This window comes from Pelagihabitans pacificus (assembly GCF_009371985.2).
Classification (GTDB): domain Bacteria; phylum Bacteroidota; class Bacteroidia; order Flavobacteriales; family Flavobacteriaceae; genus Pelagihabitans; species Pelagihabitans pacificus.
The window spans coordinates 346,030-403,700 of the sequence record NZ_VIKU02000003.1; the positions used below are offsets into that span (position 1 = coordinate 346,030).

Sequence of the window (57,671 nt, forward strand, 5' to 3'; positions counted from 1 at the left end):
CCCATTGAAAATGTGGATACCGACCAAATAATTCCCGCCCGCTTTTTGAAGGCCACGGAACGTAAAGGATTCGGGGATAACCTTTTCCGGGATTGGCGCTATGGAAGCGACCATTCGGTAAAAAAGGATTTCGTATTGAACAACCCCAAATACAGTGGTAGAATACTGGTAGGGGGTAAAAACTTTGGTTCCGGATCTTCGAGGGAACATGCGGCCTGGGCCGTTTATGATTACGGTTTTCGATGCGTGGTATCGAGCTTTTTTGCCGATATCTTTCGCAACAACTGTTTGAACATCGGGGTACTCCCCGTACAGGTGACCCCTGACTTTCTACAAACAATTTTTGAGGCCATCGAGAAAGACCCCAACACCCTTTTGGAAGTGCATCTCCCTAACCAAACGATTACCTTAGTGGCTACCAGGGAACAGGAAATGTTCGATATTAACGAGTATAAGAAATCCAATATGCTAAATGGCTACGACGATATCGACTACCTCCTGAACATCAAGGAGGATATCCGGGCCTTTGCCAAGAATCGTCCTTTGTAAACGATAGGATCCTGACGGGTACTACAGAGGGGCCTCGGCTACACTTTGACGATGTTTGATGGATGCCTTTGGCCATGCCCGACACGATTCCCAAGTAGATGGGACTTCTAGAACCAGAAAAAAAAATGAAAACGCGCAAATTGGAAATTATGGATACGACGCTTCGGGACGGCGAACAAACGTCCGGGGTATCGTTCACCGTTTCCGAAAAGTTGACCCTTGCCAAGTTGTTGTTGGAGGAACTAAAGGTCGACCGCATCGAAGTGGCCTCCGCCAGGGTCTCCGAAGGGGAGCTGGAAGCCGTGAAGCAGATTTCCCAATGGGCGGCGGAGAATGGCTGTTTGGAAAATGTGGAAGTCCTCACCTTTACCGATGGCGGGGTTTCCCTTAAATGGATGGAAAAAGCAGGTGCCATTACCCAAAACCTGTTGACCAAGGGTTCGTTGAATCATCTAAAGCACCAACTTAAAAAAACGCCCGAACAGCACTTTACCGATATCGCCGCCATTTTCTCGGCAGCGGAGAAGAGGGGATTCATCAGTAATATTTATTTGGAGGATTGGAGCAACGGCATGCGCAATTCCAGGGAATACGTTTTCCAATTCCTCGATTTTTTGTCGACACAGCCCATCAAAAGGGTCTTGTTGCCCGATACCTTGGGGATTCTGACCCATCGAGAAACCTTTGCCTACATTTCGGAAATCATCGAACGCTATCCGGATATGCATTTCGATTTTCACGGCCACAACGATTACGACCTGGGGGTCGCCAATATCATGGAAGCCGTCAAGGCCGGTTGTCACGGACTGCATTTGACCGTGAACGGCATGGGAGAGCGGGCAGGAAATGCCCCGATGGCAAGTGCTATTGCGGTCATCAATGACTTTTTACCCGAAGTGACCATGGAGGTCAACGAAAAAGCATTGTTCAAGGTAAGCAAGTTGGTGTCTGCCTTTACCGGGGTCGGAATACCATCGAACAAACCCATTGTCGGGGATAATGTGTTCACGCAAACCGCTGGTATACACGCCGATGGGGATAGTAAAAAGAATCTGTACTTCAGCGACTTGATGCCCGAACGTTTTGGACGCAAGCGAAAGTACGCCTTGGGCAAAATGTCGGGCAAGGCGAATATCCAAAAGAATCTTCAGGAACTGGGTCTTACCCTCAACGACGAGGAACTGAAAAAAGTAACCCAACGCATCATCGAGTTGGGCGACAAAAAGGAGCGGGTGACCAAGGACGATCTGCCCTATATCATTTCGGACGTGCTGGACACCGATTTTCAACAAAAGGTATTCGTGAAATCCTATGTGCTGACCCATTCAAAGGGATTGCGGCCCTCCACTACTCTTTCGGTGGAGATCGATGGTAAGCTGTACGAGGAAAACGCCTCGGGTGACGGACAATATGATGCCTTTATGAACGCTCTACGAAAGGTATATGCCAGCAAAAAAATGGAATTGCCAAAATTAATCGATTATGCGGTGCGGATTCCACCTGGTAGTAGTTCCGATGCGCTTTGCGAGACGATCATCACCTGGGAAAAAGAAGGGAAGGAGTTCACCTCCAGGGGATTGGATTCCGATCAGACGGTGTCGGCGATTAAGGCTACGGAAAAGATGTTGAATATTATTTAAAAAGAAATAAGAACATAGAGACTAGAATCTAGACTTTTATTAGAACTAAAATCAGACAATGAACCTAAATATTGCCTTATTGGCCGGAGACGGTATCGGACCCGAAGTAATCGATCAAGCGGTAAAAGTATGTAATGCGATAGCCGTCAAATACCATCATGACATCACCTGGCAACCCGCGTTGACGGGAGCAGCGGCCATCGATGCGGTAGGCGAACCCTATCCGGATGAGACCCATGAAATTTGCGCCAACTCCGATGCGGTGCTCTTCGGTGCCATTGGGCATCCCCGTTTCGACAACGACCCCTCCGCGAAAGTACGACCCGAGCAAGGACTCCTGAAAATGCGACAAAAATTGGGACTCTTTGCCAATGTGCGCCCCACCTTTACCTTTCCCTCCTTAATCGATAAATCCCCCTTGAAACGGGATCGTATCGAAGGTACCGATCTCATCATCCTTCGCGAGTTGACCGGGGGCGTGTATTTTGGGGAACGTGGCCGGAAAGATGATGGCCATACCGCCTTTGATACCATGACCTATCAGCGTTTTGAAATCGAGCGATTGGCCAAAAAAGGGTTCGAAATGGCCATGAAACGCTCCAAAAAACTCTGCTGCGTCGATAAGGCGAACGTTTTGGAGTCCTCCCGTCTATGGCGGGAAACGGTGCAGGCGATGGAAAAAGACTATCCCGAGGTCGAGGTATCCTACGAATTCGTGGATGCCGTCGCCATGCGTTTGATCCAATGGCCCAAAGGATACGATGTGATCATTACGGCCAATCTGTTCGGGGATATCCTTACCGATGAGGCTTCCGTGATTTCCGGATCGATGGGCTTGATGCCTTCCTCTTCGGTAGGCAGCAAGGTATCCTTATACGAGCCCATTCACGGTTCCTACCCACAAGCGGCCGGGAAAGACATCGCAAATCCGCTGGCAACCGTGCTATCCGCGGCCATGTTGTTCGAAGATCTGGATCTCACACAGGAAGCCGACGATATCCGTAGGGTGGTCAACAAGTCTCTCGCCGAGGGCATCGTCACCGAAGATTTGGCCGATGGTGGCAAGGCATACAAGACCAGCGAAGTCGGGGATTGGTTGGCCAAAAGTCTGTAGATTCGCCGTCTTCATGCATCGTTGGGGAATTGTTCGCTATAGAAACATGGCTTTCTGATGCCGATACGCCCGTACCCGTTCAAAGGCGCCTCGGAACAGTGGTTGGATAGCCATCGACCATCCATCCCCAAGCAGGTAAAAGGGCCCTAATTCCATTAGTACCACTACCATTCGGTTACTAGGGAGTTTCTATGTAGTACTTCTCCTTATTTTTTGTAATTTGGTTAACCAATCACCAATTGTAAACTATATGGACTTTCAGCTGACAGGCAAGACCGCTTTGATAACCGGATCCAGTAGTGGATTGGGCAACATAATGGCCGAGGGGCTTGCACAACAAGGGGTCCATGTGTTGCTCAACGGAAGAAACGAACGGAAACTGCAGGCTTCCGTTGCGGAATTTCACGAAAAGGGGTACAAAGCCACCCCTTTTGCCTTCGATGTGACCAATGCTTCGGACATTGCGCAAAATGCCCGACGTATCCACAATGAAGTCGGTCCCTTGGACATCCTTGTCAACAATGCCGGTGTACAACGACGCCATCCGCTGGAGGATTTTCCCGAAGAGGCGTTCGATGAAGTGATCACCACCAATCTGAAAGCGGCCTATCTGGTCTCAAAAGCATTCGTGAAACCCATGATAGCCCAAAAAGCGGGCAAGATCGTCAACATCTGTTCCCTGCAAAGTACTTTGGGCAGAGCGACCATTACGCCCTATGCGGCCTCCAAAGGCGGACTAAAAATGATGACCCGGGGGATGGCGACCGAGTGGGCCGGATACAACATTCAGGTGAATGCCATCGGCCCCGGTTATTTCAAGACCGAAATGACCAGAGCCCTATATGAAGATGGGGAATTCGACCGCTGGCTGTGTCAAAGAACGCCCGCCAATCGCTGGGGGAATCCCGAGGAACTTATTGGTACCCTTTTGTATTTGAGTTCCGGGGCGAGCAGCTTTGTCAACGGACAGATCATCTATGTGGATGGTGGGATTACCGCCTGTATTTAGAATCCGTTACGCTAACAACTTGAAAAATGAAAAATGAGCTAGATTGGAAATATGAAAGTCCGGAGGAAGCAGGTTTTCATACGGTGGTATCACCGGAAAACTCGCCTTGCACGGTAACTTGGGCCTTTCGCCTGAACTTGGACAAAGACGCAAGCTACGACTTGGAACATGAACTGCTCGAACTGAATACCGTGCTTGTATCGGGACACTGCGTCCTCAACGCTGGGGATTACAGCCATCGCCTGAATCCTAGGGATTCATTTTACCTGCCTGCCAAACAAAAGGTTCGGATTACGGCAAAGGAAGACAGTATTTTTTTCCTGGGAGGTGGACCGTATCTCGGAAAAGGCGCTTTCTTTGTTCGCCCCTATGACGGCACGCTGCCTTTGGGCGACATTCGACAGGTGCATGGGCAATCTACCTACAAGCGTGATGTATTCATGACACTAGCCCAACAAGACAAGGCCTCGAGTCTTATTTGTGGGATTACCGAAGGGGCCGATGGTCGTTGGACGAGCTGGCCACCCCATCAGCACAGCAAGGATTTGGAAGAAATCTATTTTTATTTTGATATCCCAAAACCCAAGTTTGCCTTACACCTGGCCTCTCGGGTCCCTGGTGAAATAGAAGCGGTGTTTCCCGTATCAACGGGTGACTGCGTCATTATTCCGGAAGGGTACCACCCGACGGTGGGGATGCCGGGTGTCAATAGTTGTTATTTCTGGATCATGTCTGCCCTCCGCCCCGAAAGTAGGCGCTACGACCTGGCCATTAACGACCCTAATTTTGAATAAAAGCGATGAACGATTTACAACTCAGCCCCGTTGCGGTGACCAAACCGGCCGATAGCATCATCATGCAACTCAGGGACCTTATCAATAAGGGTACCTTGAAACCCGGGGACAAATTGCCCCCCGAACGGGAATTGGCCGAACAATTGGCCGTCGGAAGGGGGCACGTACGCGAGGCCTTGAAAAAGTTGGAGTTCTATGGCATCCTTCAAACAAGGCCCCAAAGTGGCACTACGGTCGCCCATCTGGGCATACGTTTGTTGGATGGATTGATCGCCAATGTAATCCAGTTGGAAAAGAACGACTTCGAAGCCTTGATCGAGACCCGGGGCATTATGGAATCCGGGGCCGCTTTCCTGGCCGCCCAAAGGGCTACCCGGGAAGATATCCGACAGCTGGAACAAATCCTTGACCGTTACAAACAAGGTGCCTTGAACGGGAATCCCGCCATGGACGAGGACATGTTGTTCCACTTGAAGATAGCGGAACTATCGGGAAACCGGGTACTGCAGTCCTTGATTTCACTCATTGCCCCGGAAGTACATCAACTTTCCTCCCAAAAAGGGACCTGTACGCCCAAACGCTTAAAAGCCGCCGTCAAAGAACACGGTGAGATATTGAAGGCCATTCAAACCGGTGATGCCTCCAAGGCATCGGAAGCCATGCGAAACCACATGAAAAACACATTGGCATGAAAATAACTTTAAAGAAGCTCCTGGGAGTCCTCAAAACAAGCCTTTACAGTGCGTTAGCATTGATGCTGCTGGGTTGCCATCCCACCAAGAAAGAAAACGGAGACCGCATCGTTATCGACTTCTCCCGGCCACAAAAACCCTTGGTGCCTTTTTGGACGGCTACGGGGTTTTCACCCGCTGAAATCGTGGAAACGCCCCCGATGAAACAGGTGCTAAAAGAAGTAGGGGCTTTGCCGGAAAAGGGACTCTCCTACATCAGGCCCCATTATCTTTTGAACCTGGTGGCGGTAGACGGTCTGAAGACCAATACCCCGATCTACGACTGGTCCCGATTGGATGCCGTTTTGGACGAAATCGTCGGCAATGATTTGAAATTGATCTTTGAATTAATGGGCACCCCCTCCAACTCCCTGGACACCACCAGTGGCTCCTTCGACAAGAACTTTCAGGAACAGACCGGAAAAGCTGCGACCGATTTTGACAATTTAAGGGATGCATCGCAGATTCGTCTTTGGAAAAAGTTTGTGACCGATTTGGCCCTTCATCTGGAAGAGCGTTACGGAACCGAGACCGTTCGCTCCTGGTACTTCGAAACGACCAACGAACCCGATTTGGATATTTTTTGGAAATACGATGTCCCCACCTTTTTGAACTATTACGACGCCTGTTCGGAAGGACTCAAAGCGGCAGACGATCAATTGCGGTTTGGCGGACCGGGAACCGCCAACGATTTACAACCGGTATTCAAAGAATTGTTGGCGCATTGCTATACAGGCACCAACTTTTTTACCGGGGAGCAGGGCGTTCGGCTGGATTTTATCTCCGTGCACATGAAAGACGACCCGTATGATATGTTGCAACGGGAGTTGACGACGATCGACTACATCCGTAAGAACCATCCCACCTTTGCGAAGCTTCCCTTTTTTAACGATGAGGCCGATCCCCTGGCAGGTTGGGCCCGGGATTTTTGGTGGCGAAAAGGGGCCTGGTACGCCGCCTTTGTCGCCCAGAATATCGACCTGCACCAAAAAAAGCTAATCGATTCCGCCAAGGTGAACTATACCATTCAAAGCAACGACCATACCTTTATGGGCAGCTGGCACGCTCGTGCTACCCACGCGCTCTTGTTCAATCCTTCCGATAGTACGGAGTACCGCCTCCTTCCCAAGCCCGTTTTTTCGGTGATGAAATTGATTGCCGAACTGGGGGATACCTATGTGGACGTGGAAATCCCGTCGGAAATGGAACGCTATTTCGGAACGATGGCCAGTATAAAGGGGAAAGACTCCCTGGTGCTGATGGTCTACAACAAAACCGACTTCGATCCCAATACCCATGAATGGGGTGTGGATATGCCCGAACCGACCGAGGAACAGCAAGCCTTGATGCTGGAACAAGGGCTCCAGCCTACCTTTGTATTGCAGAACCTGCCGTTTGAGACCTTTTCCCTGACCCAATATCAGTTGGACGCGGATCACACCAACCCCTACGAAAAGTGGGTGCGGATGGGGAGTCCGCCCTACCCTTCGGATGCACAAAATAAGGAACTTCTTCAAAGTGCTGTCCCCGAAAAGGTACATGATACGGGGGAAGCGACCGCATCCGATGGCTCCTACACTCTCACCATCGACATGCCCTCCCCATCGGTGCATTTTTTGGTGTTGGCGCGGAAATAAGATACCGTGGTCAAAGGATTCTTGCACAAGGTATCGAAAAAAGGATTTGACCCAAGCTGGGGAAGCCCCTAAACAGAATGAACCTAGGGTGTTTTTGGCGGAACATCACTTAGTTGGAGAACGAAACCCCGATGCAAACGCCCCCTCGCGCTTTTTTTGATTGTTTCTCCCCTACCGAAAAAAGACAAGCCGTGACCGTACGGTACATCCTACCATTTTTTAGGAATACATATACTATGCTTTTTATTCCTACGTTTCCATTAGATATAAAATCGGTAAAAAATGGAAAAGAGCAAATTAGTACTTCATATAATCATCCTAATGATTAGCTGTAATTCATTTCTTATTTCGTGTGGATCGGAAGATGTTACTGAAATTGTTGAACCCATAAATTCGGAACCATCTTTTGAAATAACCGACTTTCAGCCAACCCAGGGATTGGAAGGGACAAAAATTACCATCAATGGAAATAATTTCGGTAATACACCTGAAAATGTGGAAGTTACTATTAATGGAAGGGTTGCTATAGTCGATAATGTTTCTGATAGTAAAATTGAGATCAGCGCTCCTAGAAACGATCGAGGCATTATCGCGAATCTCAAGCTTAGAATAAACGGACAAACAGTAGTCTCTAACCAAAGATTTATTTACCCCGGTCCTACGATCGACAGTTTTTATCCAACCATTGGGGTGTTAAACGAAAACATCGTTCTTAAAGGAAGCTTTTTTACCGAAAACAAGGATGAAGTTACGGTAACCATGAACAACTCCAATTTACCAATCGTGAGCGCTACCCGTGATTCTATTGTGTTCCAAACCAATAATCCAAGTTTTGTGCTAGAACAATATCCCATTTCCATTGAGATAGACGGCTATGAAGACACCTCGACAGACCAGTATCGATACGGTCTTCAATTTAATGTAAACGAGGACCCTATTAACAACAACCTCAAAAATGGCATCGCAGTATGCCCGGGAAGCGGTTTAAACTTAAACGTCAACGACAACAGAGCTACCGATAGTAATATTACCTTAAGCGTAGCACCTACATTTACTTTCAATGGCATCGAAAGCCCAGTGTTGTTTACTTGGCCGGCCGACAACAAAGGCCGCGATATTTACGTTGATGTTCCCACATCGATCGCTATGGGGACCGCTACGATCACTGGAGCGGTCGATGGGGTTGCACTGTTGGTCGAAGACAATGACAAGGTCGAAATTGGGGAAGGTAGCTTTGTGTTGGAATCGAATTCCATAAACAAATTTCAGTCGATTCAAATTGAGCTTAGCCATATTTTTAGACAGCCCCGGGAAATGATCGTTGAGTTCACCAATACGGCCGATGATTCAGTTATTACCGGAACAATCATAAATGACTCCTACTCCGATGATTTTACCAAAACTAATTTGGTAGTTTCCGCTTTGGATGCAGCCGGTATCTATAACGTTTCGGTAGCTACTTCCGATGGTATTTATGCCCTTACACCCCTTAACGACCCTCAGCTAGTACTGACGGATTGACCCATAAATTATATAGTCATGGTGATACGAAACTAACAGATAAAAGCACCCCTTCTTTTCAGTGATTGCTTAAAAATTAAACGACTCCCAACCAAAAACCAATCCTATGTTTCCTAAAAAGTATTTTCTGGTCACGCTCTTGTTGGCCGCCTTTGCCGTAAATGCCCAGACCGCGTTCAAGAGCGATTTTGCATCGAATCAATTTACGGCAACGTATCTTGGCGTGTCGAATTTCTCCGAGTTTGCGTTGGACAGCGAAACAGCCTTTACGCACGTTTATAGGTCGGAAGACACCATTGACACCAATCTTATGAGGGTCGATTTTGAAGCGGAAACCTTGGCCGAAGACCTGAACGCCCTTTATTTTAAACGACGGAGCGGCATGGAGAAAACCGGACGCATCCTCACCTTTATAGGGGTTCCTTTGGCCATTATCGGAGGTATAATGGTCGCAGGGGCCGACGAACTCTACTATAATTGTGTCAACGGGGATTGCGAAGGCGATGCCCGGGGTGGTTTTGGGGTGGTCGCCCTTGCCGCCGGACTGGGGCTTTCAGGCACCGGAACCGTACTGTGGATTATGGGAAGTAAGCGATAGCTACCAACTCACTCCTGCCCCGCCCCCGCCGGAACTGCCCCCACCAAAGCTGGAAGAACCACCGCCCGAGGAGGAGGACCCGCTCCAGGACGTGCCGCCTGAGGAGGCCGCACCACTGACCGGTCGGGCCACTTTCGCAACGACTACGGCCATGGATTTTTGAAAATTGCAATTTCGACATTCGTAGTAATCGACCCGCTCGCCCTCGGCGTCGTAGGTAGGTCTTTTGGTTACCGTTGATTTGGTCTTGCCAAAGGTTTTGTAGCCACATTGCGCGCAGTCGGAATACTTTCGACCGTTCGGGCCTTCATATTCCAAGATCATGACATCGCTTTGATCGTCGGTGACCCAGACATCGTAGCGCACCGAATCCAGTTTTTCCTCCAAAATCTCGGCGGCTTCCAAGTATTCATTTTCGGCCCATTCGTTTTTCAAGCGTAAGGGCAGGCCATTGATCTTGCTAAAACGGGGTGCATAGCGGTATTTTTCCAACCGGCGCTTGACCAAGGCACCAAAAAATACCATGGGCAACGGCATCAACCACTGCAAACAACCAAACTTCAAATGTTCCAGCCGATGGTATTTGTCATAAAAATCATCCTTGGACCGTTCGATATCAAAAGCGACCCCAAAATACCAGAGGCCGACCAACAGGCACACCAAGGCGTACGCGCCCAGGAAATACAGGTACCAGGGCAGGCCGTTTTGGGCCTCCTCCTGATAGGACACCTCGTAGGAATAGACCTCCTCGATGGCCTCCGGTGTCTCCAAAAATTGTTTCACCCGGCTTACCGTATTGATCATGCCTTCCCCGTACCTGCCTGCCTTAAAGCTGGGCACCACTTCGCTGGTGCCGATACGAAAGCAGACCGCATCGGTTAAAATGGCTTCGAGGCCATAGCCCGTCTCGAACTCGGTCCGGCGCTGGTCCATTACCGTTAAGATCAAGAGTCCGTTATCGGTATCGGCCATCCCGATGCCCCATTTTTCAAACAGTTGTACGGCAAAATTTTTGGGCACTTCGTCCCCGATACTGGGCAATAGTACTATAGCGACCTGTGCGGTAGACTTTGCTTCCAGCTCGTAGAGGAGTTCGTTGATCCGTTGCTCCTCGGAGGCATCTATGTAATCATTGGGATCTGATACATAGCCGATAATGCCTTCCCCCCGGGGGCTAGGGACCGTGGCGACGGTATAGACCTGTATGGCAGTATCGTATGCGGGCGCCTTAAAAACGGGGTAGGCTAGGCCCTCCCCTGCTTGTTCGGGCACCTGTGCGATGCCTACTGCCGTGCAAAACCATAGGAGTATAGGAACAAAAAATGGTGTTTGTAAAAGCTGTTTTTTCATGTGATGGTGTGTGATGGGTTCCCCCTTGCGAAGCTAGCAAATTCGGATCATATCGGGCTCCCTGAGGTCGGGGACGGTATGGACTCTTGTACTGACCGGTTTATTATGGGATTTCGTCGGAATTAGCTCGATTTTATTGTGATGATTTTTTATACATTGTATACTATACTTATAATAGAAAAATAGTTACTAGTAACCATACGGTTGTTGGCTGTAATTCGCACAAAAAAAATGAAAAGAAGCATCATAATAGTATTGATTTTATTCACAAATCTGATTTTTGGACAAAAAGTAAATCTAAATCGAGGAGAAATAAATGCAGAAGACTACTTTAAAGAAATTGATTTTGAATTCGTAAAAAATAAAATAATTATACCAGCAAAAATCAAGGATAAGACTTACAGATTTATCCTTGATACGGGAGCACCAAATGTGATATCAAACGAATTATATGAATTACTAAAACCAAAAATCATTGATACGATTCCAATTTATGATGCGAGTGAAAAAAAAGAAAAACTCAAACTTGTTTCGATTGAGAAAATAATATTAGGTGACTTGGAATTTGTTAACACAGCAACGCTAGTTCAAGATTTTGGTTCTGACAATCCTCTAAAATGTTTTGGCACAGATGGCTTCATAGGCAGCAATATGTTGCGAAATTCAATAATACAATTCGACTTGGAAAACAAAAAAATCAGAATAACTGATGATAAGAAAAAATTAAACTTAAAGAAAAAACATTCAAATAGAATAAAATTAACAGGAACTCAAAGTAACCCATACGCTTGGATTGAATTAAAAGGCAAAGACAAAGGAAGGGAGCAAGTCTTAATTGATACAGGAATGGAAGGGCTTTATGACTTATCACTGAAAAACTATATAATCTTCGAAGAAGAAAATATCTTCAAAGTCATCGGAGTGAGTAATGGTGCATCCGGTTTTGGTATGTTTGGCTCACCTGAATCAACTCAACAGTATCAATTGCTCTTGCCTCAAATGAAAATTAAAGACTTTACACTTGAGAATTTAATAACAATAACAAGCAACGATAGTAATTCAAAAATTGGTGCTGAACTATTAAGGTATGGTATTTTAACAATCGACTATATTAACAAGAGATTTTACTTTGAACCCCAAAAAGAAAGTGTAGGTATTAGAGATGAAGATTTTGGATTTTCAAGAACTTTAAAAGATGGAAATCTAATTGTCGGACTCGTATGGGATGAAAATTTAAAGAATAAAATATCATACGGGGATGTAATTTTGGAAATTAACAACAAACCGTTCAACCTATGTGAATTGCTAACTGAAAAAAACTATTTTGAAGAAGAAAACAGTTTAGAATTAAAAGTAGAGAAATCTGATGGTGAAGTGATTCAAATCATGGTAGAAAAAAGGACTACAGCCAACACGGTATATAAAAAATAGCGGTTTGATCGTTTAAACGAAACAAAATGAATGAAGTAAGAGTCGTCGCTAAACTGAAAAGCCAGTGCTTTGGAATCCGCTACTTTTCACATACGAAACCCTTACCCTTTAATATGAATGACATAGCAAAATTGACTATCTTAATACTACTTGTTAGCACTGTTTGCTATGGGCAAAATCCATATACATATTCCCAACCGAAAACGCTTGAAGATGGCTGGAAAACGAACCATATAAAATCACAAGGTATTGATTCGACCTTGATTTACAAATTTTTCAACCAAATCCAAGGTGTGCAACATAAATTGCATAGCGTATTACTGATTAAAAACAATCAATTGTGTCTCGAAGAATATTTTAAGGATCATAATGCAAATGAACCACACGACCTACGTTCGACATCGAAAAGTATTCGTTCAATTTTGTTAGGAATAGCTATTGACAAAGGATTTATTGACAATATAAATGACCCTATAAATAAATACCTCAAAAATCCCATCCCTAAGAAAAACTTGGATGTTAGAAAGGAAAAAATTACAATTAAACACCTTTTGACTATGTCCAGCGGACTAGATTGTGATGATTGGGATAAAAAATCAAAAGGTCAAGAAGACAGGGTCTATAAGAAAAAAGATTGGTTGCAATATACACTTGACCTACCAATGGTAAATACACCTGGGAAAGAGTCACGATACTGTTCAATGGGTGTGATTCTTATGACAGAAATTATCAGTCAATCATCAGGAATGTCAATAATGGAATTTGCTGATGAATACTTGTTCAAATCTTTGGGCATTGACAATGTAAAATGGGGACACACATCCGACAAAGAAGTCATTGCATCAGGAAAAAGATTGTATATGACTTCTAGGGATATGGCCAAAATAGGACAACTGATTTTGAAGAAAGGAGAATGGAATGGAGAACAACTTGTATCGAAAAATTGGATTGAAGAGTCTACAACACCAAAGACGAAAATTACCGGTATTGATTATTGTTATCTGTGGTGGAATATCCCTTTTACAATAAATGAACAAAAAGTAATTTCAAAAACAGCAACCGGCAATGGCGGCCAATACATACTAATAATTCCCGAGATGGATGTAATTGCAGTGTTTACAGGAGGCGCATATAATTCTCAAGAAGATAAATTAGCATTTGCTATTATGAAAGATATCATTCTGCCATCAATCAAAAAGGAAAAAAATAAAGGGTAACATCGTGTCCTATGAAAAGCCCTAGTGCAGTTCCCGCTAGCGATTGTGTGCAGTGCGTACGAAGAACCAACCTTGGTGAAGCCAGAAAATCGACACCCTATCGGCATCCCTGTTATTGCGGGGAATGCGGACTATCGTACCCACCGATGAATCATGGGTTTCGTGAGGAGTTATACGTTTTTATTGCTATGATTTTTATACATTGAACGCACCGATAATGGAAATATAATTACAAGCAGCTGTATACAATGGTCAACGGCATATTTGGCCGACACCGCTAAGGTAATTTAGACATTGAAAAGATGTATTTATTGAAAATGTAACAGAACATGGTAATGAAATTTCTGATAATGAATTATAGGAATTAAAAAATGAATTGGTAACAATTCCAAAATTAGTAATTACCGTAACCAAACAGATAATGAAATCGATAACTATTTCTGTTAAAAAAATAATTGTCTTCTTTATTTTTTTTCTCCTTTTAGTAAGCATTTACTTGGTTTGGGGGAAATTAACAAGTCCTTATGGGGTTCAAAAAGTAAGTTTCGTTCCGTCAAAATCTGAAAAATTTACACAAGGTCAGTTAAGTTTTACAATATACAGAGCAAGAACAGGCGTTAATCAAGATATTATTTACCATTTTCATGGAAGAAACTTAGATGATGCAATCTGGAATGATGACACGTATTATACATCACTTATCCAGTCATATTGGCAAAAATCAAATATAACACCCCCTACTGTTGTGTTAATTTCTTATGGACCTGCATGGTTATTAACACCAAAAAATTCAATGGTTGAAAGTGGTTTAATGGATGACTTTATATCCAAAATGCCTCTGATTGAATCCAAAATAGGCCGCCCTAAAAATAGAATTTTAGTTGGTGAGTCCATGGGTGGTCTCAATGTTTTAATCCTAGGACTAAGTCATCCTGAATTGTTTTCAAGAGTTGCCTCACTATGTCCAGGTGTGTATTTGGATTCCCCGTTTTCAGATTTTGAAAAAATACAGGAAGCATTAAAACGAACTGGGGCAGACCCTAAAATAGCACTCGGAATATACTTATTGGCGAAAACGTATGTCTCAAACGAGGAAGAATGGAAAGAAATATCTCCTATTGATTTAATTGAGGAAGCCAATATTCATTATCCAGAACTGTATTTATCTTGTGGCCTATATGATAAATATGGCAATTATGAAGGTACGGAAACCCTTGTTAATACTGCCAATTCAAAAGGAGTTAAAACGCGCTGGCACCCACTATACGGTGGTCATTGTGCAATTGATATTGTCTCACTAGCAGATTTTCTTTTAATTGACTGATCAAGCTTTAGAATTTGTATTGTAAAAGATTGTGGAAAAAGAAAACCTGTGACAAACATCCCCCACCGCCGCCAGTTTGTAGCCAGTAGCCAACACCCACTAGACTCCTCTGCGGTGCGTATAAAGAACCAACCTTGGTGAAGCCAGAAAATCGACACCCTATCGGCATCCCTGCTGATGGCCCAATGCGAATAATCGTAACCACCGACGGCTCCTGGGATTTCGTCGGAATTAGCTCGATTTTATTGCTATGATTTTTATACATTGTAGGCTGTACGTACAGGAGAAATCTAGTCACCTATCCATGTGCTTCCGTTCGCGCTCATTTTAAATGAACTTTTATCCGTGACAATCATACCATTCGACCCTATGGCAACCATGAAAAAGACGATTCCATACCGACCCATACTTCTTTTATGCATACTACTACAGACCCTAAACGTTTTTGGACAAGAGCAACCAAAAACAGCACCGGATAAAGTGAACGCGAGCCCAATAGATCATTTACCCCCCTACATCAAGCTTGTCAGCGGTTTCGGGGAACGTCCGGATTGGTCCCATGATGGCCGATTTATTCTATTTCTGGACAAACCAATGGGCGAAGTATATGAATTGGAATTGGCAACCGGAATAGTACGCCCAAAAACCAGACATTTTAATCATTACGGTTTTACCAGGGCCATGTATTTATCAAATGGCGATATCCTACTTTCCGGACCAAAGGCGCTCTTTGACCCCACCGTCAATGAGGAACGGGATAAGGCGCGCGACCTTACCTGGTTGTACGTCATGGATAAAAGTGGTACAACACCACCGGTTCCTCTAAACACCCTCTGTGCCGAAGGGCCGGCTGTTTCCAGAAATAGGATGCGGATCGCTTGGACGCATCGAGATCGCCAACTACCCGAGCTAGGAAAAAATAGGGCGAAGCTATTAATGGCCGAAATAGTCTATCGAGATGGGATACCCACCTTGGCTAACGAAAGGGTGATTTTTGATTCAAAGCAATTACCATTTTCACTGGGCCATGCAAGTCTTGAAACACAAAGTCTTGTTCCACCGGAAGACGTTAAAGTAACCTTTGCCGTTTATACCATCAACAACGGAAATAATACGGATGTTTATATGGTGGATAGTGAAACCGGGGCCTATAGGACGATCACCAATTCTCCCTGCTGCTACGATGAGCCGGAAGGCATATTCCCGGATGGTCTGCACACACTGGTCGAACACGGACCCTCGGAGAAAAATGCGTGGCCTTTGCTCGATCTGTATAAATTGAAATTGGATGGGTCGGGGGAAATGCAACGATTAACCTATTTCACAGACTATAAGGGCTACAAGGCCAATCAAGGGGTCATTTCAGACGATGGCAAATATCTATGTTTTCAGATAGGAAAAGACCATACGGAACCAGGGGTCGGTTTTGGTTTTCTAATCATGGATTTGGAAGAAGCCGCAAAGCACCTGGAGGACTTTAAAACGTATGATGAGTAAGTATCTTAAAACTACGGCATACAAGGAACCGGGGTATAAAACCATACTTTTCTCCTGTACTTTGAGGCCATAACTATTCCTGGGCCCATTGGTATATTAGAAATAAGTATATACAATTGTTGTAAAACTTTTGACCCGACCAACAGAATATGGAAATAGACCACATATTTATATTTTCAAATAATGATGGAAAAGAAGCTAATAGGTTGGTTGAATTTGGCTTGACCGAAAGCAGTAGTCGCATTCATCCAGGACAAGGAACGACGAACCGAAAGTTTTACTTTGAAAATTTTTTCCTGGAAATTTTATGGGTCATCGACAAAAGTGAAATTCAAAGCGAATTAACTTCTAAAACAAAACTTTGGGAACGTTCGCAATTTATGGAAAATGATTATTCACCTTTCGGTCTGTGTTTGGTCAATTCAAAATCGACTGACAAACTTTTTGAGCAAAGCGAAATTTATCAGCCGAGTTATTTTCCTGAAGGAATGTCAATTGACATACTTACGAATGAAGAAAATCCAAATTTACCTTGGACTTTCAGACTTCCCTATCGAGGCAAAAAAAAGGAACATACCGAACCGATTGAACACCAAAATGGAATAAAAAGTCTGACAAAAGCAGAATTTGAAATCAAAGATAATTACGGGAAAACGGAATTTGAGAGTTCTTTCGAAAGTGTTGAAAATATCGAATTTAATAAAGGCAATCGTTTGAGTTTAACACTCGAATTTGACAATTATTTTCAAGGAAAAATAAAAGAGTTTTCAAAATTAAACTTAATAATAAAATACTAAAAAACGTTTGGCAACAATGCAGCCTATGAAAAGTCCCAGTCCAGCTCCTTGATAGCGCTCGTCAGCGCCGTGAATGAAGAACGGAGCTTGACAAAGCGATAAAAGCAGTGCCTCATCGCCATCCTGGACGTTTGGGGTAATGCGGACCATCGTACGGATCTATTTATTAAGGGGTTTCATAGGGAGCTTCATGGTTTTATTGATATGATTTTATAGATTGCACATTGTACGTAAAATAAAATATAGTTACTTGTAGCTATATACACCTGTTGGTAATAAGCAAAACGAATAAAACAGTATATCATACAACAAAACAACCAATGAGAATTTCCATTTTTATGATATCCATGATAGCTATTGGAGCAATTGTACATGGCTGTAATACTAAAAAACAAAGTTCAAAGGATAGTGAGGCATTGATTGAAGAAGAATCCTTTCTTGGTCAAAAACCGCCAAGGTTGATTCCTGAACTTTTTGCACCTGATTTAGTTTCGACCAATCATTTAGAAATTGAAGCAGCCATTGCGCCAACTATGGAGGAGTTCTATTTTATCAGACAAAAGAAAGGTGAAGCCCCAAAATCCCACCTTCTTACATTTGAAAACGGGAAGTTGCAAGATGTTGAAGTCGAACGTCCTTCCGGTGAAGTCTTTATATCAACGGACAATAGGATAATGTACCTCGGTAATGCCTACAAGGAAAGAACGGATTTTGGATGGACTGAGGAAAAAAGTATAGGAGCATTATTTGATAAATATTCAATTATGCGTCTTACGGCATCTTCCGATGATACTTACTATTTTGATGAACGAGATACCATTGGAACAATCAGATACTCCAAAATGGTCGATGGTCAACGGGAGATTCCAAGGAAGCTCGGTGAACAAATTAATTCAGGAGAATTCACGTCACACCCTTTTATTGCTCCGGATGAAAGCTATTTGATATGGGATAGTGAACGGGATAGTGGATTTGGTGGCTCAGATTTATATATTAGTTTCCGTCAAGATGACGGTTCGTGGGGACCTGCCATAAATATGGGTAAAGAAATAAATACTGAAATTGATGATACTTATGGGAGCGTCACTTCAGATGGAAAATATTTTTTCTTTAACAGAGTAGACTTGGGAGAAAGTTTTGAAGAAAGTGAAGCGAATATTTTTTGGGTCGATGCCCAAGTAATTAAGCGTCTTAGGAATAAATAGAATGCCTATCACTTACACTGTATATGAAATCATGGCTCTTCACGAACACTGGCTAGTCTGCTATGCAGCCGTCGTGTGTTCGCAAGCAATCGTACAAAATTGATGATATAAAAATGAAAGCAACCCTTTTACTTATTGGCGTATCGCTCACTACGACTCTTTTCGGTCAAAATACGTTGAGCTTACAAACGGATGCCGCCAACATTACGATCGAAAAAGAGATATATGGCCATTTTTCCGAACATTTGGGAACTTGTATCTATGAAGGCATCTATGTGGGGGAAGACTCCGAAATACCGAATATCGACGGTTATCGAAAAGATGTCGTCGAAGCCCTCAAAGCGCTAAAGGTGCCCGTACTGCGCTGGCCAGGAGGATGTTTCGCAGACACCTATCATTGGAAGGATGGCATAGGCCCTAAAGACGAACGGCCTTCTATCGTAAATGTATTCTGGGGCGGGGTTACCGAAGATAATAGTTTTGGTACGCACGAGTTTTTGAACTTTTGTGAATTAATAGATGCCGAACCCTACCTCAGTATCAACGTAGGCTCGGGAACCGTACAGGAAGCAAGGGATTGGGTCGAATATGTGACCTCGAACAATCAAAGCCCCATGACGGACTTGCGCAAAAAAAATGGACGTGAAGAACCCTGGAAAGTAAAGTTCTGGGGTATCGGTAACGAAAACTGGGGATGCGGCGGGGATATGGCTGCGGATTATTACGCCAATATTTTCAGAAATTATTCCTCCTACATCAAAGGCGCCGACTTTCAGAAAGTCATCTGTGGACCGGCCGGCAATGATGTCGCTTGGACCGAGACCATTCTTTCCGGTTTGAAAAATAAAACAGCCCTCGCCCAAGGGCTTTCCTTACACTACTATACCTTACCCACAGGTGATTGGGACAGTAAAGGCTCCTCAACGGATTTTGGGGAGGATATGTGGTTCAGGACGCTTCGAAACACTTTGTATATCGAAGACTATATTCAACAACATTTAGCGATCATGGACCAATACGACCCCGACCGTACTATGAAATTAATGGTGGACGAATGGGGCACCTGGTATGACCAACTCCCCGGTACCCAAGATGGCTTTTTACAACAACAAAATACGCTGAGGGATGCTCTGGTTGCCGGTATGAACCTGAATATTTTTAACAATTATGCGGAGCGAATACGTATGGCCAATATCGCCCAGATAGTGAATGTACTGCAATCGGTCATTCGGACAAATGGCCCTCAAATGGTCCGGACGCCTACCTATTATGTATTTCAGTTGTACAATGTCCATCAAGACGCTATGTTAATTCCTACCGAACTTACGACGGAAAACTATGAATACAAGGGCGAAGCCATACCGGCTTTGAGTGCTTCTGCCTCCATCAAAGATGATGTCATCAGTATCTCAATCACCAACGCCAACCCCCATAAGGCCATTTCCGTAAGCTGTACTCCCGGGAGGGAATTTACCGCTGTCAGCGGAAAAATAGTCAATGGTGATGCCATTACGGATTATAATGACTTCGGAATGGAAGAGCGGGTTCTCATCAAGGACTTTGAAATTGAAAAGACAAGCAATCAGGAGTTGGAGGTTGAAATTCCCGCCCACTCCGTTGTCTTGCTGCAATTACAGGTACGTTAATTCAAAGGAGCGCAGGAACCGAATTTACAATAGATAGCGGCCAGCGTGCGACAAAGTGTAAAATGATTTAAGCGATAAAACATAGCTGCAGAACCTACAAGAAAGGGCGGACATGGCAAATAAATGGGGAATATCAAGAGAAATTGAAGCATTTGTTTCTAATAGGGACACACATTGTATTTATTGCGGTGTTGCCTTTTCAATAGAACACAATTCGAGAAAAACAAAACCCACTTGGGAGCACATCGTTAATGATATTCGAATCATGACAAAAGAAAATATTGCCTTATGCTGTACTTCATGCAATGCAAGCAAGGGGGCTAAATTATTGGCGGATTGGTTAGAAGGCAACTATTGTAAAACTACAGGGATTTCGAAGGATACAGCAGCTCAGGTAGTGAAAGATGCGCTCATGAATCCACCAAGCGTGATTAAACAGGAGAATAGCCTATAATCAGCCCACCAAAGGCGCCCGTCCCTGACACCTGCCCCATTCCCGCCGGCTGACAACCGGTGCCCCCCGAGCAACAAATTCCATCCCCCTTTTCAAATAATCGTGCCCCTCTTTTTAGTAACTTACTTGCCATTGGGCAAAAACATCGTCTTGGCAATGGGAACACTTCGTTTGATTCAATCGACCTTCATTTTACTACTCTTCTTTTTGGCAACCCCCTTTGGCTTCGCACAAGAAAAACCGAATGTCATCCTGATTTTCCCGGATAACCTGGGGGTCGGTGAGGTAGCCGCGTACGGCGGCGCACGTGGGGTACCTACCCCAAATATCGATAGGATTGGTGCCGAAGGTATCCGGTTGACCAACTTCAATGTGGAATATTCCTGTACGCCATCCCGTATTGCCATCCTTACGGGTAGGTATGCGGTCCGTGCAGGAGAGGACTATTATGCAGGTACTACCTTGTGGGAAGAAACCATTGCCGAACGTTTGAAGTCCGTCGGCTATGCGACGGCACTTTTTGGCAAATGGGATCTTGGCGCCAAGAACTGGCATGGAAAACGGGAACCGACCCAACAAGGTTTTGACGAGTGGTACGGCATACCGGGCACCACCCATGTCTCCCAGTTTCCCACGATGGAGGGCTTCGACCCCAATTTACAACCGGCCCCTTATATCTGGGAGGGAACCACCGGCACTCATTCCAAAAAAGTAAAGCCTTTCGACCCCGAAACAAGACGCACGATTGATAGAGAAGCTGCCGAAAAAAGTAGGGCGTTTATCAAGGAGCATGCCGCCAATGGGCAACCCTTCTTTTTGTACTATGCGATGACCCAACTGCATTTTCCCGCCCTGCCCCACCCCGACAAGTCCGGTACCACGGGAGCGGGGGATATGGGGGATTCCATGGCCGACGTCGATTACAATGTGGGATTGATCTTGGACCAATTAAAGGCATCGGGCATCGAAGACAACACCCTCGTTATCTGGTGTACCGACAATGGTGCCGAGATGAGACGCCCATGGCGGGGTTCCCCAGGCCCGTGGAGGGGCTACTACAATTCTGCCATGGAGGGCGGTATTCGAACGCCCGCCGTCATCCGATGGCCCAATCGGATCAAAGCGGGACAGGTATCCAATGAAATGGTGCATGAAGTGGATCTGTTCACTACGATACTCCATGCCGTCGGCTCGCCGGAAGCGGTTCCCCAAGACCGCATCATCGATGGCGTTAACCAATTGCCCTTTTTGGAAGGAACACAAAAGCGTTCCAATCGGGAAAGTGCCATTTTCACCCAACGTTTTGGACAAATTATGGCCGTCAAATGGCGCGATTGGAAACTGTGGTATGTCTACAAAACCGAAATGCCCGATCCAGCACCCGATAACCTGGTCCGCTTGTTCGATTTACGGGTAGACCCCAGGGAAGAAATAGATGTCAAGGATTATTACCCTGGTGTCATCGGTATTATGGATAGCATCGTGGCCGACTATGAAGCGACCTTTATCGAACATCCCCGGGTAAGCGCCAATGCCAATGCGGCGGACCCATACGTGGCACCACCGGCGAATTCGGGAACGCCGGTACAAACCTACGCACGGACCGATAGAAACGCCCTAGGTCCGCGGAGTGCGGCCATGGAGCATCCTGATTTTTCGGGCGCCTGGTCGACCACCGTACTACATCGCGTCTCGGTCATCAACCGGGTAGCAGAACCCTTGGTGCCCACCTTGGGTAGTGGATGGGGGGATCACATAGCCATTACACATCGTCCCGACCAATTGGAGGTGGAGCGCGTGGTATTCATCCCAAGGGAAATTCAGCAACTGGTCCGGTATCGCTTCTCCCTGGATGGTTCGGAGTCCGAGAACAGCCTCCAAATGGGCCGCACCGGAAAGCCCATTGTTTCGACCAGTACCTGGAAAGAAAACAGACTGGTCATCACCTCTTTGTATCCCTTTCAAGATTCCAAAACCGGCCAATGGCTTACGAGCAAAGTAACCCAGACGCTATGGCTTGAACCGCCCGGTGGCACCCCATGGGAACCCACATTGATCGTCGAGACCACTCGGGAAGGATTATTAGGAGGCGCGTCTTCGACCAATCGAACGGTGTATACCAAGGGGTATCGGTAATTCGATGACCTGATGGATGTCATTGGATTACTCCTTGATCCTCCCTATTTTTCTTTTTCCAATCCAAAAATTAGCAATATGGTTTCCGATACTGTCAATATCGCGGATGGACCTAATGACGGAAGAAAGGTATTTAGGAAATTGGGGACATGTTCCCGTACTTTCTTTCATATTTTAAATCGGGAATTTGGTCATCCAAAAGAATGGGAAGAAGAAGCTTCGGGAGCCCTGGCAGGAGGAATTATGCAACAAGGGGAACAATGTGGTATGCTCTGGGGTGCGTCATTGGCAATAGGGGCCGAAGCCTATCGTAGCTGCAAAACTAAAAGTGAGGCCATTGCTACGGCCATTATCGCCACACAGCATGTAATGAATTCCTTTATGGAGAGGGAGCAGACCATCCAATGTAAAGAAATCACCCGTTGCGATTTTGGCAATAAATGGAGTTATGCCAAATACATGATTACCGGCCGGTTTTTGCATTGCTTTAAAATGGCACAGGAATGGGCTCCACAAGCCGTTCGCTCGGCCCAGGCAGGATTAACCGACGAAGAATTCGAGAAACATCGGACGGCGATGAGTTGCGCAACCGAAGTAGCCAAAAGAATGGGGTCTTCCGAGGAGCATATGACCATGGTTGCAGGCTTCGCCGGCGGTCTGGGACTCAGTGGTGGAGGTTGCGGAGCTTTGGCCGCCGCCGTTTGGATGAAATCACTCACAAGGATAAAAGGGGAAGATGAGAAATTTCAAGTACAGAACCAAGACGCAAAAAAGACTTTAGAGGTCTTTTATAAAACTACCAATAACAACATAGTATGTTCGGAAATAGCGAGTGAACTCTTCAATGACATCGACGAACATACCCAGTTTCTGGAGAATGGAGGTTGTGCCCATCTTATCAAAACGCTAGCCGAGTCCTAAAAATAAAATAGGTCACCGATAAAATTTTAAGGGCTGGGTCTCAAAATCCCTGGCATAGCAGGGTATGGGTATTCCCTAGCGTCTGTTGGTGGTGCATACGAAAGACAAACCCTTGCGACACTAGAAAATCGGCACCCAATCGGTATCGCTGATGGTGCTTGTTTCGCGGACCAGTGTACCGACCGATAGTTTACAAGGTTTCATGGGCGCTGTTCGATTTTATTGCTACGATTTTTATACATTGTACATTGTACACATCAAAGAAAGATAGCTATTTTACCTATTTACAGCTGTTGTGGGCAATTAGCGCTGTGAAAGGGTCGTGCATAATGGTAAGCATGGTGGTCAAAAATGATAAACAATCCAAGAATTTTGATGGACAAAATGAATAGCGATTATAAAGTGGGTGAATTAATTTATGATGCGAATATTTACGATGGAATGAATACCAGCCTAGCTGATTTGGAATTTTATAAAAATTGGCTGCCGAAAAATAAGGATGCCCGAATACTGGAGCTTTGTTGTGGCACAGGCAGACTTACGGTACCCATCGCAAAGGATGGATATGATATTTGCGGGGTAGATTTCAATGCTTCAATGCTTGACCAAGCAAAAGTGAAAGCTTCCGAACAAGAATTAACGGTTGCGTTCATTGAGTCCGATATCAGAACTTTGGATTTGCCGGAGAAATACGACCTTATTTTTATTCCATTCAATTCAATCCATCATCTATATACCAATGATGACCTATTTAAGGCATTTGAAGTTGTCAAAAATCATCTCAAAAAAGGAGGTTTATTTCTGTTGGATTGCTTTAATCCCGACATCCGATATATCAGCGATGGTGAAAAAGAACAAAAGGAAATTGCCCAATATACGACCAGGGATGGAAGGGCTGTTTTGATAAAGCAAACCATGCGATATGAAAGAAAAACACAGATGAATCGCATAGAATGGCATTATTATATAAATGGTGCGTTCGATTCCATCCAAAATTTGGACATGAGAATGTTTTTTCCCCAAGAATTGGATTCCTATTTGGAATGGAGTGGTTTTGATATTGCTCATAAGTTTGGAAGTTTTGAAGAAACAGATTTTGATGATAATTCTGAAAAACAGATATTTATTTGTCGATAACTTTTAATGCACGATATGGAATTTCTTCCCACCACAAAAAATATACGCAATGTGGGGTGATGCGATAGCTACGAAACGGATAACAGTTATTAAATATGTTGAGGGTTGGATAGTTTGACGCTTCGAAATACCACGCTCCGTGTAATTAAACTATTGGCAACGATAAAACCACCCTTATGGTAAAAAAAATTACTAAATGGACGTTAGGGAGTATGGCTTCCTTGCTCGTTATCTTTTTGATTTATGGCACGATAAAACAATATAGCTATGATTCCAAAGTCAAAAAAGAATACCCCCCTACGGGTAACTTTTCCGACATAGGACAAAACAAAGTACATTACAAATATTCTGGGGAGGGCGAAGTCACTTTTATCCTTATCTCCGGGCTGGGAGAGTCAATGCATACGTGGTCTTCCATTGAGGATGAATTAGCTAAAAGAGGCCGTGTCTTTATGTACGACCGTTCTGGATTAGGACATAGTGAAGAGGGAATTTTACCGAGGTCTGTCGATAACAGTGCCGTCGAACTCAAAAAAGTTTTAGAAAACGAAAAGATACCGGGGCCATTCATTTTGATCGGACATTCGGCAGGAGGATTTATAGCCAGGTATTATGCCAAAAAATATCCCAACAACGTTTTGGGTTTATTTTTAATAGACCCGTACCAGGGTGACGTTGCAAAGGCCGAGGGTGCACAAGCCTCCTTAGGTTATAAGATGATGAACTGGTCGTTCCGAAATATGTCTTGGAGCGGAATTCCATATTATCTACTTCCCCAGCCTCCACATCCCACGTACAAAACTTCCAAGGCGATAAAAACCTATGGTTCAGAGGCAAACGTCGAAGATATCTCCCTGGAACAGTTTTCCAAGTTCGATAATGAAGGAGGGGCACTGCCACTCTACTTGCTCAAGGCAGATAATAAAAAAGCAAAATTGAATGAAGTCCAGAACAAATGGAGTAAGGCAGTTTTTAACAAGTACAATAACGGGAAAAACAAATATATACGCCTTGAAAGCGGACATCATATCCACATTGAGAAACCGGAAAAAGTCCTTGATGCCCTGGATGAATTTGTATCCAAATTATTGGATTAATTACTGTTGCCAACAAAAAGAGCAAACTTTCTTTTGGATTACCCCCACCCCAAAAGTAATTGTGACCCTCGGTCTGCGTTTAGCAGGTCGTTGGCGGTGCTTTAAAACCAAGCAGTATACCAACAATGGAAAAATATAGGAATTTACTCTCTTGGATGATAGTGCCGTTTATAAGCTATGGGTTCATCGGAAGCGATTCAAGAATTTTTGAGCGTCCTTATAAAATATTAAAATAACCTCTGCCAGCGACCGTCTGCTGCGTGTGTGAAAGACGAACCCTTGCGAAACCCAAAATTGGCACCCCATCGGCATCCCCGAGGTCGGAGGTATTGCGGACCATCGTACTGACCGATCCATCACGGAGTTTCAGTGGTAGTTGTACGATTTAATCGATGTGATTTTTATACATTGCATTCAACACCTATAAGCGCGACACGATTAATAATCAAATTCCTATGTTGGCGGTCATTTAGGAAAACGTGCCAGATTGAAATTTATAGGAGACTTTAAATTGAATTAAAACGCTAAAAATGGTGATTTTACAAAACGTAAGGTGAAATTATGCTAACAGACATCAATCCGAAATTACCAATGCGTGACAAAAATGTTACGAGGGAGTTTTATATCAATACGTTAGGATTTAAAGAGTTTGGGAGTGCTGATTTTGAAGGTTATTTGATGATAGAAAAAGACCAAATTCAAATCCATTTCTTTAAATTTAAAGAACTGGACCCAAAAGAAAATTACGGACAAGTATATATTAGAACGGATAACATTGATGAGTTTTATCAGGTATTGTTGGACAATAAAACAAAAATCCACCCCAACGGTACGTTGGAACTAAAAGCCTGGAAACAAAAGGAATTTTCAATACTTGACCCGGACAGTAATTTATTGACTTTTGGCCAAAGCATGTAGGGAATAAAAACGAACTGCTAAGAAGGTGCATAATTAATTGCGGCAGGATTTTCGAACCGGAAAATCCTGCAACCAATTATCTCTGTGGTCAGGCGGACATTTTCCGACGGAAAGTGTCTGCCTCTCCCCCGAGTACTCGGGGTCGTCGGAAACAAGAACGAATAAGACAGATAAACGTTAGTACCAATTAAATTAATCGATATGAAAGTTACAGCCGAAAAAAATGAAAAGGTTGCCAATATGATATTTGCATCCATTTATCCACACTACCTGAATAGATTGGTGAAGAACGGGAGAACCAAGGAAGAACTCAATCAAGTATTGGAATGGTTCACTGGCTTTGATCAAGATGCTTTACAAGCACTTATTGATGAAAAAGCGACCTTTGGAACATTTTTTCAAAAAGCTAACATAAATCCAAACGCACACTTGATCAAAGGGGTCGTTTGTGGGTATCGAATTGAGGAAATAGAGGATGAATTTCAGGTGTACAAACAATGTCGACGCATGGAAAAGCTGATCGATGAATTGGCAAAAGGTCGTAAAATGGAGAAAATTATGCGGGAAGAAAAGAAATAATGCTGATGCTCGTGATGTGCACAAGACATAGCTGGCAAGGGCCTAGCCCTAAGGTTTACACTTATATGCAAAGACCACCAAATTTAAAATGCAGCGCTGTGTTCAACTCGAAAAGTTAGCATCTTTCTACACGCTACGTTTCATACCCAAATCGTGGGTATCATAAAAACCATCACAAGCTATGATAAAAAGAATTATACCATTCCTTACTATTATCGCAATGATGGGTTGTAAGACAAATAATGGTATCAATGATTACTTTGGACAATCTGAACCCGAAACTACCCCGATTGTATTCGGAGCGGATTCGATTTCGCTGAAAGGTCGATTTGAACATGGGATTTCCTTCACACCTGATGCTCGGGAATTAGCGTTTGGAATACTAGGTGGGAATGCCGTTAAAGGGAAAATATATTATTCGAAAAAAATCGATGGTCAATGGGCTACCCCGAAAGATTTCAACCCTCTAAAAAATGAAAGTGTATTTCTCCCCTATTTTACACCCGATGGTAAATCATTACTGTACACCCAAAGCATACCCGACACAGATCAATTATATATTACCGATATTTGGAAACTGGATAAAATCAATGGCGATTGGGACTTCCCTAAAAAAATACCAACTCCATTAAGTTCCAAAACCAGGGAAGCTACTGCTAGTATGACCTATGATGGAACAATCTATTTCTCATCAAATAGAAATTGTCAGGGAAAAGAAAACTGTTACACAGCCGATTTGTTTTATTCCAAATTAGTGGATAACGAGTACCAAAATGTAAAAGAAATATCTAAATTGAATTCTTCAAATGATGAAGAAAGTGTATTTATTTCTCCAAAAGAGGAATACATACTATTTTGTAGGTATACGGATAATGAAACCTTCGTAGATTTATATATAAGTTATCGTGACCACAACAATCACTGGACGGAACCACAGCTTCTGGACGCAACAATAAATTCAAAAGATTGGGACAGACGACCATTTGTAAGTATCGACAATAAGTTTTTATTCTTTACCCGCTTAGAAATTGAAGAAAACAAGCTAACTGAATCGGATATTTATTGGGTAAATACAACAAAAGTATTTAAGCCTTTTGTTAATCATCCGATACCCGATATAACCTTACAGGTTGACGAGAAATTCGAAGTACAGATTCCAGCGGACTATTTCAAGGACATAGATGATAATCAATTGACCCTGACAATCAATCAAAATGAATTTAATTGGTTGGAATTCGATGGTAAAAAAATGAAATTATCAGGGTTGCCAACTCTAGAAGGAAATTTTGAATTGATTTTTACCGCAGTTGATCAATTTTCGAATAGGACCCGAAATAGCATAAAAGTAACGGTAAAGAAGTAATTAGGGTTCCCACCAATAAATGAACGCAATACGGGCCAATACGTGATAATTGAACCATTTAGGCCCTAAAAAAAGCAAAGAAACCTGAACGCTTAACCGCTCCGCGCCCACACTGCTCTTATTGGAGACCGATAGGGCACATTCAGCTAAAGCTGACTTTGGGTTCGGCTGTCCCGAAGCGTCAGGGCTTCTGACTGGTGCCTTCCTCTCGCTCCATCTTGCGGCTCGTCGGGGGCAAGAACGACTTCATAGCCAGATCGCACATCGCCAGTTACGGCATCGCACCCCGTGCTCCCCGGCAAGGCCTCTAGCATGCACTAACAGTTGCTAAAAGCAATTGACCCCTCTAACTTACACTCCCAATACCGTCAAAAACCAAAAAAGCTTTTCACTATATTAACATAAAATGACGCGGATTGCAGATAGCGCTGCGTTGGAAGCATTAACAGACAGCATGAGGATAGTAACAATTGCCTTTTTCGTCCTATTGATTTTCGCTTGTGGCAATGAGGCGTCCTATATTCGCATTCAAAAAAAAATCGCCTTTGAAAAAATCAACTATTTTAAATTTCCAACCGACTCTTTATCAAAACCTTTTCAATATAGAGTAACCTATTATTTTTCCAACGGAATCCCCCATAGATGGCTCGAACTGGATTCAACCGGTAAAGTTCTTACGGATTATATCTATGATTATGACGATGATTGGATACATAGCGGCGCAAAATACAGGGAAGATGGGGCAACGGAATATTCATTGGAAAAAGTACGATTTGAAAATGATAGCACGCAAATCACCGAGTGGCTTGACTCCATTGGCCAGGTATATTATACCATGACCGATAATTTAAACCAATTTGGAAAAACCTACAGAGCCACTTTTGAGGGAGATAAAGTTCATGGTTATGATTCAACATTTTACACAAAAGATGGATTCCAAAAACAAATATTCTTCACCAATGTCAAGGGAAAAGTCTTCAACGGTAGAACATTCGAGTACGATTCGGTCAATACCAATATCGACTGGGTTGTACGCAAAAAAATAGTGGAGGACACCATTCGGGAAATCCACTTTCGAGAGGTTTACTATGACAGTAGCTTTGTATCGAAAAATGGTGTTTTTTATGAAGGTGTTCTTTCAACAGGAACGTTCTCTGAAAACTCCATAAGCTTCACAAAAAATGAGGATGTCCTATTTCAAACAAGAACAGCGGATTGGGATAATCAATTTGGTTTCCTTTCCTATAAGAACAATGGGGTTTTTGGCGAGTCTGTTCCGCTTAAGATTTTAGATACTATCTATAACGGAGCAATTTCTCCACTTGGGGATAAAATCATATACAGCACAAAAAAGAACGTTAGCGAAAAAATAATGTTATTGAAAAAGAATAATGGTTCTTGGTCGGAAAAAATAGATTTAACCCAAAGTTCTGATATTGAAGGGGGTTATTTTTATTGGCGGACCGAAAACGAGCTTTATTTTTATACTCCAGAAAATAGTGGTGATATTGTGCAGGGGAAATTGGTAAATGATCAACTCATAGTCACAGATTACCTAAAGAGTTTAAATACATCATCGGGGACAGAATTTAGCCCTTACGTTGATAAGGAGAAGCGTTTTATTATTTTCACCAGATATCTCGAAGGTGATGAAGCGCAACAAGGTTTTTTCATAAGCTATAACTCGGCAGATTTTGATTCTCCAAATTGGTCAAAACCGAAAAAGTTAGATATGCTACCTTATGGTTGGAATGCCTACATCCTTAGTTCCGGGAAGCAGTTTCTCTATTCGAATGGAGACGACATACTAAGTGTTCCCTTGAAAAATTCGAAACTTCAAATCGGCAATTAAAACAATAAATAACTACTGCTAACACATATCGTATAAAGGCCATAGTCCCGTTCTCTAAGGTTACTGGCTTTTTTTGAAGTATCTTCCCTCTGCCGCCAGTTTGAAACTGGTGGCCATAACCCCCGCTAGTGGCCGTCTGCGGCGCGTATGAAAAACGAAACCTTGCGAAGCTAAAAATCGGGGCCCAATCGGTATCACTGATGTTCAGGCTCGTGCATGCTATCGTACTGACTAATCTATCAGGGGTTTGTTCAGTAGTTGTACGATTTTATCGATGCGATTTTTATACATTGTACACTAAACGTATAAATGCGACATGATTCATAAACATATCCCTATGTTAGGAAAAACATATCAGAATGAATAGAATATGAATTTATTAAATAAACTTTATCAAATTTTTCTATCTGAATACTCCAAAAGGCGGATTGAAAAAACCATACTCTATGTTGCGTTAATTGGCTTTTTCATACACTTAACTTTAATTTACCTATCAAAATTTAGCGTTGTAAATTTTCATTTAGAATCAGAATTATTTAAAAATCCCATATCTGCAATTTACACCCCGTTCTCGTTTATACTTGTTTACGAAGTTTACTTGTTAATTTATTATTTACCAAAGTCATTTACCACCTACATAACTAAACAGTATGAAATTATAACACTTATCATTATCCGAAAATTATTTAAGGATTTATCGGTAATTGAATTGTCATCTAATTGGTTTGATATAAAAGGAGATTTACAATTCACCTATGATATTTTGGCATCAATCATTCTTTTCTATCTAATTTTTCAGTTTCAAAAACAAGGAACACGAAAATCTCAGCCACCAAATGAGAATAAACCAAAAATTGAAAGATTCATTCATAGAAAGAAAATAATTGCTGTTGGTTTAGTTCCTATATTTTTTTTAATGGCTTTAATTACACTTTTTAATTGGACTTCGGACATTTCTTTTACTTCGAATAACTTACCCAGTTTTGATACAATTAATAATTTATTCTTCGACGAATTTTTTACCGTCTTGATTTTAGTGGATGTCGTTCTTCTGTTGATTTCCTTCTTCTACACAGATAAATTTCACAAAATCATAAGAAATTCTGGTTTTGTAGTTTCAACGATTTTAATCCGTATGTCATTTGGGGTAAGCGGATTAATAAGTACAATTTTAATTGTGGCCGCTGTTCTTTTTGGGTTAGCCATTATTCTTATTCATAACAAATTTGAAAGAAATACTTTGCCTAACAATCTATCCGACGAAAAGCCTTAGTGCCTTTCCATAGAGTTGCTATTTTTTTAGGATGTCAACCGCTTACCAGCCTAATCAATCCTAAAAATCACGGTATTGTCGAGTTGCGGTCAGCGCCTTTAGAAGGTTTATGCAAAATAGTGGCTATCCTTTCGTCGGTATTTCGTTAGAACTATCGACACGCTGTACGATTGCCCGTACATCCGGAATCACGGTCCGTGCCAGTTTTGAATTCCCATTGAGCAATACACAGATCCCGAGATCATCTTCCGGGTATAAAGCGATTTCATTTCGGTAGTTGTTCACACTACCACCATGATGCCAGATGGTAGTTTCCTTGTTCGTATCCATCCCTTGAAATCGGTGTATGCGCCACCCAAAACCGTAATACGATTGTAGATGACCGGGCCAACGTTGGTAGTATTTGTTATGGCCATTGAGGGCTACAAAAGGCTTAAAAACTTCGGTAATGTCCGCTTTTTCCATGACCTCCGGGTTGTGACCCAACAAAAAACGCATCCATTTGGCCATGTCCAAAGAGCTCGCATTGATACCTCCGGCTACCACGGCATTGTAATACCTATCTTTTAACGGTAGGCTTCGCCAACCTTTTCGCGCCCGTGCATGGGGTATCGCTACATTATCCGAATTCAATAAGGTTTCGTGATCCATAGAGACGGTAGCCATTCCCAAAGGTGTAAAGAATCGGTTCTGTAACGAACGTTGTACCGCTTTCCCGGTTGCTTTGCGCATGACCTCCTGACTCAGGGCGAACATGGCGTTTTGATAGCTGTAAAGCTGCCCTGGTTCACTTAAGGGCGTTACTTCATCAAATCGCCGGGCGATCGTTGCCATGGGCAAACCTGCCTCCACCAAATTGGTAAAACTATGATAAGGCGTGCCCGAGGTGTGCGATAAGATATGGGAAACGGTAATCTTGGCCGTATTAATGGGGTCTCCAAATTTAAATTCGGGGATATAATCAATGAGCTTGTCATTCCAGGATAGTTTGCCTTCGCTCTTTAACCCTGCGGCCAGAACACCGGCGAAGCCCTTGGATAGGGAGCCCAAGCGGAAGATGGTCGTGCCATCGATTTTAGCTTTTCCGTCGATACTTCGTTTTCCGAAGCCGTCGGAAATCAAAATGGAATCCCCTTCGACGATACTAACACCGGCCCCAACGATATCACCGTTAGCGATCGCTTTTTCGAAATAGGCCTTTAAGGCACCTTTTAGTTTTTGTTGCCGTAGCTTGTAGCGTTTCGCCTCCTTTTCATCAACCACCCTATGCTCCGGTACGGTCGCGGAAATCGTAGTATCGGACTCGTTCGTACGTACTGTTGAAGCAGTTGCCACTACAAGCAAAAAGATAACCAGTAGGGTTCCAATAAAGGTTTTAAATCGGCGCACGGCTTTTGTGGTTAGATTGGGACTGGGACATTTTCATGGGGCATTCTATACAAATAACTGATAAATAGGCTATTTATTTTACCTATATGGACTGAATGACTTCTAAATTACACAAAGAAGTAATTTTAAATCCAAGGAATATCAATGCCAAGAACAGCTAAAATTCGGTATGCCGATGTCTTTTCGGCCTATCTTAGGTCCAAATGATTGTTGGCGTTATCGGAAAAAATTTCGCCCGTTACCGATCAAACACCCTCAGCCGCCAGCGAACCCCTGCCCTACCACTTCCCTTGTTGGCAAAACCGGCAACGGGAAAAAACAATGGATGCCAACGTCTCTTAAGGGGATGGCCATCCTTTGGTACGAAACCATTTGGGTCTACAAAATCCTCTTTTACAAGATATAATCCGTACTCACAAAATTCGAGAGCTTGGTCTCCAAGAGTTTTTCGATGGTCTCATTATTCAATTCATTGTCCTTAAAAGCGACAAAGGTTCGAATAGAAAACGAACGCAGGGCATCATGCACGCTCAGGGTCGCCTGGGCGGAGTCTTTTCTTCCCGTAAACGGATACACATCCGGGCCCCGTTGACATGAACTGTTCAGATTTACCCTACAAACCAAGTTCACCAAGGTATCTATCAGGGGGGAAAGGGTATACACATCCTTTCCAAACAGACTCACCTGCTGCCCATAATTGCTTTCTGCCATATCATCCAAGGGTTCCTCGATATCCTCAAAAGAAAGTACGGGGATTACCGGACCGAACTGCTCTTCCTGATACACCCGCATGTCTTTGGTGACAGGATACAGGACTGCCGGCCAGATATAATTATCAAAATGCTGTCCCCCTTTCTTGTTGATGATCTTCGCACCCTTTGCCAAAGCATCATCGATCAATTCCTGGATATAGGCAGGTTTCCCGGATTCGGGCAGCGGGGTCAGTTTTACCCCATCGTCCCAAGGATTTCCGAATTTGAGTCCGTCGATGGCTTCCGCAAAGTTTTTAAGAAAGGTATCCTTCACCTCATTATGAACGTACACCACTTTTAGGGCCGTACAACGCTGTCCGTTAAAGGAGGTAGTCCCTGCCACTACCTCGTCGATGGTCAATTGCATTTCGGCGTCGGGCAGGATAATGGCCGGATTTTTTGCTTCCAAGCCCAGTACCAATCGCAATCGATTACTTTTAGGATGTTGGCTCTGCAGGGCATTCGCCGACTTACTATTCCCGATCAATGCGAGCGCATCTACCTTTCCGGTCTGCATAATGGGAGCGGCTACCGCCCTACCCCTACCAAAAAGGATATTGATAACCCCTTTGGGAAAACTGTTCTGAAAGGCTTCCAGTAGTGGTGTAATCAACAAGACCCCGTGTTTGGCCGGTTTGAAAATCGCCGTATTCCCCATGATAATGGCGGGAATCAACAGGGCAAAGGTTTCGTTCAGGGGGTAGTTGTACGGCCCGAGGCACAACACGACGCCCAAGGGACCCCTCTTAATATGGGCATACACCCCATCGTGTTTCTGGAACTTGGCCGAATTACGGTCTAGCTGCTTATAGTCCTCGATCGTATCATAAATGTATTCGACGGTTCGGTCAAATTCCTTTTGGGAGTCGGGCAGCGATTTGCCGATTTCCCACATCAACAGTTTTACGATTTCATCGCGCTTGGTCTCCATTTGCCTCACAAATTTCTCCATGCTTTCGATCCGGTCTTTCACGTGCATGGTAGGCCATACCCCTTTGCCTTTATCATAGGCTTTCAATGCGGCTTCCAAAGCGTCCTTCGCCTCGGGCTCCCCCATGTCGGGAATACTTCCCAAAAGGGTAGGTTGGTATTCTTCCCTGGAGGAAATGGTCGAATATACTTCCGTGGTCGCCCCTTCCCATTCCCTTAATACTCCATCGACCAGATATTTCTTTTGGTGAATAAGTGTTTGTATTTGGAACTCCGGCGGAATAGCTGCTTTTATAGTGCTCATAGGTGTCATTTTAAGTTCTAACAGGAATTACTAAAAAATCCCCAAGTATTCGGGGATTTAGTCGTTATACAATGGGTTTCATTGCAGTCATCGATGCCCTCAGCCGTGCGCCTACGATTTCAACGGGATGCTCTCGTAAGGATTTGTTCACGGCGATGAGTTTTGCATTGTCCACTTGATTGCTTTTATCTCCCCCGTAGTGTGTACCGATGACATCCGTATCGATTTTTTTCATAAAATCTGCCAACAAAGGCTTGCATGCATGGTCGAATAGGTAGCAACCATATTCGGCCGTGTCCGAGATGACCCGATTCATTTCGAACAACTTCTTTCTCGCGATGGTATTTGCGATCAAGGGTGTTTCGTGCAAGGACTCGTAATAGGCCGACTCGGCAATGATGCCCGACTCGGTCATCGATTCAAAGGCGAGCTCCACTCCTGCCCGTACCATGGCCACCATAAGCACCCCATTGTCGTAGAATGCCTGTTCCGGGATTTGATCGCTCCCCGCGGGGGTCTTTTCAAATGCGGTCTCCCCGGTCGCGGCACGCCAGGTCAACAGATTTTTATCGTCGTTGGCCCAATCTTCCATCATGGTTTTGGAGAAATGTCCGGTCATGATATCATCCATATGTTTATGAAATAACGGACGCATGATGTTTTTCATTTCTTCGGACAGCTCAAAGGCTTTTATTTTGGCAGGATTCGACAAACGGTCCATCATGTTGGTAATACCGCCATATTTCATCCCTTCGGTAATGGTTTCCCATCCGTATTGGATCAATTTGGAAGCATATCCCGGCTCGATGCCTTTCTCGATCATTTTATCAAAACAGAGTATCGACCCTGTTTGAAGCAATCCACATAAGATGGTCTGTTCGCCCATAAGGTCGGACTTCACCTCCGCCACGAATGACGATTCCAACACCCCTGCACGATGGCCGCCCGTGGCGACCGCGTAGGCCTTCGCCTGTTCCAAGCCCTTCCCTTGGGGATCATTGGCCGGATGCACGGCAATCAAGGTGGGAACCCCAAAGCCTCTTTTATATTCCTCGCGCACTTCCGAACCGGGGCATTTGGGGGCACACATGATTACCGTCAAGTCCTCACGGATCTGCATGCCTTCCTCGACGATATTAAAGCCGTGCGAATAGGAAAGGGTCGCCCCCTGTTTCATCATGGGCATCACGGCATTGACAACGCTTGTATGTTGTTTATCGGGGGTCAGGTTAATGACCACATCGGCGGAAGGTACCAACTCCTCATAGGTGCCCACGGTAAAACCATTCTCCGTGGCGTTGATATACGATTGTCGCTTCTCTTTGATAGCCGCTTCCCGAAGGGTATAAGAGATGTCCAGTCCCGAGTCGCGCATGTTCAGCCCTTGGTTCAAGCCTTGCGCCCCACAGCCTACGATGACTATTTTTTTTCCTTTTAATGCGGACACCCCATCGGAGAATTCGCTCGATTCCATAAATCTACATTTTCCCAATTGGGCCAATTGATCGCGTAAGGATAAGGTATTGAAGTAATTTGCCATGCTCAATGCTCTTTTTTATGCTTTTCCGCCCAGGCGGAAATCTATTAATTAATCGGTTATTTTATTCGTGTTCCTGAAATTCGTTCAACAAGGCCGAAATCTGCATTTCGTCCTTGGTGACCGAGATACGGCCCGATCGTACGAATTGCATGATCCCAAAAGGCTTCAATTGTTCGTACATTTCATCGATTTCATGTCTTCTACCCGTTTTGGCGAGTACGAAAAACTCTCTCGCTACGGTCACTATCTGTGAATTGTTCTCTTTAATAATATTCTGAATCTGACGTTCATCGAACAGGAGATGCGAGGCAATCTTGAACAAAGCGGATTCTTGATAGATGGTTTCTTCATCGGTGTGATAGAAAGCCTTGATAACTTCGATCTGCTTCTCGATTTGGCCTACAATATTATGCACCCACTTTTCGGTGGTGTTTACCACGATGGTAAATTTTGAAACCTCATCAATCTCTGATTTGGAGACATTTAAGCTCTCAATATTAATGTGTCGCTTAAGAAATATCCCAGATATCCTGTTCAGTAACCCCACGTTGTTTTCGGAATAGACCGAAATTGTAAACCATTGTTTTTTCATCTTCTTTAAAATCCCTCTTTAAGGTGAGGGATGTTAATTTTAGTACCTCTTGTTATTTTTCCCTTACTGCTATAATTCGAATTCTTTTGTAATCGGCATACCAACTGCCATTTCTGAACAAATCCCTTCCCAAGTTTTGCTGCACCCCTTGTTTTATCTCCTCTACGTGTTCTTCGGTTACCCCGGTAAAAAATGGCTTGGCAAACATGTCCAACCAATCGATTATTCCGTTCTGCTTATCGTCCAATTCGGTCGGACGGTCGTACCATCGTGCAAATGTCACCCTGAAACCCACTGCTTCCAAAACGGATGAATAGTCCCCGATCGAAGGAAAATACCATAGTTTTAAGCGGGCTTGTTTTCTATAGCCCCTTGTTTTCAAGGCATCTCGTAGCGCATCGGTGATGGCCTTAACATTATCCTTACCGCCAAATTCAGCCACTAGCCTACCTCCTTTTTTCAAATTTCCGAACATACATTGAACGGCCTTCCTATAGTCGGTCACCCAATGCAGGGTAGCATTGGAAAAAATGGCATCAAAAGGTGTCTTAAACAAAAAGTCGGCTGCATCGCCCACTCGAAAATCACAGTGTGGAAACGATGACCTTGCTTTTTGGATCATCCCAAGTGATGCATCCATGCCGATTACCTCGCCGGCCCGTTTCCTGATTTCTTCCGTCAAGACCCCTGAACCACAGCCCACATCCAAAATTCGTTCATCCATTTGCGGATCAAGCAGTTCAATGAGACTGGAACCATAGTGGTAGACGAACGAATGTTTATCGTCGTACAGACCGCTGTCCCATGTATTGACTATTTGTGGCATATCAGCGCCCTAGTTTCGTTTATTTATTTCTTACTGCAATAACCAACCCTGTAGACCAATTCAATTTGGTCAGGGTAAAATCGTCCCGGTTTTCCAAATAGTGTATCAAACCATCCACATTTGTCTGGTGCCCATCGGGCCAGTTGGGCTGGGCGTTCATATCATCGATTATATAGAATCCGCCTACTTTCACCAAATCGAGTACTTCTTTGATCTGGCTATACTTCCCTGGCCAGGCGTCGGCAAAAATCAAATCAAAGGAATCGTCATCGTATTGCTCGATCCAATCGTCTCCGTCGGCACAAATAATTTCTACGCGCCCATCACTGCCAAAATACTGTTTCGCGATGCCCGTAAGCTTGGGATCGTTGTCAATGGTTATCAACTTTGAGTCATTGTCCATTCCATCGACCATCCAAGACAAACTTAGACCTATACCGGTTCCCAGTTCCAAAACACGGGCCTTGGGTTTGGAGGCAACCAAGGTCCTCAATAAGGTACCAATATAGAGATCGGAAGGCATCGTAAAACCGATCTCCTTTGATTTTTTCTCTATTTCCGGATGGATCCCGGGTCTGTCCAAAATATTTGAATCGTTCATGATTTTGCCCCTTAAATCCCTCTCGCTAGAAGAGGAACTATCCATTATTTTAATCGGATATCCGAAACCGAAGCGCCCGAAGGAATCATCGGAAACACATTATCCTCCTTTTCTACTTTTACTTCCAAGAAATAGGGTTTATCCGAAGCGATCATCTCTTGTATGGTGGCCTTTAGGTCTTTACGTTCACTTACCCTCTTTGCCTCGATGTGGTATCCCTCCGCGATTTTCACAAAGTCGGGATTCACCATGACCGTAGCGGCATAGCGACTTTCAAAGAACAGTTCCTGCCATTGGCGTACCATGCCCAAATGATCGTTGTTCAACACCACGATCTTCACGGGAATCTGGTGTTGAAAAATAACCCCTAGTTCCTGAATGGTCATCTGGTAGCCCCCATCCCCAATGATTGCCACTACTTCCCTGTCCATGGCCCCCATCTTGGCACCAATGGCCGCAGGAAGTGCAAAACCCATGGTTCCGAGTCCACCCGAGGTAATATTACTTTTTGATTCCTTGAACTTGGCATACCGACAAGCGATCATCTGGTGTTGTCCCACATCGGTTACAATAACCGCATTGTTCTTGGAAGCAAGGTTGATTTCCTCAATGACCTCCCCCATGGTCAGGCCTTTCTTGGTCGGATGGATATCATGCTCTATAACCTCATCGAATTCTATTTGATATTTCTCCTTAAACACATTATGCCAGGATTCGTGTTTGTTCTCATTGATCAAAGGCAATAACAGTTCCAGGGTTTTTTTGGAATCGCCCAATACGGCGATGTGCGCCTTCACATTTTTATTCACCTCTGCGGGATCAATTTCAAAATGAATGACTTTTGCCTGCTTCGCGTAGGTTTCCAGGTTTCCTGTCACCCGGTCATCGAAACGCATCCCGATGGCCACGAGCACATCACATTCATTGGTTAATATATTAGGGCCGTAGTTTCCGTGCATTCCCACCATACCCACATTCAAGGGATGGTCGGTGCTTAAGGCGGAGGCTCCTAAAATGGTCCATGCCGCTGGAATGCCCGCTTTTTCGACCAATGCCTTTAATTGCTCTTCGGCCTTTCCTAAAATGACCCCTTGGCCCCAAACGATATAGGGTTTTTTGGCCTTATTGATCAATTCGGCCGCAGCTTCGATCGCCTTGATGTCCGGTTTTGGGGCTGCATTGTAACTACGCACGCCCTTGCAAGGCTCATAGGAGAATTCGAATTCCTCAAACTGGGCATTTTTAGTGATGTCGATCAAAACCGGTCCAGGTCTTCCCGACTTTGCAATATAAAAGGCCTTCGCCATCACTTCAGGAATCTCCGCGGCCTTGGTAATCTGATGGTTCCATTTGGTGACGGGAGTAGATATACCGATGATGTCGGTCTCCTGAAAGGCATCCGATCCCAGCAAATGTCGGGGCACCTGACCTGTGATGCAGACAATCGGGGTCGAATCGATTTGGGCGTCGGCAAGTCCGGTCACTAAATTTGTTGCCCCGGGTCCCGAGGTGGCCATTGCGACCCCGACTTTTCCCGTAACCCTTGCATACCCTTGGGCCGCGTGTGTCGCCCCTTGCTCATGACGGGTCAGGATATGGGTCAAGCGATCCTGAAACTTGTACAATTCATCGTATACCGGCATGATGGCACCTCCCGGATAGCCATATAGCAAATCAACGCCTTCGGCCAACAAACAATGGATGATCGCTTCGGCCCCGCTGATTTTTATCGTTGCGGCTTTTTCCCGGGTTTTCTTTTTTTCCTTTACTGTTTCCATTTTTAAGCTCAAATTCTAGTACCAAGTGGAAACACAAATAGTTGCCACTTTCAATTTTTATTCGAACACCGATTTCTTAAAAAACAATGGTGTTTTGTATCCCTTGTATATTCTGGGAACATCCCTCGACAAGCTCGGGATTCCGTTTTTTATCCGTTCAGTCCCCTAGTTCATCCGTGACGCAGCCCTGGGAGGCCGAGGACACTGTTTTTGCATATTTGTAAAGGCTGCCCCTCTTTACCTTCAAGGGAGGTTGCACCCAATTGGCCTTCCTTTCGGCCAATTCCTTATCGGTTAAATCGACCGAAATACTATTTTTCTCGGCATCGATGGTAATGATGTCCCCGTTCTTCAACAAACCTATCGTTCCTCCTTCCTGTGCCTCGGGACACACATGACCCACCACGAAACCGTGTGTACCCCCGGAAAACCTTCCATCGGTAATGAGTGCGACATCCTTCCCTAGCCCAGCGCCCATAATAGCGGCGGTAGGTTTTAACATTTCCGGCATTCCAGGGCCTCCTTTGGGGCCCTCGTAACGAATGACTACTACATCGCCTTTTTCCACCTCTCCCCGCCCGATACCGGCATTGGCCAGGAACTCATCGTCATATACTTTTGCAGGACCCGTGAAATGAAGTCCTTCTTTCCCGGTGATTTTTGCCACCGCGCCGTGCGTGGCCAAGTTGCCGTATAAAATACGAAGGTGTCCGGTTTCCTTAATAGGATTCTTCAAACCGTGCACGACTTGCTGTCCTTCCTTCAATCCCGGCAGTGCTGCCAAGTTTTCGGCAACGGTTTTTCCGGTGACGGTCAAACAATCCCCATGCAACAAGCCATTTTCCAACATGAATTTCATTACCGCGGGCGTTCCCCCTACGCGATGCAAATCTTCCATCAGGTATTTTCCGCTGGGTTTCAAATCCGCTAAAAACGGTGTGTTATCGCTTATTTTCTGAAAATCATCGATGGTGAAATCGACCTTCGCCGCCTTGGCAATCGCCAGGAAATGCAGCACCGCATTCGTTGAGCCCCCCAAGAGCGTCAAGAGCCGAATAGCGTTTTCAAACGATTTTCTTGTTATAATGTCGCTGGGCTTAATATCATTTAACAGTAAGTGCTTTAAGGCCCTTCCCGAATTGATGGCATCGCTCTGTTTTTCCTTGCCAATGGCCGGGTTGGAAGAATTATAGGGCATGGCCATCCCCAAGGCTTCGATAGCGGATGCCATGGTATTGGCCGTGTACATACCGCCACAAGCGCCGGCACCGGGACATGCATTTTGGATTACCCCTTTATAGTCATCCTCCGACATAGTACCGGCCACTTTTTCCCCCCATGCCTCGAAGGCGGAAACGATGTCCAGCTTTTTATCCTTAAAACACCCCGAGGCGATGGTCCCTCCATATACCAAGACCGAAGGTCGGTCGAGGCGGATCATAGCCAACAAGGCACCGGGCATATTCTTATCACATCCCACAACGGTTACCAATCCGTCATAGTTCATGGCCTGTACCACGGTCTCCATGGAGTCCGCTATAATGTCCCTGGAAGGCAGCGAATACCGCATACCGTAGGTACCCATCGAAATACCGTCACTTACCCCTATGGTGTTGAAGATAAGACCTACCGCGCCCGCCTCGTTGACCCCTTTCTTCACCTCTTTGGCCAAATCGTTCAGGTGCATGTTGCACGGATTGCCTTCATACCCAGTGCTACCTATCCCGATCAAAGGTTTCGCCAAATCATCCTCAGTGAGGCCAATGGCATATAACATCGCTTGAGCGGCAGGTTGTGTCGGGTCTTGGGTGACGTTCTTACTGTATTTCTTCAATTCCATTCAAGAGGTTCTTGCTTTGTTCCTTTGGTTCTACTATCAAATATATCGGGTTTTGAAAGCTTGTTTATCCCATATACGTAGGATAGTATAAATTCAATTGCACATAAATCAATTTAATGAATTGTTTATCAGTCAGTTAAATACATTTTATTATCATATTCAATGGTTTTCAAATCAAGGAATGCCATTGCATTTTCGTGAATATCGTTCTGTTGGGCCCGTTACACGACAGTGTCGTTGGTTGCCTATTGGATACATTCGCGAAATATTTGGTTAGTTTTACTTTTTGAAGACATTTTTTGGCTAAACGATATCAATGGAAAAAACCGTCACCGAAGCCATCCGATACCGCCGTTCAGTACGGGTGTTCAAGAGCGATATTGAAATAGCGGACGAAAAAGTAAGGCAATGTATTGAAAATGCGGTACTGGCCCCTACCAGTAGTAACCTTCAACTATGGGAGTTTTATCATATTACCGATGCCGATACCCTAAAAAAAATGACAGAAGCCTGTTTGGGTCAAAATGCGGCCAAAACCGCTAAGCAACTTGTGGTTATTGTATCCAGAAAGGATTTATGGCGGAGACGGGCAAAGGCGAATATCGAATTTATAAAGGAAAGTATCGGCCCCAAACAAAAATCGGAATATACGAGAAGGGAAAAGTTTGCCTTGGCCTATTACCAAAAAGTCATTCCATCCATCTATTTTGATTTTTTGGGTATCCTTGGATGGCTTCGTTTCCTCGTTTTTCACTTCATCGGCCTCTTTCGTCCTATCTATAAACAGGTGCGCTTATCGGATATGCGAATCGTAGCCCATAAAAGCGCGGGGTTGGCGGCACAGAACTTTATGTTGGGTATGGCCGCTATCGGATATGATACCTGTCCCATGGAAGGCAGTGATACCGGAAGAATCAAAAAAATTCTACATCTTCCTCGGGGCGCGGAGATTACCATGGTGATCGGTTGCGGCGTACGCGATGAAGACGGTATATACGGGAGTCGCTTTCGGGTGCCTTTTGAGACCGTGTACAGGAAAATCTAAGCCAGTTTAAAAGATACCTGGTCGCCGTATTTTTTTTGCGCCAAGGTCGAAATGGCTTTATCGTCAAGTTGCAATATCCTCGGATACCCCCCCGTCGTTTGCCCATCTTTCATCAAAATTATGAGCTTTCCTGCAGGAGTCAGTTGCACGGTGCCGGAAAGTGTAGCCGAGGTGAGCATGGAGAGTTGGTGTCCCTGGATGGGTTCCTGCAACTGGTAGGCCATACGGTTGTTCTCCTTGGCAATGGTAAAATCGGTAGCGAACAGCTTTTCCAATTGGCGATCTCCCAGTATTTGGTATTCAGGTCCCTTATGAACTTGCAGTAGGGTATCTTCCAGTAGATTTGGAACTTTGTATTCTGTTATTTTGGGTTCGAAAGACTTATCGGTATCATAGGGAACCTCATCCCTATCGGATAAATGATTGATCGGGGTGACGGGAAAATACATTGAACGGCTTCCCATCACTTTTTGTGACTTAAATCCGCCTTTTATGGCTAGATACGCCCGAAATCCTTTTTCAAGTCTTCCATAGGATACGATATCCCCCTCGACCACTTGATATACCTTGTGATTACGAAGGGGTTTGTTGTTCAGGGTCGCCGACATCTCGGCCCCTCCCAAGACGATTGAGGACTCCAACTCGAATACCAGCGTAGGGCCTGTCATTGTAATCTCCAACACCGCGGCATCCTCGGCGTTCTCCAAAATCATATTGAGTTTTCCCACCGTCCACATATCCATTGCTCCGGAGATGGGTACGCCGATGTCCCGATACCCGAACCTTCCAGCGTCTTGGATGGAGGTAAAAAACCCGGATTTAAGGACCTTTAACATCTATTTTTATTTTTTCAATTTGGTAAATGCCCACCTCCCCTTCTATTTTATGCAGTTCGTGTTCCGCCCTGGAAATGCCATAGAACTGAATCTTGTCTCCCACCTTCACCAAGCAAGGAGGATTTTTCTTCGCATCAAAAATGGGGATCGCACAGTTTCCGATGATGTTCCAACCGCCGGGGGATTCCTGGGGATAAATACCTGTCTGCCTGCCAGCCAGACCAACGGCACCTTTGACCACCTTTAATCGGGGGGTGGCCTTTCTGGGGATCTCCAATGCCGATGTTAACCCGCCCAAGTACATGAAGCCCGGTAAAAATCCTATTCCAAAGACCGTATAGGTATTTTTAGTGTGAAGATCAATCAGTTCGGGAATTGACATTCCCAAGCGTTGTGAAACATCCTCTAAATCAATTCCAAAATCGATATCGTAACAGACAGGAAGCCTCCACAGAAATTTATCCTTTGGCGAAGTTGTACCCTTTTCATCATACCATTCTCGAAGTTGTCCACTAAATTTTTCAAAATCAATTGGATCTCCACGCCTAATAAGTGTCAATGAATTGTAGGCGGGTACCAATTCCCACAGATGCATATCCAAATTGGATTTCAGACATTCCATGAACTGAAGAATATCTTCCAATATCGCTTCCTGTACCTTGTTCGGCCACTCTACCAAGATAGCATGTACCCCAAAAGGTCGTATGGACAAGGAATAGGTATTCATCTTTTAATGCTGATATCGTGATTCGGCAACTGTTCTGAAAGATACGCCAATATATGTAAAGCATTTTTAGTATCCCCGTGAATGCAAAAAGTATCGGCCTTGATTGGAACCGTTTTGCCGCCAATGGTATTCACCTTTTCTTTCCGGACCATGGTAAGGAGATGCCCCAGGACCGCTTCCGGCGATTCGATGACCGCATTCTGGAATGTCCTGGAGACTAGGCTAAGGTCCTCATTATAATTTCGATCGGCAAAGGCCTCGTATCGAATACCAAATCCCTTGTTGCTTGCTTCTTTTTCGATCATCGATCCATAGGGCACATAGAGCCATACATCCTCTTTATAATGTTCTATTGCCTTTAGAAAAGTGGAAGCCAATTGTTCATCCTTAACTAGGTCGTTATAGAGTGCCCCATGTGGTTTTATATGGTTTAATGCCATGTCTTCCTCCCTAAGGACGGATTCCAACCCTTGAATCTGATGCCGAACGGTATCGATCAAATCACGTTCCGAAATATTTACGGAGATCCTTCCAAAATTTTCACGGTCGGGATAAGACGGATGCGCACCTATCTTGACTTGATACGTTTTGGCCAATCTCACCACCCCTCGCATCGTCTCCACATCTCCGGCATGACCGCCACAGGCAATATTACAGGAAGATATTAGGGGCATTAATCGCCCCTCATTACCCATGCCTTCCCCCACGTCGCAATTAATATCTATCTCAAACATGCACAAGCCCGATTCAACCACTAATTAAATACCTCTTCCATTCCTTTTTTAAACCCATCGAAATCCTGAAGGTAATTGTGTCCTCCCCCTTCGATACGATAAAACTTTTTGTTGTCCCCCGGGATGACCGCATATAAATCCTCGGCCTGTTCGTAGGGGATGATAGCGTCCTCGGTACCGTGAAAAATATAGACGGGGCATTTTACCTGCTTCACGTACTCATGGGAAGGAAATCGATACTGTGATAGCCAATCGATAGGCAGTATCGGAAAACGGTGTTTACCAAGCTCAATGGCACTATAGAAAGGAGACTCTAAAATGAGTTTACGAGGGGAATTATCGGCTGCGAGTCCGGAGGCTATTCCCGTACCGAACGAACGCCCATACAAAACGATTTCATCCTCCTCATATTTGGTCAGGGTGTGGTTATAGAACAGTTGGGCATCTTTTTTCAAGGCCTGTTCGCTCATTTCACCGGTGCTTTTTCCATAGGTCCTGTAATCTACCATTATCGCATCATAGCCTTTTCGGCTTAGAAGGTTCGCCACGTGGCCCAGATGGGATATGTTGCCGGAATTTCCATGAAAGTACAATACCACGCCCTTGGCACTGTCTTGTTTTATGTGTACGGCGTTCAGTTTTGCGCCATCCTCCGCAGTCAAGTAAAACTCCTCAAAATACTGGCAAAATTCGTATTCGTGGTTCGCGGGCATCTTGGAAGGAATAAAAATCAGCTTTTCCTGAAAATTATAGGCAAGAATTACCAGCAGGGCATATAGAATAAATAGAACCAACGCTATTTTTTTTAGTCTTTTCATTCAGTCTCTACGATGAGTGTTTTACGTGTATGCTCGAGCCTTCCAAATTTACGGCTTTAGGTTTTGAAGAAATAATTTCGGCCAACATTTTATGATACGATTCGAAAGTGTTCAAGTTCTTGTGTCCTCCCCCTATTACCGTATAAAGTCTGGTGAGGCTGGGCTTGATCTTCGATAGTTTAACGCTGGTCTTGTAGGGTATCAATTTGTCGTCGGTGCCATGTATAATATGAACCGGACAATTTACGTACCGCATCCATTTATAAGTAGGCATCGGAAATTTGATCAATAACGACAGTGGCATAAACGGAATATATTTTTTGGCCACTTTGCTTAAACTGTAATAGGGTGCATCTAAAATAAGCATCCTGGGATTGTTCATGGAGGCCAATTTGGTTGCAAAGCCCGAACCAAGCGAACGGCCGTACAAAATGATGTACTGTTCCTTTACGTTTTCCTTGATCCTATTATAGATTACCTGAAGATCCCTTTTGATCGCCTTTTGGGTTCGACGACCCGTGCTCTTTCCAAAACCACGATAATCGACCATTATTACGTCATATCCATGTCGGGTAAAATCAACTGCAAACTTACCCCAGCCTTTGATGCTCTTGGAATTGCCCTTCAAATAGAAAACCACCCCTTTCGGATCTTGGGACTTGAATCTGAGACCGTTAATAGTGGCACCATCCCTTGTCTCCACATTGTACTCCTCTATTTCCTGATTTTCGTAGTGGAATTGAAAGTCTACCGGCAGCTTTTCCGGTTTGAACATGATAAAATCCTGAAGGAGGTACAACAAAACGCTGATAGTCACATATACCACCAAAACGATCAACGTTATGTAAACCCAGTTCGACATTGAAGTTAGTTTGCTACAATATACAAAAAAGCACTAGTCAACACATCGCGCTGCAATCTACAACCATTGCTTTCGCTTGAAGTAAAATAACATCCCTATAAATAAAACAATCATCAGGCCCCAAACAACATAGTACCCGTATTCGGTATTTAATTCGGGCATGTTCTTAAAATTCATCCCGTAAATCCCCGCTATGAAAGTTAATGGTATGAAAATGGATGCCATGATGGTAAGCACTTTCATCACCTCGTTCATTTTATTGCTCATATTGCTCATGTACATTTCCATGAGACTCATGCTCATTTCGCGGTATATCTGAAGACTTTCGTTGATTTCCACACAGTGGTCGAGGGCATCCCTTAAAAAAGGTTGGGTATCCTTTGAGATAAGTTTGCTTTCGCTGTCCAAAAGCCTTCCGACCAACTCCCGCATAGGGAATATCCACTTTCGCACCTTTAGTACTTCCTTTTTCAAGTCTTGGATTCGGTGTGCTACCTCCGGTGTTGGATCTTGATAGACTTCTTCTTCAAGTATTTCTATCTTGGCATTGATACTTTCCAAGATTTCAAAATAGTGGTCAATGATGGAGTCTATAAGCGCAAAGAACAAATAATCGGCCCCACGGGCACGAATTCTCCCCGTTTTTGCTCTTAGTCGATTCCTGACCCCGCTGAATACATCCTCCTCCAACTCTTGAAAAAGAATCACCGTATTTTCGAAAAGTACCAGTGCTACGTGTTCGGAAACTATATTTTTTTGTTCATCCAGATAAAGCATTTTGAACACCCCGAAAAGATAGTCCCCGTAGTCATCGATTTTTGGGCGCTGTTCCGTGTTAACGGCATCCTCAAGCAAAAGCGGGTTCAGACCAAAAACCTTTCCGAGATGCTCTATAAAGGATTCGTCGTTAATGCCTACCACATCAATCCATGAAGTGCACGGACCCGCTCGAAACGAAGCCAAGGCGTCGACATCCGATGTTTCGAACTCCTCTAGCTTTTGCTCATCGTACTCGATTACCTTTAGAACACTGGCGGTCTTTTCGCGTTTGCCCAGATAGGTAATGGTGCCTGGGGCCTTTCCTATCTTTCGCCGAGCGCGCGAGTTCTTTTTTTTGACCGAGGGTTGTTTCTTTTTGTTGGTGGCCATATGTGCGGTTGTTTTCATAAAAATACTAAAAAGGAATCGCTAGGCTCCTCAAATGAATTCCAATTTGTTTAAATGAAGCCCCGAGCCTGGTGCAATAAACGTAATTGGTGTGGTAGCATTTTTCCCAAGGGATTTTTTAATATCGCTTCGTGTTAGCTCTCCTTTTCCCAAAAGTATCAGCGCTCCCATGATCATACGTACCTGATAGCGCATAAAACCTTCCCCTTTGATGTGAAGCGCATAACTATGGTCGGGGAAAAAATTAGCGGTCAGCAACGCGTTTTCGGTAATATAACAACGCTCTATATGGCGAACGGACTTCGCATTTTTTCGCATACGCGCCGTATAGGAGGAAAAGTCATGCGTTCCTTCGTACAAAACTGCTGCCTCTTTCATTGCCTCAATATCCAATGAATCCAAAATATTGGCCATAAAAGGCGCACAGTAAGGATGGTTCTTTTCACCAAAGGAAAACAGGTACACGTATTCTTTTAACGTTCCATTCTGTATGATATTAAAGTGCTTGTCCAATACTTGAAGGTCGGTTATCCTAATGTCAGGAGGAAGGTTTTGGTTCAATCGCCGCTTTAACTCGATAGGTGCTTCCAGAGCGTCTCCCTCGATGAATAACTCAAAGGCATAGGACAGTGCCGAAACCTTGGCATCGGTACGTCCTACTCCCAGAATTTTTAGCTTCCTATCGGGCAAAATGTAACGAAGTGTTTTCGACAACATTCCTTCCACCGTTTTTTGGCCTGGCTGCTTCTGCCAACCACTATACCGAAACCCAAGAAATTGCGTTTTAAGCAAATAATAATGCCTACGGTTCTTCATTCTTTGATCATTTAGCTATTTTGTTTAGAAATTTTGACATTTTTCAGTAATTTTATCGCTATCGGACAAACCTAAACCAACTAAATTATGGAAACAAAAGTAGCTATAAAACCACCCACGTGGTTTTGGATAGTAAGCGCTATTGCGCTTCTTTGGAACTTGCTGGGCGTTTTTGCCTATTTGGCGGATGCCTATATGGGAGAGGAGGCCCTGGCGGCACTGCCCGAGGCCCAGCAGGAACTCTACGAAACACGGCCAGCTTGGGTGACGGCGGCTTTCGCGATAGCCGTATTCGGAGGGGCGCTTGGATGCATCGCACTTTTACTTAGAAAGAAATGGGCGAGCCCGGTGTTCATCCTATCCCTAATGGCAGTTTTGGCACAACAGCTATATGTGTTCTTTTTGAGCGACACTTTTGAAGTCATGGGCAACCAGGCTATGGTTATGCCAATAGTTGTGCTGGCAATTGGTATCGCCCTCGTATTTTTTGCCCGTTCGGCGACCCGTAAAAACTGGTTGACATAAACCTAATCTATTGAAATACATTTATGACAAATTGTTCCCCAGCACTTCTTCGCCCACACGCGGTATTAACGATTTTCACCACTACTTTAGCGGTATTTCCAACATTGGGAGCTATTCATCGATTTTTTTAAAATAAACCGAATTCCTAATCGTTTAGAACTTTGAAATAGGGATTCCCTAAACCCCCGAAAGCTGTTTGACATGAAGTCAATTATGAAATTATTACCGTGGAAACTTGGTTTGTTGCTATCTGTTGCAACTCTTATATTATTAATCATCTTTAATTTTTATGGCCTCTATACCAACAAATTTTACTTTTTTAAGTTAGACAATTACCTTCTTCCGTTATTGACCATCATACACTTTGCTTTTTTGTACGTCTTGTGGTTCAAAATTAGGGAGGATGAGGTCACCGATCTACCGATGCGGTATTTGGAATATGGTCTTTACGCAATCATTCCGATATATGTTTACAAACTTATCGACACCTTTGCTATACTTTTGAGTGCCGGGGAATTCGAAAGCTATGCCATTCCAGGTACATTTCTACCGATAGGTATTTTTATGCTATTGTTGTATTTATTTCTTATCGGTCTAACTTTCTTATCTTTTCAATATAGAAGAGTCCTTGTGGGTACCTACAATTTCGATGAAATTAACCGCCATATCGATTCTTGGGAGTAGTCGCTCCCAGCTCTTATAAATTAAAAAATGCCTTGGAGATTCTTCCAAGGCATTTTTACTTCAACCAACAACAAAAATCAAAACCTCAAATTGGTCAATTGGGGGTTACCGTAATCCTTACCACATTATAACCTCCTCTGGGGTCGTTCATACCAACCACCCCCGCAGGGGAAGCAATCAATCCTTTACCAAATTGTACATCATTGATTTCCATCACCCTACGAATTGAAGTATTGTCATCCGCAGCACCTGTATTTGGGCTAGATTGAAAGGGTGCCTGGTCTTCCCCGAAACCCACCGGTTGATCCGCCTCGGTTCCAGCATCGTACAGATATGTTTTTTCGGTGGCTTCGGCACCACTTCTTGGACTACCATCCTCATTGAATAAGGAATATCCCATATCGTTATAGGATAAAAACCAGTCATTACTGAAAACGAACATGGTATTGAAGCCTAGCTTGTATCCTTCCGGCACCTCTAGGTCAAACGTAAGGCTTCCGCCAGGACCAACGGGCATCGTCTCGTTGCTTTTTGCGGCCGGTAATTGCAGCTGATCTGTGATGTAATCGAACATCACCCCATTATTTCCGTCCTCGGCAATATCCTCTATACCGCTTCCTGCTACCGCTGCTTCACCCTGGCTAAACACGGGGTCGCTCTCCTCTGAAAAGGCATAGACAATACCAGGAGAAAGTACCGTAAAGGAGGATGACATCCGCAGCGGAGCCCCGGTCTCCCCGGTTTCGGTCAACCACCCGAACAAATCACCCGGATTTCCCTGAACGGCTATCTTGGCCAAGCCTAGTCCCCTATCGGGTTCGCCCTGCGTAAACAAAGGATTGTCTTGGGCGTGGAGAACCACCAAACCCGGGGAGAGCACGATAGGGTCGGTCTCTGCATCGGTGCCTCTTCGGTTCTCAATTCGTAGGGTAAAGTATCGACTTTCCTCCCCATAACTAAGATAAACCCCAATTTTAGAGGTAACATCCATCTCGACAACCCGCACCGTGTTATCATCGTCAGGTTCACCTGTTGTGGCCCCATCAGGCTCCGAGGTAGCGGTTGCCGGGTCTTCCTCTTCCGCGCCGGAATCCCAAAGATATACTTGCCCAGTGACATCACCGGTTACCGGCATACCGTTTTCGAACAATGAGATCCCTTCTCCGGAAGGAGCAAAAAACCAGTCGTTTGAAATAACCGACATGAAGGAGAAACTTAACCTGGTACCCGGAACCGCTTTGAAATTCACCTCATAAAAGTTGTCCGCATCCACTATCGGGCCTGGATCTGTAGTGTTGTTTGGAGTATTGAATACAATGGCGTTCAAATAATTGACCACATTACTAATAGTGATGGTAAAGGAGGTGGTAGCAGGTTCCATTTGCTCTTGCATTTCTTCCATCATTTCTTCCTGTTGCTCCTCTTCGGTAATAAATTCTTGATCGTCATCCTGACAGGCGGTAACGAACAGGATTGCTGCTGTCAGAAATAAGATAGAGGCATGTCTTAACTTTTTCATTGATTTTGTTTTTAGATTAGGCTTCAAAGTAAGCCAGTGGAAATAACGTCCGGATCACAAAATCATAAACCTTTTGCCAATTTCTGTAAGGATTTCGTGAATATTACGGCTATTCTCTGCAGAAAGCGTATTTCTTTAGCTTCCGTGAGCCCAAATATCCCGTAAGTTCCCTGCAACCTGTCTATTCAGGGTTGCCCGTGATAGTTATGTGATACTTTTTAACTTGATTCGTAGCTGTAATTATGAAAGATATTCTCATTATTGAAGATGATCCGGAAATCATTAAGTTACTGGAAATACATCTGACCGACCTCATTTATAACACTTCGAAAGCCATGGACGGTGAAGAAGGGTTGACGATGGCCTTGGAAAAGGATTATGATCTTATTCTACTCGATTTGACCCTTCCCACTATGGACGGTGTTGAAATATGTAAAAAGCTAAGGGCCAAAAAGAATACCCCTGTTATAATGCTCACGGCCAAATCGGAAGAAATCGATAGGGTTCTTGGACTGGAAATAGGAGCCGACGATTATATTACGAAACCGTTTAGCATTCGCGAATTACTCGCACGAATCAAAGCGGTAATGAGAAGAATCAATGCCAAAAAAGAAGAGGGAAAGGATTCATCTACTATTTGCGCCGAAGGATTACAAATCGATATAGACAAACGAAAAGTACTCCTAGAGGATAAGAAAGTGGATCTTTCCCCAAAAGAATTCGAACTTTTGGTGCTGATGGCGTCCAATCCAGGACGCAATTATACCCGAACGGAACTGTTGAATATGATATGGGGCTACAATTTCGATGGTTATGAACACACCGTGAATTCGCACATAAATCGCCTTCGGGCCAAAATCGAATCAGACATGGCCCATCCTAACTATATCCTGACCACTTGGGGCGTAGGATACAAGTTCAATGAAGATATTGCCCTATGAGTACAAAGGAGAAAACATTGACCCCGAAATTGGTCAAGAAATTATGGGTGGCATTTATTCTCCTAGTGCTTTTAATGGGTGTCTCTTACATATTCATTACCAGCTACTTCGCCAGCAAGCATTACGAAGAGACGACACAACGTTTGAATGCCCGCATTGCCGATCATGTCATCGGTGAAAAATTCCAGGACGCATCCCCTTTCTTAAAGGACGGTAGTGTAAACAAGCCCCTTTTCGGGGACCTTATGCATGATATGATGGCCGTCAACCAAGGAATCGAGGTATATCTGCTCGACGATACGGGCAAGGTATTGTATTCGGTGGTTTTGGACCATAGCGATAATGCCCCCGCCAAAAAAGTGGCCTTGGAGCCGATCCAGGCCTTCGTGGCGAACAAAGGGGAAAAGTTCGTGTTGGGCGATGACCCGAGAAACATGGCAAGACAAAAGATATTTTCGGCCGCTCCCTACTCAATAGATGGGCACCAAGGATATATCTACATCATCCTGGCAGGAAAGACTTTTGAACAGGTCAATAGCACTTTATTGGGGCAGTACTTTGCAAAGTTAGGTATCGGAGCCATTGTATTGACAACCCTATTCTCTGCCATCATTGGGTCGCTGGCGATATGGTTCCTGACCAAGAACCTACGTCTTATAACCGGTACGGTGAGAAGGTTTCAAGAGGGTGACTTGGAAGCGCGTATCGAACATCCCGAAAAGTCGGATATCGCTATTTTTGCCGGCTCGTTCAACGACATGGCCGATACGATTGTTGGCAATATGGACAAGATGCAATCGGTCGATGCGCTTCGCAGGGAGTTGATTGCCAACGTATCGCACGACCTTCGCACCCCCTTAGCCATCTTGAAGGGGTATATCGAAACCTTACAGATAAAACGGGATTCGCTGTCGGAGGCCAAAAAACAGGCATATCTACAGATAACCCATGACAACGTCGACAAGCTTTCCAGTCTCATCCATCAATTATTTGACTATTCAAAATTAGAGGCCGAACAGGTCGCCCCGGTCAAGGAGCCCTTCTCTATAACCGAGCTCTCCCACGATTTAATCGCCAAGTTCAGGGTATTGGCCGAACAAAAGCAAATCACCTTGGAATTGGACGACCCACAAAAAAACTGTATTGTTTTTGCCGATGTAAGCCTCGTGGAACGAGCCCTGCAAAATCTTATAGAAAATGCGATCAAATACACAGAACCTGAGGGAAAAGTGACCTTGGCACTTCATCAAAAAGGCGCAAACATAGAAATCAACATTACGGATACAGGAACAGGTATCCCCATCAACGAACAGCCTTTTATCTTTGACCGATATAAACAACTACATAAAGGTTCGAAGAAACGCGGATACGGGCTTGGACTTGCCATCGTAAAGAAAATAATGGACCTGCATGATACTACGATTACAGTTCTGAGCAGGCCCAAACAAGGGAGTTCTTTTATATTCAATTTACCCGCTTACCAGATATGATGGGAAGTGAAAACGCTATGAAAACACAAAACCGGTCGATCGACCGGTTTTGTGTTTACGTAATTAATGGGTGGCAAGGTTTTGATTTCGCTCCTTTTTTTAAAGTCCACTGATGAAACTTCCGTACAAGTCCTTAAATTGGTACCCCTCTGAAAATCGGTTCTTACTTAATTTCTTATGGGCAACGAGTCCCCATAGCACCAGTTCCTTTAAAAAGTACACATCTTCTTCGGGCCAATCAGGTTGGAATTCCTTTACCAAGCGATTCAACTGTGGAATACTGTCAAGGGCACGTTGGTATTCCTCATCGGTAAAATCGTCCAATAGCTCAAAACCCTGACCTTGAAAAAACCAATGTAACAATTCATCATAGGGGGTTTCGGTATCTTTTTTCTCAAGCTTATTTATTTTCGGGAAATACTGTGGAAACAATGATTTAATCGCATCATCGATCAGTATGGCCGCTACACCATCGGCTCCTTCCTGTTCCCCTTCATAAACTAGTTCTATCTTACCGGTAATCGCCGGAATAATCCCTAAAAAGTCACTCAATCGTACCATTGTCGATTCGGCGCCTGTCATCAATGCCCTTCGCTCCGCGGTACTCAATAAATTTTCAAAAGCAGTAATACTCGTACGCGCACTAACCCCGCTCTTCACATCGACATACTCGCTGTTCCTTGCCTCAAAACTGATCTGCTCCAATAAATCCTTGGCAATATCGGGTACATATACCGCACTCGTCTGCCGTTCATCCAAATTCGACTCCTGTTCGGTAATTTTTCGGGCAGTCTCGATATCATCGGGATAGTGGGTCAGGATCTGAGATCCGATTCGGTCTTTCAATGGCGTTACGATACTTCCGCGATTGGTGTAGTCTTCCGGATTCGCCGTGAAGACAAACTGAAGGTCCAACGGGAGTCGTAGTTTAAATCCTCGAATCTGTATGTCGCCTTCCTGTAAAATATTGAAAAGTGATACCTGAATGCGTGCCTGTAGATCGGGAAGCTCGTTAATTACAAAGATACAGCGGTTCGCCCGAGGAATCATTCCGAAGTGAATAACCCGGTCATCGGCGTAGGACAGTTTTAAATTCGCCGCTTTTATGGGGTCGACATCCCCAATTAAATCGGCCACGGTCACATCCGGGGTCGCCAGTTTTTCATAAAACCGTTCGTCGCGATGCAACCAAGTAATCGGCGTGTCATCTCCCTTCTCAAGGATGAGTTGCTTCGCAAATCGAGACATCGGCTTCAGGGGGTCATCGTTGATTTCAGATCCGGCAACAACGGGAATCCATTCATCCAAGAGATTCACCATTAAACGCGCCAATCTCGTCTTGGCCTGCCCCCGTAAACCCAATAAATTAATATTGTGACGGGAAAGTATCGCCCTTTCCAATTCAGGAACGACCGAATCTTCATAGCCCCAAACACCAGGGAACGTTTCTTCCCCTTTTTTTATTTTCTCGCGAAGATTGTCCCGAAGTTCGTCTTTAATACTTTTACTCCGATACCCTGCCGTTTTTAATGCACCCAGGGTTTTGGTCTTTTTTTGGTCTAATTTCATATATTTTTTTGATTTGCTTGTGGATGATCTAAACCAGCGTGTTCTCTTGATCCAATTCCGGATGGGATTACTTATTCACCATTTGCCGGTAGCACATTGGTTTTCCAATTATCTATTTATTTGAGCCTTCTTCTTCGATTCGACTCGTAATCCTCGAAAATCATTTCTCCCAATCCCTTTAAACCCGTAAAGAAGGCCTTACCCATGTTCGCTTCGGTAAAATGTCGGATAAACTGTTTTAGATAAGGGTCTTGGGCAATCATGAAGGTAGTAATGGGAATATGTAATTTTCGTGCTTGCCTTGCCATATTATAGCATTTCTCCACGATAAAATCGTCCAATCCGACGCTGTTTTTATAGTACGTGCCGTCGGGCATGCGCAAACAACTCGGTTTTCCATCGGTAATCATGAAAATTTGCTTATTGGTGTTTCGCTTTCGCCGTAACATATCCATTGCCAATTGTAAACCTGCCACCGTATTGGTATGATACGGACCTACTTTCAAATAGGGCAGGTCTTTGATAGGGATCGGCCAGGCATCGTTTCCGAAAACCAAGATATCCAAGGTATCCTTTGGGTAGCGGGTCGTTATCAATTCGGCCAAGGCCATGGCAACTTTCTTCGCCGGTGTAATCCTGTCTTCCCCGTACAATATCATGCTATGGCTGATGTCGATCATCAATACCGTACTCATTTGGGCCTTGTAGTGGGTATCCTCTACGACCAGGTCGTCCTCACTCAAGGCAAAATTTCCGATACCATGGTTGATTTGGGCGTTTTTTAGACTTTCGGTCATCGAGATATGTTCCAAGCTATCACCATAGCGATATTCCCTGAAGTTGCCCGTGTGCTCATCCCCTGGTCCCGCTTTGCCGGTTTTGTGATTTCCCGCTCCGCTCCGTTTGAGCTTTCCAAAAATCTGGTCCAATGCGCGTTGTCGAATGATACGTTCCATTTTGGCGGTAATGGATATTTTTCCTTTTCCATCGCCGTCACCCTCATCCCCTTCGTCACCATCACCCATTCCGCCATCGCCATCCTCGAACTCCTCCCGAATGTATCCACGTGCTTTCAGGTCTTCAATGAAATCATCGATGGTATAGTCTTCATCGGTAAGCTCGTACTCCTTATCCAGCTCCCGCAACCAATCGATCGCCTCGTCAAAATCACCGGAGGTATGGGTAATGAGTTCCTGAAAAATATCGAAGAGTTTATCAAAAGGAGTTTGTTCCGGTGCCACGTAGGTGTCGAACCGAAATCCTTTTCTTGTATTCATAGCCATGAGTTAAAAATAAGATATTATCCCTTGAAAAAACCCGTTTTTAGGAAAACTTAACGCTTCTTGAAATTTCAGACAGATTTGTCACTTGAGCCCGTCTTACCCAACGGGAATCCAAACTCCAGATCGCTTTGTACACTACCGTGGTCGCAAAGCCACTGATAAGTTCGGAAACATTGGTATATTTTCGTTAAGTTTTAGTTCCATATGCCAAATAATCATCTTCAAAAGCAAGTTCTAGGTTTTTTAAGCACGCCACCGCTATGGAAGCGTTCGCAGTTCAGCATTGAACAGTTTGAATTACCGGAAATCAATG

Annotated in this window: 51 protein-coding genes (2 of these 51 only partly in view); 32 read left to right on the forward strand and 19 right to left on the reverse strand. The window is 44.3% G+C overall.

Annotated elements, in window-relative coordinates; all coding sequences use genetic code 11:
• The 9 genes from leuD to FK220_RS12135 all read left to right on the forward strand — a co-directional run.
• Positions 1 to 549, forward strand: partial view of a 3-isopropylmalate dehydratase small subunit gene (leuD, locus tag FK220_RS12095; RefSeq protein WP_152574590.1) — the 3' portion only. The gene continues 48 nt to the left of window position 1, outside the view; 549 of the gene's 597 nt are visible here — the last part of the coding sequence; the start codon falls outside the window, past its left edge; its stop codon occupies positions 547 to 549.
• A 125-nt stretch (positions 550 to 674) separates the two neighbouring features.
• A complete protein-coding gene (locus FK220_RS12100; RefSeq protein ID WP_152574591.1) occupies positions 675 to 2,189 on the forward strand; it encodes an alpha-isopropylmalate synthase regulatory domain-containing protein in 1,515 nt (504 codons plus the stop codon).
• Between the two features lie 58 nt (positions 2,190 to 2,247).
• The gene (leuB, locus tag FK220_RS12105) at positions 2,248 to 3,303 is read left to right on the forward strand and encodes a 3-isopropylmalate dehydrogenase (protein WP_152574592.1); all 1,056 of its coding nucleotides are present in this window, start codon (positions 2,248 to 2,250) and stop codon (positions 3,301 to 3,303) included.
• Positions 3,304 to 3,553: 250 nt separating this feature from the next.
• On the forward strand, positions 3,554 to 4,312 hold the full coding sequence (locus FK220_RS12110; protein WP_238718996.1) for an SDR family NAD(P)-dependent oxidoreductase: 759 nt from the start codon (positions 3,554 to 3,556) through the stop codon (positions 4,310 to 4,312).
• A gap of 26 nt (positions 4,313 to 4,338) precedes the next feature.
• Complete coding sequence (locus FK220_RS12115; RefSeq protein ID WP_152574593.1) at positions 4,339 to 5,106, forward strand: 5-deoxy-glucuronate isomerase; 768 nt, start codon at positions 4,339 to 4,341, stop codon at positions 5,104 to 5,106.
• A gap of 5 nt (positions 5,107 to 5,111) precedes the next feature.
• Positions 5,112 to 5,798 carry a FadR/GntR family transcriptional regulator gene (locus FK220_RS12120; protein WP_152574594.1) on the forward strand — a complete coding sequence of 229 codons (687 nt, stop codon included), beginning with the start codon at positions 5,112 to 5,114 and terminating at the stop codon, positions 5,796 to 5,798.
• Complete coding sequence (locus FK220_RS12125) at positions 5,795 to 7,474, forward strand: GH39 family glycosyl hydrolase (RefSeq protein ID WP_152574595.1); 1,680 nt, start codon at positions 5,795 to 5,797, stop codon at positions 7,472 to 7,474. The genes FK220_RS12120 and FK220_RS12125 overlap by 4 nt, the downstream gene beginning before the upstream one ends.
• Before the next feature lie 282 nt (positions 7,475 to 7,756).
• On the forward strand, positions 7,757 to 8,995 hold the full coding sequence (locus tag FK220_RS12130) for an IPT/TIG domain-containing protein (protein ID WP_152574596.1): 1,239 nt from the start codon (positions 7,757 to 7,759) through the stop codon (positions 8,993 to 8,995).
• A 106-nt stretch (positions 8,996 to 9,101) separates the two neighbouring features.
• Entirely contained in the window at positions 9,102 to 9,593 is a 492-nt protein-coding gene (locus FK220_RS12135) for a hypothetical protein (RefSeq protein ID WP_152574597.1), read from the forward strand.
• Here the strand turns inward: FK220_RS12135 and FK220_RS12140 are convergent, their stop codons facing one another.
• Positions 9,594 to 10,943, reverse strand: a complete 1,350-nt coding sequence (locus FK220_RS12140) for a TPM domain-containing protein (RefSeq protein ID WP_152574598.1) — start codon at positions 10,941 to 10,943, stop codon at positions 9,594 to 9,596.
• 231 nt (positions 10,944 to 11,174) lie between these two features.
• Between FK220_RS12140 and FK220_RS12145 the strand changes: the two genes are divergently transcribed.
• The 17 genes from FK220_RS12145 (at position 11,175) to FK220_RS12225 (ending at position 31,790) form a co-directional block, all read left to right on the forward strand.
• Positions 11,175 to 12,374 (forward strand): retropepsin-like aspartic protease, encoded by a 1,200-nt coding sequence (locus tag FK220_RS12145; protein ID WP_152574599.1) that lies wholly within the window; start codon positions 11,175 to 11,177, stop codon positions 12,372 to 12,374.
• Between the two features lie 26 nt (positions 12,375 to 12,400).
• The gene (locus FK220_RS12150) at positions 12,401 to 13,591 is read left to right on the forward strand and encodes a serine hydrolase domain-containing protein (protein ID WP_238718997.1); all 1,191 of its coding nucleotides are present in this window, start codon (positions 12,401 to 12,403) and stop codon (positions 13,589 to 13,591) included.
• A gap of 421 nt (positions 13,592 to 14,012) precedes the next feature.
• The gene (locus FK220_RS12155; RefSeq protein WP_238718998.1) at positions 14,013 to 14,915 is read left to right on the forward strand and encodes an alpha/beta hydrolase-fold protein; all 903 of its coding nucleotides are present in this window, start codon (positions 14,013 to 14,015) and stop codon (positions 14,913 to 14,915) included.
• A 369-nt stretch (positions 14,916 to 15,284) separates the two neighbouring features.
• On the forward strand, positions 15,285 to 16,412 hold the full coding sequence (locus FK220_RS12160; RefSeq protein ID WP_152574600.1) for a TolB-like translocation protein: 1,128 nt from the start codon (positions 15,285 to 15,287) through the stop codon (positions 16,410 to 16,412).
• A gap of 149 nt (positions 16,413 to 16,561) precedes the next feature.
• Positions 16,562 to 17,209: a hypothetical protein gene (locus FK220_RS12165; RefSeq protein WP_152574601.1), complete on the forward strand. Its 648-nt coding sequence runs from the start codon at positions 16,562 to 16,564 to the stop codon at positions 17,207 to 17,209.
• Between the two features lie 320 nt (positions 17,210 to 17,529).
• Complete coding sequence (locus tag FK220_RS12170) at positions 17,530 to 18,414, forward strand: PD40 domain-containing protein (protein WP_152574602.1); 885 nt, start codon at positions 17,530 to 17,532, stop codon at positions 18,412 to 18,414.
• Positions 18,415 to 18,527: 113 nt separating this feature from the next.
• On the forward strand, positions 18,528 to 20,060 hold the full coding sequence (locus tag FK220_RS12175) for an alpha-N-arabinofuranosidase (RefSeq protein ID WP_152574603.1): 1,533 nt from the start codon (positions 18,528 to 18,530) through the stop codon (positions 20,058 to 20,060).
• A gap of 112 nt (positions 20,061 to 20,172) precedes the next feature.
• A complete protein-coding gene (locus tag FK220_RS12180; RefSeq protein WP_152574604.1) occupies positions 20,173 to 20,514 on the forward strand; it encodes an HNH endonuclease in 342 nt (113 codons plus the stop codon).
• Between the two features lie 132 nt (positions 20,515 to 20,646).
• Entirely contained in the window at positions 20,647 to 22,650 is a 2,004-nt protein-coding gene (locus FK220_RS12185) for a sulfatase-like hydrolase/transferase (RefSeq protein WP_152574605.1), read from the forward strand.
• A gap of 78 nt (positions 22,651 to 22,728) precedes the next feature.
• Complete coding sequence (locus FK220_RS12190) at positions 22,729 to 23,571, forward strand: C-GCAxxG-C-C family protein (RefSeq protein ID WP_166204898.1); 843 nt, start codon at positions 22,729 to 22,731, stop codon at positions 23,569 to 23,571.
• 375 nt (positions 23,572 to 23,946) lie between these two features.
• Positions 23,947 to 24,708: a class I SAM-dependent methyltransferase gene (locus FK220_RS12195; RefSeq protein WP_238718999.1), complete on the forward strand. Its 762-nt coding sequence runs from the start codon at positions 23,947 to 23,949 to the stop codon at positions 24,706 to 24,708.
• 176 nt (positions 24,709 to 24,884) lie between these two features.
• Entirely contained in the window at positions 24,885 to 25,805 is a 921-nt protein-coding gene (locus tag FK220_RS12200) for an alpha/beta fold hydrolase (protein ID WP_152574607.1), read from the forward strand.
• A 561-nt stretch (positions 25,806 to 26,366) separates the two neighbouring features.
• Positions 26,367 to 26,723 (forward strand): bleomycin resistance protein, encoded by a 357-nt coding sequence (locus tag FK220_RS12205; protein ID WP_152574608.1) that lies wholly within the window; start codon positions 26,367 to 26,369, stop codon positions 26,721 to 26,723.
• Positions 26,724 to 26,924: 201 nt separating this feature from the next.
• On the forward strand, positions 26,925 to 27,302 hold the full coding sequence (locus FK220_RS12210; protein WP_152574609.1) for a DUF2200 domain-containing protein: 378 nt from the start codon (positions 26,925 to 26,927) through the stop codon (positions 27,300 to 27,302).
• A gap of 181 nt (positions 27,303 to 27,483) precedes the next feature.
• Entirely contained in the window at positions 27,484 to 28,665 is a 1,182-nt protein-coding gene (locus FK220_RS12215) for a putative Ig domain-containing protein (RefSeq protein WP_152574610.1), read from the forward strand.
• A gap of 454 nt (positions 28,666 to 29,119) precedes the next feature.
• A complete protein-coding gene (locus FK220_RS12220) occupies positions 29,120 to 30,517 on the forward strand; it encodes a hypothetical protein (protein ID WP_166204900.1) in 1,398 nt (465 codons plus the stop codon).
• 370 nt (positions 30,518 to 30,887) lie between these two features.
• The gene (locus tag FK220_RS12225; RefSeq protein ID WP_152574612.1) at positions 30,888 to 31,790 is read left to right on the forward strand and encodes a hypothetical protein; all 903 of its coding nucleotides are present in this window, start codon (positions 30,888 to 30,890) and stop codon (positions 31,788 to 31,790) included.
• A gap of 123 nt (positions 31,791 to 31,913) precedes the next feature.
• Here the strand turns inward: FK220_RS12225 and FK220_RS12230 are convergent, their stop codons facing one another.
• The 8 genes from FK220_RS12230 to ilvD all read right to left on the reverse strand — a co-directional run bounded on the left by FK220_RS12230 (position 31,914) and on the right by ilvD (position 42,342).
• Positions 31,914 to 33,179, reverse strand: coding sequence for a serine hydrolase domain-containing protein (locus tag FK220_RS12230; RefSeq protein ID WP_152574613.1), 1,266 nt, complete (start codon positions 33,177 to 33,179; stop codon positions 31,914 to 31,916).
• A gap of 393 nt (positions 33,180 to 33,572) precedes the next feature.
• Positions 33,573 to 35,165, reverse strand: coding sequence for an NADP-dependent glyceraldehyde-3-phosphate dehydrogenase (locus FK220_RS12235; RefSeq protein WP_152574614.1), 1,593 nt, complete (start codon positions 35,163 to 35,165; stop codon positions 33,573 to 33,575).
• 64 nt (positions 35,166 to 35,229) lie between these two features.
• Positions 35,230 to 36,705 (reverse strand): ketol-acid reductoisomerase, encoded by a 1,476-nt coding sequence (gene ilvC, locus FK220_RS12240; protein WP_152574615.1) that lies wholly within the window; start codon positions 36,703 to 36,705, stop codon positions 35,230 to 35,232.
• 61 nt (positions 36,706 to 36,766) lie between these two features.
• The gene (gene ilvN, locus FK220_RS12245) at positions 36,767 to 37,297 is read right to left on the reverse strand and encodes an acetolactate synthase small subunit (RefSeq protein WP_152574616.1); all 531 of its coding nucleotides are present in this window, start codon (positions 37,295 to 37,297) and stop codon (positions 36,767 to 36,769) included.
• Between the two features lie 52 nt (positions 37,298 to 37,349).
• Complete coding sequence (locus FK220_RS12250) at positions 37,350 to 38,123, reverse strand: class I SAM-dependent methyltransferase (RefSeq protein ID WP_152574617.1); 774 nt, start codon at positions 38,121 to 38,123, stop codon at positions 37,350 to 37,352.
• Between the two features lie 19 nt (positions 38,124 to 38,142).
• Positions 38,143 to 38,724, reverse strand: a complete 582-nt coding sequence (locus tag FK220_RS12255) for an O-methyltransferase (protein ID WP_152574618.1) — start codon at positions 38,722 to 38,724, stop codon at positions 38,143 to 38,145.
• 44 nt (positions 38,725 to 38,768) lie between these two features.
• Positions 38,769 to 40,502 (reverse strand): biosynthetic-type acetolactate synthase large subunit, encoded by a 1,734-nt coding sequence (gene ilvB, locus FK220_RS12260; RefSeq protein ID WP_152574619.1) that lies wholly within the window; start codon positions 40,500 to 40,502, stop codon positions 38,769 to 38,771.
• A 157-nt stretch (positions 40,503 to 40,659) separates the two neighbouring features.
• Positions 40,660 to 42,342, reverse strand: coding sequence for a dihydroxy-acid dehydratase (gene ilvD, locus FK220_RS12265; RefSeq protein ID WP_152574620.1), 1,683 nt, complete (start codon positions 42,340 to 42,342; stop codon positions 40,660 to 40,662).
• Positions 42,343 to 42,658: 316 nt separating this feature from the next.
• Between ilvD and FK220_RS12270 the strand changes: the two genes are divergently transcribed.
• Entirely contained in the window at positions 42,659 to 43,387 is a 729-nt protein-coding gene (locus FK220_RS12270; RefSeq protein WP_152574621.1) for a nitroreductase family protein, read from the forward strand.
• Here the strand turns inward: FK220_RS12270 and FK220_RS12275 are convergent.
• Genes FK220_RS12275 through FK220_RS12305 form a run of 7 tightly spaced genes read right to left on the reverse strand, consistent with a single transcriptional unit; the run spans position 43,384 to position 49,347 of the window.
• Positions 43,384 to 44,223: a 5-oxoprolinase subunit C family protein gene (locus FK220_RS12275; RefSeq protein WP_152574622.1), complete on the reverse strand. Its 840-nt coding sequence runs from the start codon at positions 44,221 to 44,223 to the stop codon at positions 43,384 to 43,386. The two genes, FK220_RS12270 and FK220_RS12275, sit on opposite strands and share 4 nt — an antisense overlap.
• Positions 44,207 to 44,950, reverse strand: a complete 744-nt coding sequence (pxpB, locus tag FK220_RS12280; protein WP_152574623.1) for a 5-oxoprolinase subunit PxpB — start codon at positions 44,948 to 44,950, stop codon at positions 44,207 to 44,209. Before pxpB ends, FK220_RS12275 begins: the two co-directional genes overlap by 17 nt.
• On the reverse strand, positions 44,947 to 45,684 hold the full coding sequence (gene pxpA / locus FK220_RS12285) for a 5-oxoprolinase subunit PxpA (RefSeq protein ID WP_152574624.1): 738 nt from the start codon (positions 45,682 to 45,684) through the stop codon (positions 44,947 to 44,949). Before pxpA ends, pxpB begins: the two co-directional genes overlap by 4 nt.
• 20 nt (positions 45,685 to 45,704) lie before the next feature.
• Positions 45,705 to 46,502, reverse strand: a complete 798-nt coding sequence (locus FK220_RS12290) for an alpha/beta hydrolase (protein WP_152574625.1) — start codon at positions 46,500 to 46,502, stop codon at positions 45,705 to 45,707.
• 7 nt (positions 46,503 to 46,509) lie between these two features.
• Positions 46,510 to 47,364 carry an alpha/beta hydrolase gene (locus FK220_RS12295; protein WP_152574626.1) on the reverse strand — a complete coding sequence of 285 codons (855 nt, stop codon included), beginning with the start codon at positions 47,362 to 47,364 and terminating at the stop codon, positions 46,510 to 46,512.
• Positions 47,365 to 47,421: 57 nt separating this feature from the next.
• Positions 47,422 to 48,513, reverse strand: coding sequence for a magnesium/cobalt transporter CorA (corA, locus tag FK220_RS12300; RefSeq protein WP_152574794.1), 1,092 nt, complete (start codon positions 48,511 to 48,513; stop codon positions 47,422 to 47,424).
• Between the two features lie 48 nt (positions 48,514 to 48,561).
• Entirely contained in the window at positions 48,562 to 49,347 is a 786-nt protein-coding gene (locus FK220_RS12305; protein WP_152574627.1) for a tRNA pseudouridine synthase A, read from the reverse strand.
• An 87-nt stretch (positions 49,348 to 49,434) separates the two neighbouring features.
• Between FK220_RS12305 and FK220_RS12310 the strand changes: the two genes are divergently transcribed.
• A complete protein-coding gene (locus FK220_RS12310) occupies positions 49,435 to 49,872 on the forward strand; it encodes a hypothetical protein (protein WP_152574628.1) in 438 nt (145 codons plus the stop codon).
• A 201-nt stretch (positions 49,873 to 50,073) separates the two neighbouring features.
• Positions 50,074 to 50,556 (forward strand): hypothetical protein, encoded by a 483-nt coding sequence (locus tag FK220_RS12315; RefSeq protein ID WP_152574629.1) that lies wholly within the window; start codon positions 50,074 to 50,076, stop codon positions 50,554 to 50,556.
• A 94-nt stretch (positions 50,557 to 50,650) separates the two neighbouring features.
• Here the strand turns inward: FK220_RS12315 and FK220_RS12320 are convergent, their stop codons facing one another.
• Positions 50,651 to 52,075, reverse strand: a complete 1,425-nt coding sequence (locus FK220_RS12320) for a spondin domain-containing protein (protein WP_152574630.1) — start codon at positions 52,073 to 52,075, stop codon at positions 50,651 to 50,653.
• 242 nt (positions 52,076 to 52,317) lie between these two features.
• Here FK220_RS12320 and FK220_RS12325 point away from each other — a divergent pair, with 242 nt between their 5' ends.
• Together FK220_RS12325 and FK220_RS12330 are read left to right on the forward strand one after the other, a co-directional pair.
• Entirely contained in the window at positions 52,318 to 53,016 is a 699-nt protein-coding gene (locus FK220_RS12325) for a response regulator transcription factor (RefSeq protein ID WP_152574631.1), read from the forward strand.
• Entirely contained in the window at positions 53,013 to 54,506 is a 1,494-nt protein-coding gene (locus FK220_RS12330; protein ID WP_152574632.1) for a HAMP domain-containing sensor histidine kinase, read from the forward strand. The genes FK220_RS12325 and FK220_RS12330 overlap by 4 nt, the downstream gene beginning before the upstream one ends.
• Positions 54,507 to 54,605: 99 nt before the next feature.
• On the opposite strand, the gene FK220_RS12335 is transcribed toward FK220_RS12330, so the two are convergent.
• Both FK220_RS12335 and FK220_RS12340 read right to left on the reverse strand, forming a co-directional pair.
• Entirely contained in the window at positions 54,606 to 56,075 is a 1,470-nt protein-coding gene (locus FK220_RS12335) for a MoxR family ATPase (protein WP_152574633.1), read from the reverse strand.
• A 116-nt stretch (positions 56,076 to 56,191) separates the two neighbouring features.
• The gene (locus tag FK220_RS12340; protein ID WP_152574634.1) at positions 56,192 to 57,358 is read right to left on the reverse strand and encodes a vWA domain-containing protein; all 1,167 of its coding nucleotides are present in this window, start codon (positions 57,356 to 57,358) and stop codon (positions 56,192 to 56,194) included.
• Positions 57,359 to 57,562: 204 nt separating this feature from the next.
• On the opposite strand from FK220_RS12340, the gene FK220_RS12345 reads away from it, so the two are divergent.
• Positions 57,563 to 57,671: the 5' portion of a DUF1853 family protein gene (locus FK220_RS12345; RefSeq protein WP_152574635.1), read on the forward strand. The gene runs 710 nt beyond the window's last position; the window shows 109 of its 819 coding nt (coding positions 1–109); its start codon is at positions 57,563 to 57,565; its stop codon lies off the right edge, out of view.

Coding starts and splice junctions, on each gene's coding strand:
- FK220_RS12100 (WP_152574591.1), top strand. CDS start 675: ATGAAAACGCGCAAATTGGAAATTATGGATACGACGCTTCGGGACGGC.
- leuB (WP_152574592.1), top strand. CDS start 2,248: ATGAACCTAAATATTGCCTTATTGGCCGGAGACGGTATCGGACCCGAA.
- FK220_RS12110 (WP_238718996.1), top strand. CDS start 3,554: ATGGACTTTCAGCTGACAGGCAAGACCGCTTTGATAACCGGATCCAGT.
- FK220_RS12115 (WP_152574593.1), top strand. CDS start 4,339: ATGAAAAATGAGCTAGATTGGAAATATGAAAGTCCGGAGGAAGCAGGT.
- FK220_RS12120 (WP_152574594.1), top strand. CDS start 5,112: ATGAACGATTTACAACTCAGCCCCGTTGCGGTGACCAAACCGGCCGAT.
- FK220_RS12125 (WP_152574595.1), top strand. CDS start 5,795: ATGAAAATAACTTTAAAGAAGCTCCTGGGAGTCCTCAAAACAAGCCTT.
- FK220_RS12130 (WP_152574596.1), top strand. CDS start 7,757: ATGGAAAAGAGCAAATTAGTACTTCATATAATCATCCTAATGATTAGC.
- FK220_RS12135 (WP_152574597.1), top strand. CDS start 9,102: ATGTTTCCTAAAAAGTATTTTCTGGTCACGCTCTTGTTGGCCGCCTTT.
- FK220_RS12140 (WP_152574598.1), bottom strand. CDS start 10,943: ATGAAAAAACAGCTTTTACAAACACCATTTTTTGTTCCTATACTCCTA.
- FK220_RS12145 (WP_152574599.1), top strand. CDS start 11,175: ATGAAAAGAAGCATCATAATAGTATTGATTTTATTCACAAATCTGATT.
- FK220_RS12150 (WP_238718997.1), top strand. CDS start 12,401: ATGAATGAAGTAAGAGTCGTCGCTAAACTGAAAAGCCAGTGCTTTGGA.
- FK220_RS12155 (WP_238718998.1), top strand. CDS start 14,013: ATGAAATCGATAACTATTTCTGTTAAAAAAATAATTGTCTTCTTTATT.
- FK220_RS12160 (WP_152574600.1), top strand. CDS start 15,285: ATGGCAACCATGAAAAAGACGATTCCATACCGACCCATACTTCTTTTA.
- FK220_RS12165 (WP_152574601.1), top strand. CDS start 16,562: ATGGAAATAGACCACATATTTATATTTTCAAATAATGATGGAAAAGAA.
- FK220_RS12170 (WP_152574602.1), top strand. CDS start 17,530: ATGAGAATTTCCATTTTTATGATATCCATGATAGCTATTGGAGCAATT.
- FK220_RS12175 (WP_152574603.1), top strand. CDS start 18,528: ATGAAAGCAACCCTTTTACTTATTGGCGTATCGCTCACTACGACTCTT.
- FK220_RS12180 (WP_152574604.1), top strand. CDS start 20,173: ATGGCAAATAAATGGGGAATATCAAGAGAAATTGAAGCATTTGTTTCT.
- FK220_RS12190 (WP_166204898.1), top strand. CDS start 22,729: ATGGTTTCCGATACTGTCAATATCGCGGATGGACCTAATGACGGAAGA.
- FK220_RS12195 (WP_238718999.1), top strand. CDS start 23,947: ATGGACAAAATGAATAGCGATTATAAAGTGGGTGAATTAATTTATGAT.
- FK220_RS12200 (WP_152574607.1), top strand. CDS start 24,885: ATGGTAAAAAAAATTACTAAATGGACGTTAGGGAGTATGGCTTCCTTG.
- FK220_RS12205 (WP_152574608.1), top strand. CDS start 26,367: ATGCTAACAGACATCAATCCGAAATTACCAATGCGTGACAAAAATGTT.
- FK220_RS12210 (WP_152574609.1), top strand. CDS start 26,925: ATGAAAGTTACAGCCGAAAAAAATGAAAAGGTTGCCAATATGATATTT.
- FK220_RS12215 (WP_152574610.1), top strand. CDS start 27,484: ATGATAAAAAGAATTATACCATTCCTTACTATTATCGCAATGATGGGT.
- FK220_RS12220 (WP_166204900.1), top strand. CDS start 29,120: ATGAGGATAGTAACAATTGCCTTTTTCGTCCTATTGATTTTCGCTTGT.
- FK220_RS12225 (WP_152574612.1), top strand. CDS start 30,888: ATGAATTTATTAAATAAACTTTATCAAATTTTTCTATCTGAATACTCC.
- FK220_RS12235 (WP_152574614.1), bottom strand. CDS start 35,165: ATGAGCACTATAAAAGCAGCTATTCCGCCGGAGTTCCAAATACAAACA.
- ilvC (WP_152574615.1), bottom strand. CDS start 36,705: ATGGCAAATTACTTCAATACCTTATCCTTACGCGATCAATTGGCCCAA.
- ilvN (WP_152574616.1), bottom strand. CDS start 37,297: ATGAAAAAACAATGGTTTACAATTTCGGTCTATTCCGAAAACAACGTG.
- FK220_RS12250 (WP_152574617.1), bottom strand. CDS start 38,123: ATGCCACAAATAGTCAATACATGGGACAGCGGTCTGTACGACGATAAA.
- FK220_RS12255 (WP_152574618.1), bottom strand. CDS start 38,724: ATGAACGATTCAAATATTTTGGACAGACCCGGGATCCATCCGGAAATA.
- ilvB (WP_152574619.1), bottom strand. CDS start 40,502: ATGGAAACAGTAAAGGAAAAAAAGAAAACCCGGGAAAAAGCCGCAACG.
- ilvD (WP_152574620.1), bottom strand. CDS start 42,342: ATGGAATTGAAGAAATACAGTAAGAACGTCACCCAAGACCCGACACAA.
- FK220_RS12270 (WP_152574621.1), top strand. CDS start 42,659: ATGGAAAAAACCGTCACCGAAGCCATCCGATACCGCCGTTCAGTACGG.
- FK220_RS12275 (WP_152574622.1), bottom strand. CDS start 44,223: ATGTTAAAGGTCCTTAAATCCGGGTTTTTTACCTCCATCCAAGACGCT.
- pxpB (WP_152574623.1), bottom strand. CDS start 44,950: ATGAATACCTATTCCTTGTCCATACGACCTTTTGGGGTACATGCTATC.
- pxpA (WP_152574624.1), bottom strand. CDS start 45,684: ATGTTTGAGATAGATATTAATTGCGACGTGGGGGAAGGCATGGGTAAT.
- FK220_RS12290 (WP_152574625.1), bottom strand. CDS start 46,502: ATGAAAAGACTAAAAAAAATAGCGTTGGTTCTATTTATTCTATATGCC.
- FK220_RS12295 (WP_152574626.1), bottom strand. CDS start 47,364: ATGTCGAACTGGGTTTACATAACGTTGATCGTTTTGGTGGTATATGTG.
- corA (WP_152574794.1), bottom strand. CDS start 48,513: ATGGCCACCAACAAAAAGAAACAACCCTCGGTCAAAAAAAAGAACTCG.
- FK220_RS12305 (WP_152574627.1), bottom strand. CDS start 49,347: ATGAAGAACCGTAGGCATTATTATTTGCTTAAAACGCAATTTCTTGGG.
- FK220_RS12310 (WP_152574628.1), top strand. CDS start 49,435: ATGGAAACAAAAGTAGCTATAAAACCACCCACGTGGTTTTGGATAGTA.
- FK220_RS12315 (WP_152574629.1), top strand. CDS start 50,074: ATGAAGTCAATTATGAAATTATTACCGTGGAAACTTGGTTTGTTGCTA.
- FK220_RS12320 (WP_152574630.1), bottom strand. CDS start 52,075: ATGAAAAAGTTAAGACATGCCTCTATCTTATTTCTGACAGCAGCAATC.
- FK220_RS12325 (WP_152574631.1), top strand. CDS start 52,318: ATGAAAGATATTCTCATTATTGAAGATGATCCGGAAATCATTAAGTTA.
- FK220_RS12330 (WP_152574632.1), top strand. CDS start 53,013: ATGAGTACAAAGGAGAAAACATTGACCCCGAAATTGGTCAAGAAATTA.
- FK220_RS12335 (WP_152574633.1), bottom strand. CDS start 56,075: ATGAAATTAGACCAAAAAAAGACCAAAACCCTGGGTGCATTAAAAACG.
- FK220_RS12340 (WP_152574634.1), bottom strand. CDS start 57,358: ATGGCTATGAATACAAGAAAAGGATTTCGGTTCGACACCTACGTGGCA.